The organism is Streptomyces sp. NPDC045701, from assembly GCF_056432045.1.
The window spans coordinates 351,700-403,656 of the sequence record NZ_JBWKJV010000003.1 but is presented as its reverse complement, the minus strand read 5'-3'; the positions used below and the strand labels follow the sequence as shown (position 1 = coordinate 403,656).

Annotated in this window: 43 protein-coding genes, 1 tRNA gene and 1 pseudogene; 27 read left to right on the top strand and 18 right to left on the bottom strand. The window is 72.3% G+C overall.

Annotated features, from left to right (window positions below; all coding sequences use genetic code 11):
* Window positions 1–255 precede the first annotated feature (255 nt).
* Window positions 256–1,155: a hypothetical protein gene (locus AC07DW_RS05955; RefSeq protein WP_478856376.1), complete on the top strand. Its 900-nt coding sequence runs from the start codon at window positions 256–258 to the stop codon at window positions 1,153–1,155.
* Window positions 1,156–1,297: 142 nt separating this feature from the next.
* Here AC07DW_RS05955 and AC07DW_RS05950 read toward each other — a convergent pair.
* From AC07DW_RS05950 to AC07DW_RS05940, 3 genes are all read right to left on the bottom strand, one after another.
* A tRNA-Ser gene (locus AC07DW_RS05950) sits at window positions 1,298–1,382 on the bottom strand.
* Between the two features lie 66 nt (window positions 1,383–1,448).
* A complete protein-coding gene (locus tag AC07DW_RS05945; RefSeq protein ID WP_478856375.1) occupies window positions 1,449–1,673 on the bottom strand; it encodes a hypothetical protein in 225 nt (74 codons plus the stop codon).
* A 68-nt stretch (window positions 1,674–1,741) separates the two neighbouring features.
* Window positions 1,742–3,199, bottom strand: coding sequence for a S1C family serine protease (locus AC07DW_RS05940; RefSeq protein ID WP_478856374.1), 1,458 nt, complete (start codon window positions 3,197–3,199; stop codon window positions 1,742–1,744).
* 217 nt (window positions 3,200–3,416) lie between these two features.
* On the opposite strand from AC07DW_RS05940, the gene AC07DW_RS05935 reads away from it, so the two are divergent.
* The 3 genes from AC07DW_RS05935 (at window position 3,417) to AC07DW_RS05925 (ending at window position 6,004) form a co-directional block, all read left to right on the top strand.
* A complete protein-coding gene (locus AC07DW_RS05935; RefSeq protein WP_478856373.1) occupies window positions 3,417–4,217 on the top strand; it encodes a glycerophosphodiester phosphodiesterase in 801 nt (266 codons plus the stop codon).
* 53 nt (window positions 4,218–4,270) lie between these two features.
* The gene (locus tag AC07DW_RS05930; protein WP_478856372.1) at window positions 4,271–4,891 is read left to right on the top strand and encodes an ATP-binding protein; all 621 of its coding nucleotides are present in this window, start codon (window positions 4,271–4,273) and stop codon (window positions 4,889–4,891) included.
* 129 nt (window positions 4,892–5,020) lie between these two features.
* Window positions 5,021–6,004: a DUF5926 family protein gene (locus AC07DW_RS05925; protein ID WP_478856371.1), complete on the top strand. Its 984-nt coding sequence runs from the start codon at window positions 5,021–5,023 to the stop codon at window positions 6,002–6,004.
* Window positions 6,005–6,226: 222 nt separating this feature from the next.
* On the opposite strand, the gene AC07DW_RS05920 is transcribed toward AC07DW_RS05925, so the two are convergent.
* Together AC07DW_RS05920 and AC07DW_RS05915 are read right to left on the bottom strand one after the other, a co-directional pair.
* Window positions 6,227–6,817 (bottom strand): hypothetical protein, encoded by a 591-nt coding sequence (locus AC07DW_RS05920; RefSeq protein WP_478856370.1) that lies wholly within the window; start codon window positions 6,815–6,817, stop codon window positions 6,227–6,229.
* 180 nt (window positions 6,818–6,997) lie between these two features.
* On the bottom strand, window positions 6,998–7,711 hold the full coding sequence (locus tag AC07DW_RS05915) for a bifunctional DNA primase/polymerase (protein WP_478856369.1): 714 nt from the start codon (window positions 7,709–7,711) through the stop codon (window positions 6,998–7,000).
* A gap of 534 nt (window positions 7,712–8,245) precedes the next feature.
* Here AC07DW_RS05915 and AC07DW_RS05910 point away from each other — a divergent pair.
* Together AC07DW_RS05910 and AC07DW_RS05905 are read left to right on the top strand one after the other, a co-directional pair.
* The gene (locus AC07DW_RS05910; RefSeq protein ID WP_478856368.1) at window positions 8,246–9,760 is read left to right on the top strand and encodes a PP2C family protein-serine/threonine phosphatase; all 1,515 of its coding nucleotides are present in this window, start codon (window positions 8,246–8,248) and stop codon (window positions 9,758–9,760) included.
* A gap of 122 nt (window positions 9,761–9,882) precedes the next feature.
* Entirely contained in the window at window positions 9,883–11,346 is a 1,464-nt protein-coding gene (locus AC07DW_RS05905) for an aminopeptidase P family protein (RefSeq protein ID WP_478856367.1), read from the top strand.
* 64 nt (window positions 11,347–11,410) lie between these two features.
* Here the strand turns inward: AC07DW_RS05905 and AC07DW_RS05900 are convergent, their stop codons facing one another.
* Window positions 11,411–11,863, bottom strand: coding sequence for an ATP-binding protein (locus AC07DW_RS05900; RefSeq protein ID WP_478856366.1), 453 nt, complete (start codon window positions 11,861–11,863; stop codon window positions 11,411–11,413).
* 234 nt (window positions 11,864–12,097) lie between these two features.
* On the opposite strand from AC07DW_RS05900, the gene AC07DW_RS05895 reads away from it, so the two are divergent.
* The 9 genes from AC07DW_RS05895 to AC07DW_RS05855 all read left to right on the top strand — a co-directional run bounded on the left by AC07DW_RS05895 (window position 12,098) and on the right by AC07DW_RS05855 (window position 21,663).
* The gene (locus AC07DW_RS05895) at window positions 12,098–12,913 is read left to right on the top strand and encodes a hypothetical protein (protein WP_478856365.1); all 816 of its coding nucleotides are present in this window, start codon (window positions 12,098–12,100) and stop codon (window positions 12,911–12,913) included.
* Window positions 12,914–12,999: 86 nt separating this feature from the next.
* Window positions 13,000–13,734, top strand: a complete 735-nt coding sequence (locus AC07DW_RS05890; RefSeq protein WP_478856364.1) for a YcnI family copper-binding membrane protein — start codon at window positions 13,000–13,002, stop codon at window positions 13,732–13,734.
* Window positions 13,735–13,769: 35 nt separating this feature from the next.
* Complete coding sequence (locus tag AC07DW_RS05885; protein ID WP_478856363.1) at window positions 13,770–14,456, top strand: SCO family protein; 687 nt, start codon at window positions 13,770–13,772, stop codon at window positions 14,454–14,456.
* Window positions 14,453–14,923 (top strand): copper chaperone PCu(A)C, encoded by a 471-nt coding sequence (locus AC07DW_RS05880; protein WP_478856362.1) that lies wholly within the window; start codon window positions 14,453–14,455, stop codon window positions 14,921–14,923. Before AC07DW_RS05885 ends, AC07DW_RS05880 begins: the two co-directional genes overlap by 4 nt.
* Window positions 14,924–14,929: 6 nt before the next feature.
* Window positions 14,930–16,843, top strand: coding sequence for a copper resistance CopC/CopD family protein (locus AC07DW_RS05875; protein ID WP_478856361.1), 1,914 nt, complete (start codon window positions 14,930–14,932; stop codon window positions 16,841–16,843).
* A gap of 7 nt (window positions 16,844–16,850) precedes the next feature.
* Window positions 16,851–18,089 (top strand): iron uptake transporter deferrochelatase/peroxidase subunit, encoded by a 1,239-nt coding sequence (efeB, locus tag AC07DW_RS05870; protein ID WP_478856360.1) that lies wholly within the window; start codon window positions 16,851–16,853, stop codon window positions 18,087–18,089.
* Between the two features lie 34 nt (window positions 18,090–18,123).
* On the top strand, window positions 18,124–19,059 hold the full coding sequence (gene pheA, locus AC07DW_RS05865) for a prephenate dehydratase (protein WP_478856359.1): 936 nt from the start codon (window positions 18,124–18,126) through the stop codon (window positions 19,057–19,059).
* A gap of 523 nt (window positions 19,060–19,582) precedes the next feature.
* Entirely contained in the window at window positions 19,583–20,860 is a 1,278-nt protein-coding gene (gene serS / locus AC07DW_RS05860; RefSeq protein WP_478856358.1) for a serine--tRNA ligase, read from the top strand.
* Entirely contained in the window at window positions 20,857–21,663 is an 807-nt protein-coding gene (locus tag AC07DW_RS05855; protein WP_478856357.1) for an HAD family hydrolase, read from the top strand. The genes serS and AC07DW_RS05855 overlap by 4 nt, the downstream gene beginning before the upstream one ends.
* Before the next feature lie 308 nt (window positions 21,664–21,971).
* On the opposite strand, the gene lpdA is transcribed toward AC07DW_RS05855, so the two are convergent.
* Window positions 21,972–23,375: a dihydrolipoyl dehydrogenase gene (lpdA, locus tag AC07DW_RS05850; RefSeq protein ID WP_478856356.1), complete on the bottom strand. Its 1,404-nt coding sequence runs from the start codon at window positions 23,373–23,375 to the stop codon at window positions 21,972–21,974.
* Window positions 23,376–23,486: 111 nt separating this feature from the next.
* On the opposite strand from lpdA, the gene AC07DW_RS05845 reads away from it, so the two are divergent.
* On the top strand, window positions 23,487–24,164 hold the full coding sequence (locus AC07DW_RS05845) for a FadR/GntR family transcriptional regulator (RefSeq protein ID WP_478856355.1): 678 nt from the start codon (window positions 23,487–23,489) through the stop codon (window positions 24,162–24,164).
* A gap of 76 nt (window positions 24,165–24,240) precedes the next feature.
* Window positions 24,241–25,503: a CynX/NimT family MFS transporter gene (locus tag AC07DW_RS05840; RefSeq protein ID WP_478856354.1), complete on the top strand. Its 1,263-nt coding sequence runs from the start codon at window positions 24,241–24,243 to the stop codon at window positions 25,501–25,503.
* Between the two features lie 141 nt (window positions 25,504–25,644).
* Here AC07DW_RS05840 and AC07DW_RS05835 read toward each other — a convergent pair whose 3' ends face one another.
* From AC07DW_RS05835 to AC07DW_RS05820, 4 genes are read right to left on the bottom strand one after another with little or no spacing between them, the layout of a single operon-like run.
* Window positions 25,645–26,364 (bottom strand): ABC transporter permease subunit, encoded by a 720-nt coding sequence (locus tag AC07DW_RS05835; protein ID WP_478856353.1) that lies wholly within the window; start codon window positions 26,362–26,364, stop codon window positions 25,645–25,647.
* Window positions 26,365–26,380: 16 nt separating this feature from the next.
* Window positions 26,381–27,292, bottom strand: a complete 912-nt coding sequence (locus AC07DW_RS05830; RefSeq protein ID WP_478856352.1) for an ABC transporter ATP-binding protein — start codon at window positions 27,290–27,292, stop codon at window positions 26,381–26,383.
* Window positions 27,289–28,182: an ABC transporter permease gene (locus AC07DW_RS05825; RefSeq protein ID WP_478856351.1), complete on the bottom strand. Its 894-nt coding sequence runs from the start codon at window positions 28,180–28,182 to the stop codon at window positions 27,289–27,291. The genes AC07DW_RS05830 and AC07DW_RS05825 overlap by 4 nt, the downstream gene beginning before the upstream one ends.
* Window positions 28,179–29,153, bottom strand: a complete 975-nt coding sequence (locus AC07DW_RS05820; RefSeq protein ID WP_478856390.1) for an ABC transporter ATP-binding protein — start codon at window positions 29,151–29,153, stop codon at window positions 28,179–28,181. The genes AC07DW_RS05825 and AC07DW_RS05820 overlap by 4 nt, the downstream gene beginning before the upstream one ends.
* A gap of 450 nt (window positions 29,154–29,603) precedes the next feature.
* Here AC07DW_RS05820 and AC07DW_RS05815 point away from each other — a divergent pair.
* The 4 genes and pseudogenes from AC07DW_RS05815 to AC07DW_RS05800 form a co-directional block, all read left to right on the top strand.
* Window positions 29,604–29,738: pseudogene (locus AC07DW_RS05815) on the top strand (M24 family metallopeptidase); the annotation flags it as partial.
* Entirely contained in the window at window positions 29,738–31,513 is a 1,776-nt protein-coding gene (locus AC07DW_RS05810; RefSeq protein ID WP_478856350.1) for an SDR family oxidoreductase, read from the top strand. The pseudogene AC07DW_RS05815 and the gene AC07DW_RS05810, both read left to right, overlap by 1 nt.
* 59 nt (window positions 31,514–31,572) lie before the next feature.
* Complete coding sequence (locus AC07DW_RS05805) at window positions 31,573–32,526, top strand: MerR family transcriptional regulator (RefSeq protein ID WP_478856349.1); 954 nt, start codon at window positions 31,573–31,575, stop codon at window positions 32,524–32,526.
* A 126-nt stretch (window positions 32,527–32,652) separates the two neighbouring features.
* Complete coding sequence (locus AC07DW_RS05800) at window positions 32,653–33,267, top strand: RNA 2'-phosphotransferase (protein ID WP_478856348.1); 615 nt, start codon at window positions 32,653–32,655, stop codon at window positions 33,265–33,267.
* Between the two features lie 34 nt (window positions 33,268–33,301).
* Here the strand turns inward: AC07DW_RS05800 and AC07DW_RS05795 are convergent, their stop codons facing one another.
* Window positions 33,302–34,195, bottom strand: a complete 894-nt coding sequence (locus AC07DW_RS05795) for an LLM class flavin-dependent oxidoreductase (protein WP_478856347.1) — start codon at window positions 34,193–34,195, stop codon at window positions 33,302–33,304.
* A 95-nt stretch (window positions 34,196–34,290) separates the two neighbouring features.
* On the opposite strand from AC07DW_RS05795, the gene AC07DW_RS05790 reads away from it, so the two are divergent.
* The gene (locus AC07DW_RS05790) at window positions 34,291–35,148 is read left to right on the top strand and encodes a Cof-type HAD-IIB family hydrolase (RefSeq protein WP_478856346.1); all 858 of its coding nucleotides are present in this window, start codon (window positions 34,291–34,293) and stop codon (window positions 35,146–35,148) included.
* Window positions 35,149–35,154: 6 nt separating this feature from the next.
* Here AC07DW_RS05790 and AC07DW_RS05785 read toward each other — a convergent pair whose 3' ends face one another.
* The 4 genes from AC07DW_RS05785 to AC07DW_RS05770 all read right to left on the bottom strand — a co-directional run bounded on the left by AC07DW_RS05785 (window position 35,155) and on the right by AC07DW_RS05770 (window position 42,778).
* Complete coding sequence (locus AC07DW_RS05785) at window positions 35,155–36,366, bottom strand: peptidoglycan DD-metalloendopeptidase family protein (protein WP_478856345.1); 1,212 nt, start codon at window positions 36,364–36,366, stop codon at window positions 35,155–35,157.
* Between the two features lie 271 nt (window positions 36,367–36,637).
* Window positions 36,638–40,210 (bottom strand): thiol reductant ABC exporter subunit CydD, encoded by a 3,573-nt coding sequence (gene cydD / locus AC07DW_RS05780; protein WP_478856344.1) that lies wholly within the window; start codon window positions 40,208–40,210, stop codon window positions 36,638–36,640.
* A 23-nt stretch (window positions 40,211–40,233) separates the two neighbouring features.
* Complete coding sequence (gene cydB / locus AC07DW_RS05775; RefSeq protein WP_478856343.1) at window positions 40,234–41,235, bottom strand: cytochrome d ubiquinol oxidase subunit II; 1,002 nt, start codon at window positions 41,233–41,235, stop codon at window positions 40,234–40,236.
* Window positions 41,236–41,251: 16 nt separating this feature from the next.
* Window positions 41,252–42,778 carry a cytochrome ubiquinol oxidase subunit I gene (locus tag AC07DW_RS05770; RefSeq protein ID WP_478856342.1) on the bottom strand — a complete coding sequence of 509 codons (1,527 nt, stop codon included), beginning with the start codon at window positions 42,776–42,778 and terminating at the stop codon, window positions 41,252–41,254.
* A gap of 198 nt (window positions 42,779–42,976) precedes the next feature.
* Between AC07DW_RS05770 and AC07DW_RS05765 the strand changes: the two genes are divergently transcribed.
* Window positions 42,977–43,348, top strand: coding sequence for a cyclophilin-like fold protein (locus AC07DW_RS05765; RefSeq protein WP_478856341.1), 372 nt, complete (start codon window positions 42,977–42,979; stop codon window positions 43,346–43,348).
* A gap of 219 nt (window positions 43,349–43,567) precedes the next feature.
* Here AC07DW_RS05765 and hisC read toward each other — a convergent pair whose 3' ends face one another.
* Entirely contained in the window at window positions 43,568–44,647 is a 1,080-nt protein-coding gene (gene hisC / locus AC07DW_RS05760; protein ID WP_478856340.1) for a histidinol-phosphate transaminase, read from the bottom strand.
* Window positions 44,648–45,077: 430 nt separating this feature from the next.
* Between hisC and AC07DW_RS05755 the strand changes: the two genes are divergently transcribed.
* From AC07DW_RS05755 to AC07DW_RS05745, 3 genes are all read left to right on the top strand, one after another.
* Window positions 45,078–46,184, top strand: a complete 1,107-nt coding sequence (locus AC07DW_RS05755) for a LacI family DNA-binding transcriptional regulator (protein WP_478856339.1) — start codon at window positions 45,078–45,080, stop codon at window positions 46,182–46,184.
* Window positions 46,185–46,416: 232 nt separating this feature from the next.
* Complete coding sequence (locus AC07DW_RS05750) at window positions 46,417–47,508, top strand: metallophosphoesterase (protein ID WP_478856338.1); 1,092 nt, start codon at window positions 46,417–46,419, stop codon at window positions 47,506–47,508.
* Between the two features lie 160 nt (window positions 47,509–47,668).
* Entirely contained in the window at window positions 47,669–48,493 is an 825-nt protein-coding gene (locus AC07DW_RS05745; RefSeq protein ID WP_478856337.1) for a hypothetical protein, read from the top strand.
* Window positions 48,494–48,587: 94 nt separating this feature from the next.
* On the opposite strand, the gene thiC is transcribed toward AC07DW_RS05745, so the two are convergent.
* Complete coding sequence (gene thiC, locus AC07DW_RS05740) at window positions 48,588–50,369, bottom strand: phosphomethylpyrimidine synthase ThiC (RefSeq protein ID WP_478856336.1); 1,782 nt, start codon at window positions 50,367–50,369, stop codon at window positions 48,588–48,590.
* Between the two features lie 199 nt (window positions 50,370–50,568).
* Between thiC and AC07DW_RS05735 the strand changes: the two genes are divergently transcribed.
* Window positions 50,569–51,903, top strand: coding sequence for a YibE/F family protein (locus AC07DW_RS05735; RefSeq protein ID WP_478856335.1), 1,335 nt, complete (start codon window positions 50,569–50,571; stop codon window positions 51,901–51,903).
* Window positions 51,904–51,957: the final 54 nt, after the last annotated feature.

The window sequence follows — 51,957 nt, the reverse complement described above, 5'->3', positions numbered from 1 at the left end:
GTCCTACGGCCGGATACCAGACGTGACGACCGCACCCCATGATCCCGAACCCGCTGGCGCAGCATCAACCGAGCACTGAATTAGCCACCAGGGTCCGCGAAGAGCGGACGCCCCGATGCCAAGGTCATGCGAACAGCTCTGTACCAATGGGCCTTTCGGGCCGCGGAGGGGCCGCAAGGGCTCATGGCACGCTGTGACGTAGAGGACCCCCCGGAGGCCGTACGGCAGGCTCTCGCCTGGGTGGCGGAGCACTCCATGAAGGTCGAGGAAGCCGCGCGGCCCGAGCACGTACGCGCCGCCCTCGCCGCCCTCTCCAAGCTGCTGAACGGCAAGCCAGCGGCGGAGAACACGGCGAAGCGAAAGCGCATGGTGCTGAGCAACGCCTTCCGCTACGCCGTCGAGGAACGCGGGCTTCTCACCCGCCACCCCTTCCTCGCGGTCGACTGGGCGGCCCCCAGCGCCACCGACGAAGTCGACTTTCGATACGTCCCCGGACCGCGCCTCGCGCGCGAGCTGATCGCTGAGGTCGCGCAGCATGGCCCGCGAGGCGAGCACCTGGAAACGTTCTTCGGCAGCATCTACTACGCGGCGACACGACCCGGGGAAGCTGCGGCTCTGCGCGAAACGGACTTCATCCTGCCGCCGGAGAGCGAGCCGGACGCGTGGGGCGAAGTGCTGGTGTCGGAGAGCCACCCGGAGGTCGGCGCGGGGTGGACCGACAGCGGCAAGTCACACGACAAGCGGGGGCTGAAGCACCGTGCACGTAACGCGGTCCGCGGTGTGCCGATCCCACCGGTGTTCGTGCGAATGGTGCGTGCCCACATCGCGAAATTCGGAGTGGCGCCGGACGGGCGGCTGTTCCGAGCCGCGCAGGGTGGGCGCGTCGCGTCCACGGAGTACTGCGACGTCTGGGAGGCGGCGCGGAAGGCCGTGCTCGGGCAGGCGGAAGCGGAGACGAAGCTCGCTGAGGTGCCGTATGCCCTGCGCCACGCCGGCATCTCTCTGTGGATCAAGTCGGGCGTGGATCCAGTGGAAGCTGCCTACCGAGCGGGCCACAGCATGGCCGTGCTCTACCGCTTCTACGCCAAGATCCTCAAGGGCGGCTCCGCGGCTGCTAACCGCCTGATCGAGCAGGGGCTTCAGGCGGACGAATAGGTCCGCGGCTGGCCCACGGCTGGCCCACACGCACTGGTCAGAGGCGGTACAGACCCGATTCACGGTGAGACAGGGTGAACGCAGAGGGCGGGCCCCCGCGATCGGGGCCCGCCCTCTGACCTGGTCTTTCGCTGACCTGCTGCGGTGGGTGTGGGATTTGAACCCACGGTGACTCGCGCCACGACGGTTTTCAAGACCGTTCCCTTAGGCCGCTCGGGCAACCCACCCACGCTCCGCGGCGTCGGCGGCGGAGCGGCTACAGCCTACCGGTTGGCGGGTGGGGGGCGGGCGGGTCAGGGGGGTGACTCGGCCCAGACAGCGGGGCCGCCGCCCTGCCAGTGGATGAGGCGGGTGGTGGCCACTTCGTCCGGGCCCAGTTCCAGGCCCACGGTGCTGAGCAGGTCGACCAGGTCGGCGACGCTGTGGGCGAGGCCCAGGGGGCTGCCGTCGGCGTGGACGTCGCGGCCGCCGGAGGCGTTCGGCGGGGAGACGGTCACGGGCGGCTGGTCTGCGGTCATGCCCCCACTGTGGCCCGTCACCCGGCTCCCGGCACGCCCGGGCCGGGAGCCGGGTGACGGGGCGTCCGTCAGCCGCTGTCGCCCTTGCGCTCGCCCAGGGTGACGTCGACCGTCGTGCTCTTGCCGCCGCGCTCGTAGGTCAGAGTGACCTTGTCGCCGGGCTTGTGGGTCCAGATCTCGCTGATCAGCGTCGGGCCGCTGTCGATGGTCCGGTCGCCGAACTTGGTGATCACGTCGCCCGGCTTGAGGCCGGCCTTCGCGGCGGGGCCGCCGGGGACGACCGCCGGCGTGCCGCCCTCGCCCTGGGGGACGATGCGGGCGCCTTCGACCTCCTCGGCCATGTTCACCGTCGCGCCGATGACCGGGTACACCGGCTCGCCCGTCCTGATCAGCTGGTCGGCGACCGCCTTGGCCTGGTTGACCGGGATGGCGAAGCCCAGGCCGATGGAGCCCGCCTGGGACTGGCCGAGGCCGCCGCTGCCCGCCGACTGGATGGCGGAGTTGATGCCGATCACCGCGCCGCGGGCGTCGAGCAGCGGGCCGCCGGAGTTGCCCGGGTTGATGGAGGCGTCGGTCTGAAGGGCGCTCATGTACGAGTTGCGGCCGGCGCCGCTGCCGTCGCCGGAGGCCACGGGGCGGTTCTTCGCGCTGATGATGCCGGTGGTGACCGTGTTGGACAGGCCGAACGGCGCGCCGATCGCGATCGTCGAGTCGCCGACGGCCACCTTGTCGGAGTCGCCCAGCGGGAGCGGGGTCAGACCCGAGGGGGCGTTCTTCAGCTTCAGGACGGCGACGTCGTAGCCCTCGGCGCGGCCGACGACCTCGGCGTCGTACTTCTTGCCGTCGGAGAAGGTCGCGGAGAGGGTGCCGCCCTCCGCGGCGGAGGCCACCACGTGGTTGTTGGTGAGGATGTGGCCCTCCTTGTCGTACACGAACCCGGTGCCGGTGCCGCCCTCGGCCTCCGAGCCTCCCGACTTGGCCTCGATGGTGACGACGCTCGGCAGGGCCTCGTTCGCCACCGCGGCGACCGTGCCCGGCTCGCGCTTGAAACCGGCCGGGGCCTCGCCCGCGGCGACGGTCGTGGAGCTGCCGGAGCCGTCGTTCTGCTCGGCCGCCCAGTAGCCGACGCCGCCGCCGACGCCGCCCGCGACCAGCGCGGCGACCAGGAGGGCCGCCACCATCCCGCCGGAACGTTTGCGCGGCGGCTCGGCGGTGGGCGGGAGCGGCGCGCCCCAGGCGGGCGGGGGCGGCGGGGCGGGCCAGCCGGTGCCGGCGGGCGGCGCGGGGGGCGGGGCGACCGGCGGAGTGACCGGCGGGGTGCCGGGCGTGTGGTGCGGCGGCACGTCATGGGCCTGCGTCGGCGCCGAAGCGGCCGACGGGGCGTACGCGGGCGTGTGCGGGGGCGTACGGGGCGGCTCCGGCGCCGCCGTCTCGTGGGCGTCCTCCGCCGGCGCGGACGAAGAGGGCGGCACGGGAGGTGCGGACGGGGCGGGCGGGACCGCGTTGTCCTCGTTCTCGGTGCTCACAGCTCGTTCTCCTCGGGGTTCCACGTCGTCTGCGTCATCTTCGGCGTCTTCGGCTTCGTCTTCGGCAAGAGTCCGCTGTGCAGGTGTCTGCGGTCAGCTTTTCCCACAGCCCGTCAGGCCACTGTAAGCCGGAGCTGTGCGTCTCCGGGCCATCCTTTATTTCCGGCAAATCAGACGCCCGTCGAAGAGGGCCGAACAGCGGTGGCACCATGTCGCGGTGACCCACGCACGCCAGCACACGATCCAGGTCGTCGCCCACCGGGGCGCCTCCGAGGACGCGCCCGAGCACACCCTGGCCGCGTACATGAAGGCGATCGAGGACGGCGCCGACGCCCTCGAATGCGATGTACGGCTCACCGCCGACGGCCACCTCGTCTGCGTCCACGACCGCCGCGTCAACCGCACCTCCAACGGGCGCGGCGCCGTCTCCACGCTGGAGCTGGCCGATCTGGCCGCCCTGGACTTCGGCGCCTGGAAGGACCCGAACGAGAGCCCGGACTGGGGCGACCCCGAGTACACCTCCGTCCTCACCCTCGAACGGCTGCTGGGGCTCGTGGCCGACGCCGGGCGGCGCATCGAGCTCGCCATCGAGACCAAGCACCCCACTCGCTGGGCCGGCCAGGTGGAGGCGCGGCTGGTGGAGCTGCTGGAGTACTACGGGCTGTCCCGGCCCCGCACGGGCACCACCACCCCCGTACGGATCATGAGCTTCTCCGCCCGCTCGCTGCACCGGGTCGCCGCCGCCGTGCCCGCCGTGCCGACCGTGTACCTGATGCAGTTCGTCACCCCACGCGTGCGGGACGGGCGGCTGCCCGCCGGATCCCGGATCGCCGGCCCCTCGCTCCGGATCGTCCGCAACAACCCCGGGTACGTCGCCCGTCTCCACCGGGCCGGTCACCGTGTCCATGTATGGACGGTGAACGAGCCGGAGGACGTGGAGCTGTGCGCCCGGCTCGGAGTGGACGCGATCATCACCAACCGCCCCAAACAGGTTCTGTCCCAACTGGGCCGCCTGTAACTCCCGTTACGGGGAGTGCCCCGGCGCATTCACTCCGTGTCCGTCCGCGCCGAGTGCGTCACCGCGCATCGATTGGCCGGTTTCCGGTCCAGTCCAGTGGGGCATTCACAGGGTGGCGTGGGGCGAAGGAGGTCTCGGGGGTGGCGTTGGTGGTGGCACAGGAGGTGCCCACGTCGTCGAGCATGGCCGTACCCCATGGCCCTGCGGGCGTGGGTGAGGCGAGGCACCGCATGCGGGAGCAGCTCCGCCGCAGCGGGATGGCCGAGCCGGTCGTCGACGATGCCGTACTGGTCCTGTCCGAACTGCTCAGCAACTCCTGCCGGCACGGCAGGCCGCTCGGCCGGGGCGTGGAGGTCGGCGACGGCGACGTCCGCGCCGCCTGGCGCGTCGACGAGCACGGCGCGCTGACCGTCGAGGTGACGGACGGCGGTGGTCCGACCCGCCCCGTTCCCTCGACGCCCTCGGTGACCGCGCGCGGCGGCCGGGGGCTCAACATCATCAGCGCGCTCGCCCAGGACTGGGGCGTACGGGACAGCGCGTCGGGCGAGGTGACGGTGTGGGTGCTCCTCACCGGAGGCCACCGGCGCGACGACTTCGCTACGCGCGTCACGGGTCCGGGCTTCGACTTCCTGGACGCGTACGGGACGTACGACACCTTGGGGGACGCCGACTGACCCCCGAGGGACCCGGCGGGGACCCGGGCCGGGCGGCGCACCGGCGCATGGCCCGGCCGGCGCCTCCGGGCGGCTAGGCTCGCGGCCGACACAGCAGTGCCGCACCGCCGCTACGGGAGAAGTCACACCATGGGCAAGAAGCGTCCCCAGACCAAGGCCGGGAAGCCGCAAGCACAGCTGACGGAGGGCGAGATCCCGGTCGTCGGCGCCCGCGAGCCCTGCCCCTGCGGTTCGGGCCGCCGCTACAAGGCCTGTCACGGCCGGGCGGCGGCGCACGCGGTGACCGAACTGGTCCAGCGGCCCTTCGAGGGCCTGCCCGGCGAGTGCGACTGGGTCGCCCTGCGCGAGCTGGTGCCCGCCGCCACCGCGCCGCTCCACCTTAAGGGCGGCCTGCCCGAGGGCGTGCCCTCCGTGACGCTCGCGACCGTCCTGCCCATGGCCTGGCCCGCGCTGCGCCGCGACGACGGCTCGGTCCTGCTCGCGCTCCAGAACGACACCTCCTCCGGGGACCTGAGCCGGGACCTCGCCGACACCCTCCGGCGTGCGCTGGCCGCCCAGCCGGGCACGCCCGTCGCCGCCGAAGGCGGGGGCAGGGCCCCGGCGGACGGTCCGCGCCTCCAGGACCTGCTCGACCCGGAGGCCGCCTTCGAACCGGTCGTCCACCCGGGTTTCGAGTTCTGGGTGCCGGACTCGGAGAAGAGCTCGGCGCCCGAGGTGGCCGCCTCCCTGGAGCGGGCCAACGCCGCCGCGATCCCGACGGTCAAGCTGTCCGGCGCGGACGCCGCGTACTGGTGCGAGACGCCCGAGAAGAACCACCTGCGCTGGGTCATGCCGCACCCCGAGGAGCAGCTGCTCGACGCGCTGGCCCGGCTGCACGCCGCCGGGCGGTCGTCGCTCGGCGAGGGCACCCGGCTGGTGGGCTCGTTCCGCGCGCACGGGCTGGTGGTGCCGGTGTGGGACCTGCCGACCGGGATGGGCGCGAAGGAGTGCGAGCAGCCGGCCGCCGACTTCGCGGAGCGGCTCGCGGACGCGCTCGCCGTCGACGCGCCGCTGACGGCGGAGGAGCGACGGGCGCGCGGCGGGCTCACCAACCGCCAGGTCACCCTCAGCTGATCCACTACCAGAGGCGGAATCGCCTCCACATCCCGACCGGTCGGTGACTTCCGCCACAATGACCCGTACCCGAAGGTAAATTCCTGTCCGAATAACTGAGATCGAATTTGCGAACAGCCGATCTCTTGTTACGGTGCTTGAAGCCCGGTCGCTGGTGCATCCCCCGTCGCCAGCGACCGGGCCCTTCCATTTCCGCGGAATGGGAGCCTCCATCCCGGCGCCTCAACTGGCGGCGCCCTCCGGCGAGTTGCTCCCCGACCGCAGCAGCAGCGGGCTTTCCCCGCTCTCCGCGAACTCCGCCACCGCCGTGTATTCGGCGGAAGTCCCGCGTGACGGCTCTCCGGGCGTCTCGCACACCCCCGGTTCGTCTTCCGCCCGCACCTCGCAATGCGCTTGTACGGTCCGCCCGGCGGGGCCCATCAGGGTGAGTACGGCGTCGAGCTCCCGGCCCGTCGCATTCCGGTGGTAGGTGCGCGCCCGGGTGTCGGGCCCCGCCGTGACGACGCACGTCTGGGCCTCCATCCCGTCCGGCGACGCCACCTCCGGCCCGCAACTCGCCGCACCGGCGGCGGCCGGGGCATGGATTCCGGCCAGAAGTGCCGGCGCGTCCCCGGGCCCCCGCGGCGGCTTCGCCTCCACGGCCGGACCCCGACCGGCCGCCGGACCGCTCGGACCGGCGGCCGAACCACCGGGGCCGCCCCCCGGACCACCCGGACCGCCGACCGGATCACCGGCCGGTCCGGCTGAAGCGGCCGGCGACAGCAGCGCGGCGGCCACCACCACGGCCCCGAGCCCGATGACGCGCAGATTCATGGGGACCCCACCTGCCCAACTGCCCGGAAAGAACGTGACGGTGCGGCGACGATAGCGACGGAACACGGCCGTCCCGGCGGCCGTGCGCCCGAATCCCGTACAACTCGGCCCCGCTCACACCCGTACGAGTGACGCACGGGCGACAGCGGGGCCAGGAGCCGACAGGCGGGGTGGCGGGCCTCAGTAGCGCAGCCGGCTGCCGCCGTCCGGCGCGCTCGTGCTCGCCTCGACCAGCGCGTCCACGACCGCCTCCACGTCCGGCAGCCACGGCGAGGCGGACCCGGCGAGCGGCGCGCGTTCCCAGCGCACCTGCCCGGTGCCGGTGTCCGAGGGCGGCAGCACCAGGTAGCCGCCCTCGCCGTGGAACCGCAGCGAGCTGGGCACGCAGTCCTTCGCGTACAGCAGCTCACCCAGTTGTTCGAGGGTGTACGGGGCGACCAGCAGGGACCAGCGGGTGGGCGTCGCCACCACCGGGCCGAGCCGCATCTCCCGCCGGTCCAGCACGCTCAGCGCCCGCGCCGCCGCGACGGCGGGCAGGCTCACCGCGCACGGCGCCCGGCCGCCGGTGGCGAGCAGCACCGGGGCGTCCGGCCGGTTGCCCCACCACCAGCGCACCATGCGCTCGTCGGTGGAGGCCGCGAGCAGGCCGGGGTCGAAGGGGTGTGCGCCGGGTACGACGCACTCGGGATCGGGACAGGCACAGTCGCGCTCCCGGCCGCCGCGGCCTCTTCCCGGGGCGTCGCCCCGGGAAGTGCCCCCGGCCGCCTCGAGTCCCACGCCGGGGAGTACGGGCCAGTCCCACTCGGTGGCGCACAGAAGCGCCGCGTCCAGGTGGGCGGCCCTCCTCCTGCGCCGGAACCGGAGCCTGCGTCGCCTTCCGAGGATCTCGCGCATGAGCGCTCGTTCCTTTCCGTTGAACGCCGAGGTCATCCACATCACAACAAAAGGTGTGCGTCACTTCACTGTGCGTACGGTCCGGCGCGTCACCGCCCCGTGCCGGTGCCGGCATCGGGCCGGCCTCTCTTCGCCTGCGGCAGGACACACCGCCGGGGCCCGCCGAGCGTGGGCCGAGCCACAGCCCGGGCCGGGTGTCCCATTCAACACGTGGCGGAGGGTGGCGCACCCATGGCGCGCACTGGCGGTAGCGCTGTTCTCTTTCCCCGCCACTCGGGGATGGGGCGCGGCCTTCGGCGTCAAGGACGCCAGGGCTTCCCGCCGGGTTCCCGGCTCGCCCCAACTGCCCCTGGCCGACACCGTCTACGTACCCAGCCGACTCGGAACGACGCCCCCTTGGACCGCGTCCACCGACGCCGCCTCCAGGGGGTGCCCCTCTTCGAACGGGGCTCAGTCGACCGCAAATCCTGTGCATGGGGGCATTTTTGAGCCAAGTTGCTGCTCACGTAAATACCGCGCGTCCGAGCCGTGACAATGCTGGACATCGCCTCACTTGTGCGTGTAGATGTGGTTCCAGTGACAGCGGCGCAGATTGACATGGGGGTTTGCGATGCTATCCAGCGAAACGCGCCCGTCGAAGAGCCGGCTGCCATGAGCGCCCCTCACCTGCCGAAAGTGGCTGGAATCGATCCAACTGTTCCGGCGCCCGCACACACTGCGGAGCCCCTGCCCGGCCTCCCGACCCCACCCGTCGCGCCCGGTGCGATGATCCAGGACAAGCTGGCGGGCTGGGTCTCCGACCTCACCACGCTGCACGAACTCACCGAACGCCTCACCCGTACGGGCACCCTCCACGACGCCCTCCAGGAGGTCCTGCGCGCCGGCGCCGCGCTCGTCGGCGCCCGCCGCGGCATGGCCGTCCTCGAACCCGCCGACGGCCTCGGGCCCACCACCACCATCGGGCTGGGCCTGGCCCACGCCGACCTCGGCACCATCGAGACCGTGCCGCGCAGCGCCACCTCCTACGGCCGCATCCTCGACGACCTCCCCGGCGAGCCCCTCGCCGAGCGGCGGCCCCCCGGCCCCGTCGCGGTCGCCGTGCCCGACCTGTTCGCCGACGAGGGCCTCGACCCGCGCCACCGGGAGGTCGCCGCCCGCCTCGGCTACGCCGCCAGTTACGCCGTGCCGCTGGCCACCGGGACGGCCGGGAGGCTGGGCGCCGCCGTCTGGCTGTACGACGAGCCCGCCGAACCGGCCGAGGGCCGGCGCCACCTCGTCGGCCTGTACGGGAAGTACGCCTCCGAGCACCTGGCCCGGCTCCTGGAGCTGGAGCGGGGCCGCTCCAGGCTGGCCGCCATCGCCGAGGAGCTGCTGCCCAGCCGGCTGCCGCGCGTCCCGGGCGTCCAGCTCGCCGCCCGGCACCGCACCGGGCCGCGGGGCGGCGGCGACTGGTACGACGCGCTGGCGCTCCCGGAGGGCGCGCTCGGCATGGCGGTCGGGTCGGTGTCCGGATCGGGGCCCGGCGCGCTGGCCGCGATGGGACGGCTGCGCGCCTCGCTGCGGGCGTACGCGGTGATGGAGGGCGAGGACCCCGTCGCCGTGCTCTCCGACCTGGAGCTGCTGCTGCGCCTGACCGAGCCGGCCCGGTCGGCCACCGCGCTGTTCGCGTACGCCGAGCCCGCGCACCGCAGGATCCTGCTGGCCGGGGCGGGGCACACCCCGCCGCTGATCGTGGGCGAGCGGCGCACCGAGTTCGTCGAGACGTCGCTGTCGGCCCCGCTCGGGATGCTGGCCTGCTGGGAGGCGCCGAGCGTGGGGATCGCCCCGGAGCCCGGCGAGACGGTGCTCCTCTACACGGACGGGCTGCTGCGGCGCACCGGGGACACGATGGACCGGGCCTTCGCGCGGCTGCACGCGGCCGCGACGACCGTCCCCAAGGGGGACCGGTCGGACCCGGGCGCGGTCGCCGACCACGTACTGCGGACGGTGCTGCCGGACGGCGGTCACGGGGACGAGGACGTGGTGATGCTCGCCGCGCGCTTCGCGTGACGGCCGCGTGACGAAAGGCCCTGGGGCCGCTCGACCGCACGACCGTACGATGGTGGGGATCCCCCCTGCCCGGCACCCGGGCGTGGGGGAGGTCGATGTCGTACCGATCAGGAGGCGGACCCGTGGCCGAAGAGCTCACCCCGGAGACCCCGGAAGAGACCGACGAGCCGATCAAGCAGCGCAAGAACGGCCTGTATCCGGGCGTGTCCGACGAGCTCGCGGAGAACATGAAGTCCGGCTGGGCCGACACCGAGCTGCACGGCCTGGAGCCCATCCCCCAGGCGGCCCGCACCGCCGCCCGCCGTGCGGCGCTGTCCGAGCGCTTCCCCGGCGACCGGCTGGTGATCCCCTCGGGCAACCTGAGGACCCGCTCCAACGACACGGAGTACGCCTTCCGCCCGTCCACGGAGTACGCGTACCTCACCGGCGACCACACCCACGACAGCGTCCTGGTGCTGGAGCCGAGGAGGGGCGGCGGCCACGAGGCGACCGTCTACCTGCTGCCGCGCTCCGACCGGGAGAACGGCGAGTTCTGGCTCGACGGCCAGGGCGAGCTGTGGGTCGGTCGCCGGCACTCCCTCACGGAGGCGGAGCAGCTGCTCGGCATCCCGGCCAAGGACGTGCGCGAACTGCCGGCCGCCCTCCGCGAGGCGACCGGCCCGGTGCGCACCGTGCGCGGCCACGACGCGGGCATCGAGGCGGCCCTGACCGACAAGGTCACCGCCGAGCGCGACGAGGAACTGCGGGTGTACCTCTCCGAGGCTCGCCTGGTGAAGGACGAGTTCGAGATCGGCGAGCTCCAGCGCGCCTGCGACGCGACCGCGCGGGGCTTCGAGGACGTGGTCCGCGTCCTGGACAAGGCCGAGGCGACCAGCGAGCGGTACATCGAGGGCACCTTCTTCCTGCGCGCCCGCGTGGAGGGCAACGACATCGGCTACGGCTCCATCTGCGCGGCCGGACCGCACGCCACGACCCTGCACTGGGTGCGCAACGACGGCCCGGTCCGCTCCGGTGAGCTGCTGCTGCTGGACGCGGGCGTGGAGACGACGACCCTCTACACGGCCGATGTGACGCGGACGCTGCCGATCAACGGCCGCTTCACCGAGCTCCAGCGCAAGATCTACGACGCCGTGTACGACGCCCAGGAGGCGGGCATCGCGGCGGTGCGGCCGGGCGCCAAGTACCGCGAGTTCCACGACGCCGCGCAGCGGGTGCTGGCCGAGCGGCTGGTGTCCTGGGGGCTGCTCGGCGACATGGACGTGGAGAAGGTCCTGGAGCTGGGCCTCCAGCGGCGCTGGACCCTGCACGGCACCGGGCACATGCTGGGCATGGACGTCCACGACTGCGCGGCCGCGCGGACCGAGACGTACGTGGACGGCGTCCTGGAGCCGGGCATGTGCCTGACCGTCGAGCCGGGCCTGTACTTCCAGGCGGACGACCTGACGGTGCCGGAGGAGTACCGGGGCATCGGCGTCCGGATCGAGGACGACATCCTGGTCACCGAGGACGGCAACCGGAACCTGTCCGCCGCGCTGCCGCGCCGGTCGGACGAGGTCGAGGCGTGGATGGCGGCCCTGAAGGGCTGACCCTCCCCCGCGCACGACGAGGCCCCCGTCGGTCGCGACCGACGGGGGCCTCGTCGTGCGCGGGTCAGGACGCCACGAGCGGGGCGCCGGTACGCCACTTGACGATCTTGTCGAAGCTGACGACCGCGCCGCCGCGTCCCGATCTGTTGCCGAAGTGGACGTGGTCGGCCAGCTCCTCGATGAGGCGCAGGCCCCGTCCGTCCTCGGCCTCCAGGACGGGCCTGCGGACCGTCGGCGCGGGCCCGGCGGGGAAACCGGGGCCCGAGTCCGCCACTTCGATGCGGCACTTCTCCCCGTCCAGGTACGCGGTCACGCGATACTCCGCGGAGACGTCCCCCGTCTCCGTCCGCCCGCCGTGCTCCACCGCGTTGGCGCACGCCTCGGTGAGGGCGAGGGACAGGTCGTAGGAGATCTCCGGGTCGACGCCCGCGGTCTCCATGGTGCCGAGAAGGAGGCGACGGGCGAGCGGAACGCTCGCAGCCTCGCGCCGCAAATGGAGTGACCACCAGATGCTCATGCTCCAGCCTCCTGGCTGCGGCTCGACATACCGTTACGTATTGCCCCCACCTCTGCCCAGTAAGCCCCGCATGGACGCGTGGGCCCCCGTTCGGCGGATATGCGTAGCCCGTACGCCGTTGTATGTCGGCGTGTGTCGGACTCTGTCCGGGCCATGCGGACTCCGGGGGCCAAACAGTGACCTTCCGGACCTGCCGTGTGGAGGGAAGGGGCGCAGTGCGATGATGGCCCGGCCATGTCTGCCCCTTCCGCTGGTCCACGGCTGCTGAGGGCCGCGGTGTTCACCGCGGTCTGCCTCGTGCTGTCCGCGCTGGGGCACGTGCTCGCGGCCTGCGAGACCGTCCCGTGGTGGACGCTGGCCCTCGGGTTCCTCTGTGTGTTCGTGTCGGTCGTGCCGTTCACCGGGCGCGAGCGGTCGCTTCCCGTGATCGCCACGGCGCTGGCCGGCGGCCAGCTCGGCCTGCACGCGCTGTTCGGGTTCGGACAGCGGCAGCGGCTCACGGTGGATATCGGCGACCGGGCGGACGACGCGCTGATCCGGATGGCTGCCAAACTGGTGTGCGGGGCGGGCGCGTCGTCGCTGAGCCCCGCGGACGCGCACCGGATCGTCACCCGCGCCGGGCTGGACCCGGCCACCGCCGTCTCCCCCGCGGAGCACGCGGGACACGCCGGGCACGCGGGGGTCGCGGGCCTCGTGGCCGAGCCCGCCGCCGGGCTGTGGCCCGGCCTTCCCATGGTCCTCGGGCACCTGCTGGCCGCCGTGGCGACCGGCTGGCTGCTGCGGCGCGGCGACCTCGCCCTGCTCAAGCTGGTCCGGCTGTCGTCACGCGGCGCCACCGGACTCGCCGAAGGGGCGCTCGTACGTTCGCTGCGCGCTTCCCTCGCCCTCGTACGCGCCCTGGTCGCCGGGCTGCCCGCGCTGCCCGCGGGCGGGCCGAGGCCGCCGCGTACCGAGGACGACCCCCCGCCGCCCGCCGCGGCGGAAGCACTCCAGCACACGGTGATCAGGCGCGGCCCCCCGGCCGTACTCCGCTACGCCCTCGCAGCCTGACACGGCCCACTCGACGGGAGTGGTGCCGTGGTGCGCCCTCGCGCGCGTTCACCGTTTCCCCGCTCTCTGTGGAGTGTGTTGTCGTCATGAACGTCTTTTCCCGCGCCGCCCTGGCCGGTGGCCTCGCCGTCTCCTCCGTGGTCCTGCTCTCCGGGACCGCCTTCGCCCACGTCAGCGTGCAGCCGCAGGGCGAGGCCGCCAAGGGCGGGTACGCCACGGTCGCCTTCAAGGTCCCCAACGAGCGGGACAACGCCTCGACCGTGAAGCTCGAGGTGACCCTCCCCGCCGACCACCCCCTCGCGTCCGTCTCGACGCAGCCGGTCCCGGGCTGGAAGGCCGAGGTCACCAAGGCCAAGCTCGACAAGCCGCTGGAGGTGCACGGCAAGAAGATCACCGAGGCGGCCACGAAGATCACCTGGACCGCCGCCGGTTCGAAGATCGCTCCCGGTGAGTTCCAGCAGTTCACCGTCTCCCTCGGGCAGCTCCCCGAGGACACCGACCGCCTCGTCTTCAAGGCCCTCCAGACGTACGACAACAAGGAGGTCGTGCGCTGGATCGAGGAGCCGAAGGACGGCGCCCCGGAGCCGCAGACCCCCGCTCCCGTCCTGAAGCTGTCCGCGGCGACGGACGACCACCACGCCGGCGCCACGGCCGGCACGGCGGACGACGAGGCGGCCGGCAAGGGCCACGCCACCGAGGAGAAGGCCTCGGCGGCCGGCTCCGGTGACACCACCGCCCGGGTCCTCGGTGTCGTCGGCATCCTCGTCGGCGCCGCCGGTGTCGCCTTCGGCGTCCTCGCCGGACGCCGCCGCTCGGCCTGACGGCCGTCCCCAGGAACCCCGAAAGAGAAACCCCCATGCACCTCCAGAACACCGGCGGGCGGTTCCGTCCGCGCCGCCGCACCCGTGTGCTCGCCGCCGCGCTCGTCGCCGTATCGGCACTCACCCTGTCGGCGTGCGGCGGCGGCGAGGACACCGCGTCCACCGGCATGTCCGTCGAGGCGTCCCCCGAGAAGGCCGCGACCGTGCTCGACCGGCCCTTCGAGAAGCCCGACCTCGTCCTGAAGGACACCAAGGGAGAGACGTACGACCTGCGGGAACGGACCAAGGGCAAGCCGACGCTGATCTACTTCGGCTACACGCACTGCCCCGACGTCTGCCCCCTGACCATGAGCAACATCGCGCTGGCCTACAAGGAACTCCCCCAAGCCGACCGGGACAAGCTCCAGGTCGTCTTCGTCACCACCGACCCCGAGCGGGACACCTCCGCCGAGCTCGCCAAGTGGCTGCCCGGCGCCGGCGACCCCGCCTTCACCGGACTCACCGGCGACTTCCCGACCATCCAGGCGGGCGCGCGCCAGATGGGCATCGGCATCGACCCGCCGAAGAAGGAGAAGGACGGTTCGGTCGTCTCCATGCACGGCGCGCAGGTGATCGCGTTCTCGCCGAAGACGGACCGGGGTTACGTCGTCTTCGACGACGACACCACCGCCGAGGACTACGAGAAGGACCTCCCGAAGATCGTCAAGGGGGAGAACCCGTGACCCGCCGCACCGCCCTCACCGCCCTGACGACCGCCGTGGCCCTCACCGGGGCCCTGGCGCTCGGCGGGTGCTCCTTTGGCGGCGCGCCGGAACTGAAGGTGCACGGGGCCTTCATGCCGCAGCCGGTGGGCGACATGGCCGGCGGCTTCCTGACCGTCACCAACAGCGGGGACGCCGCGGACAAGCTCACCTCGGTCACCAGCCCGCTCTCCGACGACGTCCAGATCCACGAGACGAAGGACCAGAAGATGCGGCGGGTGACGTCCTTCGACATCCCCGCCGACGGTGAGCTGAGGCTCGAACGCGGTGGCAGCCACATCATGTTCATGGCCATCAAGAAGCGGCCGAAGCAGGGCGACAAGGTGCGCGTAGAGCTGCACTTCGAGAAGTCCGGCCCGATCGGGGTCGACCTCCCGGTGGAGGCCGCGACCCACAACCCGTCGACGCACCAGGCACCGGGGGACTGACACACCATGACGGCCACCGCCCCGCCCTTCGGGACCGCCCGCGTCCTTTGGCTGATCCTGGCCACCGCGGCGCTGCTCGGCACCGTGCTCTCCGGCACGGCGAGCGCCCACGCCGCGCTCACCGGCAGCGACCCGAGGGACGGGGCGGTGGTCGCCACCGCCCCCAAGGGCGTCACGCTCACCTTCTCCGAGCAGGTCGCCCTGGGGGACGACGCGATCCGGGTCCTGGCGCCAAGCGGCAAGCGCGCCGACACCGGCGAGGTGCGCGACCTGGGCGCCGGAGCGGTCGTCAAGTACGGCGTGGACCTGCCCGCCGGGCTGCCGGACGGCACGTACACCGTCGCCTGGCGTGCCGTGTCCGCCGACAGCCACCCCATCTCCGGCGCGTTCACCTTCTCCATCGGCGCCCCGTCGAAGACCACCGTCGCGCTGCCGGAGGAGGAGGCGGGCGGCGGGTTCGTCGGGGTGCTCTACGGGATCGCGCGGTACGTCTCTTACGGCGGGTTCGTCCTGCTGGTGGGCGGCGCCGCGTTCGTCCTGGCCTGCTGGCCGCGCGGCGCGGCCGTACGGCCGCTGCAACGGCTCGTGGTGCGCGGGTGGGTGGCGCTGACGGCGGCCACGGCGGCGCTGCTGCTGCTGCGCGGGCCGTACACCGGCGCGGACTTCGGACCGGGCTCGCTCGGCGCGGTCCTGGAGACCAGGACCGGCGCCGCGCTGGTCTCGCGGCTGCTGCTGCTGGGTGCGGCGGCGCTGTTCGTCGCCGTGTTGTTCGGTGCCTACACCAGGCGTGCGGACGAGAACGAGAAGAAGGACCTGACCTTCGGGCTCGCACTCGGCGGCACCGTGGTCGCGGCCGGGATCGCGGGTACGTGGGCACTGTCCGAGCACGCCTCGGCGGGGCTCCAGCCGCTCGTCGCGATGCCCGTCGACATCGTGCACCTGCTGGCGATGGCCGCCTGGCTGGGCGGGCTGGCCGCGCTGCTGGTCGTCCTGTACCGGGAGCCGTCCATCGAGCGGTCGGCGGTACGGCGCTTCTCCCGCGTCGCGTTCGGTTCCGTGGTCGTGCTGGCCGCCACCGGGATCTACCAGTCGTGGCGCCAGGTCGGCTCCTGGTCGGCGCTGACCGGTACGGCGTACGGCCGGTTGCTGCTGCTCAAGGTGGGGCTGGTCGCCGTCCTGGTCGGGGTGGCGTGGCTCTCGCGGCGGTGGACGGAGCGGCTCGCGGAGACGGCCGCCGTGGCCCGGGACGAGGACGCGGGGGCCGGGGCGGAGGACGCCGCGCAGGACGCGGAGGACGGCGGGGACGGCGGGGGCGACCGCGAGCCGGTCGCCGTTCCGGACGACCCGGAGCGCGCCGCCCAGCTCGCCCGCCAGCGGGCCGCCCTCGCCACCGCCCGGGCCCGCCGCGCCCGCGACGCCGACCCGGAGCGGGCCGGGCTGCGCCGTTCCGTGCTGGCGGAGGCGGGGGTCGCGGTGGTGCTGCTCGCGGTGACGACCCTGCTGACGACGACCGAGCCGGGCCGTACGGAGGAGGAGGCGGGGCGTGCGCAGGTGTCCGCCCCGGCCGCCCTGCCGGACCGGCCGCTGGACCTGACGCTGCCCTTCGACACGGGCGGCGTGAACGGCAGGGGGACGGTACGGCTCACCCTCGACCCCGGCCGCTCCGGCGGGAACGCGATGCACGTGTACGCCGACGGCCCGGACGGGCGGCCCCTGGACGTACCGGAGCTGAGGGTGTCGTTCACCCTGGAGTCGCGGCAGATCGGGCCGCTGCCCGTCGTACCCGACCGGGTCACCGCCGGGCACTGGACGTCGGCCGGGGTGCAGATCCCGATGCCGGGCGAGTGGAAGCTCCAGGTGACCGTGCGGACCTCCGACATCGACCAGACCACCATCGACAAGAACGTGAAGATCGGCTGACCTGACCGTGAGCACCGAACACCTCGACATCTCCAGGCGCAGGCTGCTGGGCACCGTCGGCGCGGCCGGCGCGACCGGGCTGGCGCTCGGCGCGGCCGGCGGCGCCGCGGCCTACGCCGCCGGTTCACAGCCCGCCGGTACGGCGCTGGCGTCCGTCGGCTCGACCGCCGTGCCGTTCCGCGGCGCGCACCAGGCGGGCATCCTCCAGCCGTTGCAGGCGCGTGGCCACCTGGTGGCCTTCGACCTGGTGCCGGGGGCGGGGCGCACGGAGGCCGCCGCGCTGATGCGCCGCTGGTCGGCGGTGGCCGAGCGGCTGATGGCGGGCGAGCCGGCCGGCCCCGGGGACACCGGGGTCGCCCTGGACGCCGGGCCGTCCTCGCTGACCGTCACGTTCGGCTTCGGCGCCTCCTTCTTCGACCGGACGGGGCTGGTGGCCCGGCGGCCGGCGGAGCTGGACCCGCTGCCCGCGTTCTCCTCGGACCGGCTGGACGCCAGGCGGTCGAACGGCGACCTGTGGGTGCAGATCGGCGCCGACGACGCGCTGGTCGCGTTCCACGCGCTGCGCGCCGTGCAGAAGGAGGCGGGCGCGGCGGCGAGGGTGCGCTGGCAGATGAACGGCTTCAACCGCTCGCCGGGCGCCACCGCGCACCCGATGACCGCGCGCAACCTGATGGGGCAGGTCGACGGGTCCCGCAACCCGAAGCCGTCCGAGCCGGACTTCCAGGAGCGGGTCTTCGTCGCGGCGGGCGGGGACCAGCCGTGGATGACGGGCGGCTCGTACGCGGTCGTCCGCCGGATCCGGATGCTGCTGGACGACTGGGAGAAGCTGTCGCTCACGCGGCAGGAGCGGGTCATCGGGCGCCGTAAGTCGGACGGGGCACCGCTGACGGGCGGCAGCGAGACGACGGAGCTCGACCTGGACAGGACGGGACCGGACGGGAAACCGGTCGTCCCCGACAACGCGCACGCGCGCATCTCGGCGCCCGAGCAGAACGGCGGCGCGGCGATGCTGCGGCGCCCGTTCTCGTTCCACGACGGCATCGGGGCGGACGGGACACCGGACGCGGGGCTGCTGTTCATCGCGTGGCAGGCCGATCCCCGCAGGGGGTTCGTACCGGTGCAGCGCAAGCTGGACCGGGGGGACGCGCTGTCGCCCTTCATCCGCCACGAGGCGAGCGGCCTGTTCGCCGTTCCCGGCGGGCCGGGCGAGGGCGAGTACGTGGGACAGCGGTTGCTGGAGGCGTGACCGCGCGGGCGTCCGGCGCATTAGGGTGACCGGTATGTCGGCCACTCGCTATACGTATCTCGGTCCCGAGGGCACCTTCACCGAGGCCGCCCTGCGCACGCTGCCGGAAGCCGCCACGCGGGAGCTGGTGCCGATGGTCTCCGTGCCCGCCGCCCTGGACGCGGTGCGCAACGGGGAGGCCGCCGCCGCCCTCGTACCGATCGAGAACTCGGTGGAGGGCGGGGTGACCGCGACCCTCGACGAGCTGGCGTCCGGCGAGCCGCTGATGATCTACCGCGAGGTGCTGCTGCCGATCGCGTTCGCGCTGCTGGTCCGGCCCGGCACCGAGCTGTCCGACGTCAAGACCGTCACGGGCCACCCGGTGGCGCAGCCGCAGGTGCGCAACTGGCTGCGGGCCCACCTGCCCGAGGCGGTGTGGGAGTCGGCCGCCTCGAACGCGGACGGGGCGCGGCTGGTGCAGGAGGGGCGGTTCGACGCGGCGTTCGCCGGTGAGTTCGCCGCGGCGACGTACGGGCTGGAGGCGCTGGTCTCCGAGATCCACGACGCCGAGAACGCGGAGACCCGGTTCGTGCTGGTGGGCCGGCCTGCCCGGCCGGCGGCGCCGACGGGGGTGGACAAGACGTCGGTGGTCATCTGGCAGCGCGAGGACCATCCGGGGGCGCTCCTGGAGCTGCTCCAGGAGTTCGCGGCGCGCGGGGTGAACCTGATGCTGCTCCAGTCGCGGCCGACCGGTGCGGGCATCGGCAACTACTGCTTCGCCATCGACGCCGAGGGACACATCTCGGACCGGCGGGTGGGCGAGGCGCTGATGGGCCTGAAGCGGATCTGTGAGCGCGTCCGGTTCCTCGGCTCGTACCCGCGCGCCGGTGCGACGCAGGAGGACGTGACGCCGCTGCGGCCGGGGACGTCCGACCAGGAGTTCACGGCGGCGTCCGACTGGCTGGCCCGGTGCCAGGACGGCCGGGCCTGACCGTACGTCCACAAAAGTTATCCACAGGGGTGCTTCTCGACCTGGGGACAAGTCGACAACACAAGGGGACAGGGTCGACAAATCTCTCCAGCCGCCCCAGGTGGCCGCAGAGTGCCGCACCGCGACCGTGTCACCTCAATTCCGCCGATCAACTCCTTAGGGCGAGAATTTCCCACCCGAATGAGTGGGTCGGCCGGGTTTGGCGGGGGAATCCAGCGTCATTCCAGGGCGATGGCCCGGCAATCGGAATGATCCATTTCTGAGTCCACAGCGGATTCGCACAGCCTGTGGATAACTTGCCGACTCGGCGGGCTTCTGTGGACAACGTCACTCGAACATGGCCGGAGAGCGACGGCCGGGCCGGGCGCCCCGCCGCCCCCTTCACGGGCGCGAGAGGCGGGCCGGGGAATTACCGGTTCGCTTTTCTCAGGGATAAACTCCTGCATTTCGGGCAAAGTGACACGCAAGACCCACACGGCATATCGGCTGGGGTGACCCGAGCACGCACCGGTAGCCTGGTGGGGTGATTGACCTTCGCCTGCTCCGTGAGGACCCCGACCGTGTTCGCGCCTCCCAGCGCGCCCGTGGAGAGGACGTCGGCCTCGTCGACGCCCTGCTCTCCGCCGACGAGCGGCGCAGGTCGTCCGGCGTGCGCTTCGACGAACTCCGCTCCGAGCAGAAGGGGCTCGGCAAGCTGATCCCCAAGGCGTCCCCGGAGGAGCGCGCGGAGCTGCTGCGGAAGGCCGAGCAGCTGAAGACGGACGTCAAGGCCGCCGAGGCCGCCCAGAACGAGGCGGACGACGAGACCAGGCGACTGCTGCTGAAGCTCGGCAACATCGTCCACGAGGACGTGCCGGTCGGCGGCGAGGAGGACTTCGTCGTCCTGGAGACGCACGGCACCGTCCGCGACTTCGGCGCGGAGGGCTTCGAGCCCAAGGACCACCTGGAGCTCGGCGAGGCGCTGGGCGCCATCGACGTCGAGCGCGCCGCCAAGGTCTCCGGCTCGCGCTTCTACTACCTCACCGGCGTCGGCGCGCTGCTGGAGCTCGCCCTCGTCAACGCCGCGATCGCCCAGGCGACGGAGGCCGGGTTCATCCCGATGCTGACGCCCACCCTGGTCCGCCCGCGCGCCATGGAGGGCACGGGCTTCCTCGGCCAGGCCGCCGAGAACGTGTACCACCTGGAGAAGGACGACTACTACCTCGTCGGTACGTCCGAGGTGCCGCTGGCCGCCTACCACATGGACGAGATCCTCGACGCGGAGAAGCTGCCGCTGCGGTACGCCGGGTTCTCGCCCTGCTACCGGCGCGAGGCCGGCACGTACGGCAAGGACACCCGGGGCATCTTCCGGGTCCACCAGTTCGACAAGGTGGAGATGTTCTCGTACGTCGCCCCCGAGGACGCCGAGGCCGAGCACAAGCGGCTGCTGGACTGGGAGAAGCAGTGGCTGACCTCCCTGGAGCTGCCGTTCCAGGTGATCGACGTGGCCACCGGTGACCTCGGTGCCTCCGCCTCGCGCAAGTACGACTGCGAGGCGTGGATCCCGACCCAGGGCAAGTACCGCGAGCTGACGTCCGCGTCGAACTGCGACAGCTTCCAGGCGCGGCGCCTGTCGGTGCGGATGCGCGACGGCAAGAAGGTGCAGCCGCTGGCGACGCTGAACGGCACCCTGTGCGCCGTGCCCCGCACGATCGTCGCGCTGCTGGAGAACCACCAGCAGGCCGACGGCTCGGTGCGGGTCCCCCCGGTCCTCCGTCCGTACCTCGGCGGCCGGGAAGTCCTGGAGCCCGTCTCCAAGTGACCGGGTTCCCTTACAAGCTGGTCGCCACCGACCTCGACGGCACGCTGCTGCGTTCCGACGACACGGTCTCCCAGCGCACGCGTGACGCGCTCGCCGCCGCGACGGCGGCGGGCGCCGCGCACATCGTCGTCACCGGCCGCGCCGTCCCCTGGACCCGCCACATCCTGGACGACCTGGGGTACGACGGCCTCGCCGTCTGCGGCCAGGGCGCCCAGGTCTACCACGCGGGCGAGCACCGGCTGCTGACCTCCGTGACCCTGGACCGCCAGCTCGCCGGCCTCGCGCTGTCCAAGCTGGAGGCCGAGGTCGGCCCGCTGGCCCTCGCCGCCAGCCGCGACGGCCTGGACGGCGAGGTCCTGGTCGGCCCCGGCTACCGGGTCCAGGAGGGCCCGCTGCCGTACGTCCCGTACGAGGACCCGGCCGACCTGTGGTCCGCCCCGCTCAACAAGGTCTACATCCAGCACCCCGAGCTGGACGACGACGCCCTGGCCCTGGCCGCCCGCCAGGCGGTCGGCGGACTGGTGGACGTGGTGATGGCCGGCGCGGGCGTCGTGGAGATCCTGCCGCTCGGCCTGAGCAAGGCCACGGGGCTGTCCCTGGCGGCCCGCCGGCTGGGCGCGAAGGCGGCGGACACCATCGCGTTCGGCGACATGCCGAACGACATCCCGATGTTCGCCTGGGCGCACCACGGCGTGGCCATGGCCAACGCGCACGACGACCTCAAGGCCGTGGCCCACGAGATCACGGCGTCCAACGACCAGGACGGCATCGCGGTGGTGCTGGAGCAGCTGCTGAGCGGCTGACCGGCTCCGTCCGCCGTCGCGGGCGTCGGTGGCTCCCCGCGTACGGGCGAGCGGCGCGCCGGGAGGGGCGGCCCGCGCGACGGGTCGCGCGCTCGAAGCGGCCGCCCCCGGCAGCTGCCCGTGCCTCACCAATGTGCCCCGCACGCGCGACGCGGCGCCACCGGATTACCGGGGCGCCGCGCCGTCGGGCCGGTACCGGCGTCGGGTCCCTGCCACTGCCGTCCGGTCGGTAGGGGCGTACCGCCGGCCCCGTAACGCCGGTCCCGTCCGCCGCCGGCCCCTTACCGCCGTACCGCTGCCTTCGGGGCTCAGAAGTTGATCATGTGCCCCGCGAGGCCGTGCACGGCCTCCTTGACGGCCTCGCCCAGCGTCGGGTGGGCGTGGACGTTCCGCGCCACCTCGTGCACCGTCAGGTCCCACTGCTGGGCCAGCGTCAGCTCGGGCAGCAGCTCCGTGACGTCCGGCCCGATCAGGTGGGCGCCGATGATCTCGCCGTACTTCGCGTCGCTGATCAGCTTCACGAACCCGGTCGCGTCACCGAGCCCGTGCGCCTTGCCGTTCGCCATGAACGGGAACTTCGCGACCTTGACGTCGAAGCCCTTCTCCCGCGCCTGCTCCTCCGTCCAGCCGAAGCTGGCGATCTGCGGCTGGCAGTACGTGGCGCGCGGGATCATCGGGTAGTCGAGCTCCATGGTCTCCGCGCCCGCGAGGGTCTCGGCGGCCACCACGCCCATGGCCTCGGCCGTGTGCGCGAGCATCAGCTTCGCCGTCACGTCACCGATCGCGTAGATGTGCGGCACCGACGTGCGCGAACGGCCGTCGACGTCGATCGCGCCGCGCTCGGTGAGCCGCACGCCCGTGTTCTCCAGGCCGTACCCCTCGACGTTCGGCGCGAAGCCGATCGCCTGGAGCACCTTGTCCGCCTCCAGCACCTGCTGCTTGCCGTCCTTGCCGGTCACCGCGACCCGCACCTGGGCGCCGGACTCGTCGATCGACTCCACGCGCGTGGAGGTCAGCACGTCGATGCCGAGCTTGCGGTACTGCTTCGCCAGCTCCGCCGAGACGTCCTTGTCCTCCAGCGGCGCGATCCGGTCGAGGAACTCGACGATGGTGACCTTCACGCCGTAGTTGTGCAGCACGTACGCGAACTCGATGCCGATCGCGCCCGCGCCCGCGATCACGATCGAACGCGGCAGGTCGCCCGCGAGGATCTGCTCCTCGTATGTCACGACGCGCTCGCTGCGCCGCGTACCCGGCAGCAGTCGCGGCGTGGCACCGGTCGCGATGACGCAGTTGTCGAACGAGATCGTGGTCGTCGTCCCGTCGGTCAGCGCGACCTGCATCGTGTTCGCGTCCAGGAAGGTGCCCCGGCCGGTGAACTCGGTGATCTTGTTCTTCTTCATCAGGAAGTGGACGCCCTTGACGCGGCCGTCCGCGACCGTGCGGCTGCGCCGGAACGCCTCGCCGTAGTCGAAGGAGACCTGGCCGTCGACCTTGATGCCGTACGTCTTCGCCTCGTGCGTGAAGAGGTGGGCCAGCTCGGCGTTGCGCAGCAGGGCCTTGGTGGGGATGCAGCCGACGTTCAGGCAGACACCGCCCCAGTACTTCTCCTCGACCACCGCGACGCGCTTGCCCAGCTGGGCGGCGCGGATGGCGGCGACGTATCCGCCGGGGCCTGCTCCGAGTACGACGACGTCGAAGCGGTCTGACATGGCTTGCTCCCCAGGGTGTGAGTGAGTGCGGATGTGCCCACAGTAATCCGCGAGGCAAGTTGTAGGATGACTGGGCAACCGGGCGAATAGGCGGAATGGAGCAGTGGACAGATGGTGCTGAAGGCCGCAGGACGGACCTCCCTCGTCGACGCGGTCGTCGACCAGCTCCGCGCCCAGCTCACCCACGGGGAATGGGCGGTGGGGGACCGCATCCCCACCGAGCACGAGCTCGCCGAGCAGCTCGGTGTCGGGCGCAACACCGTCCGCGAGGCCGTCCGCGTCCTCGTCCACGCCGGCCTGCTGGAGTCCCGGCAGGGCAACGGCACGTTCGTACGCTCCACCGCCGACCCCGCCGCCGTGCTCCGCACCGTCCGGGCGGCCGGCGCCCTGGACGTCCTGGAGCTGCGGACCGCCCTGGAGACGGAGGCCGCCCGGCTCGCCGCCGCCCGCCGGGACACCCACGACCTGCTGCGGCTGCGCGCCGCGCTGGCGACCCTCCGCGAGGAGGGCGACCGGGACGCGGACGCCGACCTGGCCTTCCACCGGGCGGTGGTCGAGGCCACGCACAACGCCGCGTTCACCGAGGTGTACCGGTTCTTCTCCGTGCAGGTGCACGAGAGCCTCGTCGAGTCGCTCGGCGACCACGCCATGCCCGCCATCGACCTGGACGCGCACGAGGCGCTGGTCGAAGCGGTCGAGGCGGGCGACCCCGAGGCGGCCGGGGACGCGGTGCGGGAGCTGCTGCGCGCGCCCATGGAAGCGGTCAGGGCGATCGTCGCCACCCACTGATCTCCCTTTTGCCCCACGTACGTTGCCTTCCTTCACCTTCGTACGTTGTCGAACGTTTTCAAGAAAGGTGTACGTTTTGTCACGCCCGGACGCCGATCAGCTGCTCCTCGACGCGGAGGCCGATGCCCGGTCCTCGCCGCAAGGGGCCGCCGCCCGGCGGGCGTTGCTCGCCCATCCGGTACTGCTGCTCGTCGGCATCGTGCTGGCATCGCTGAACATGCGGGCGGCGCTCGCGAGCGTGTCGCCGCTGGCCGGTGAGATCAGCGCGGCGTTCGGGCTGTCGTCGACCGCGACCTCACTGGTCACCTCGGTGCCGGTGCTGTTCCTCGGGCTGGGCGCGCTGGTCGCGCCCCGGCTGGCGCGGTGGCTGGGCACCGAACAGGTGCTGCTCGGCGCGCTGTTGCTGCTCGCCGCCGGCATCCTGGTGCGCGTCCTGCCCTCCGTGTACGCGCTGTACGGCGGCGGCGTCCTGGTGGGCACGGCGATCGCGCTGCTCAACGTCCTGATGCCCGGGCTGATCAAGCGGGACTTCCCCGACCGGGCCGCCGCCATGACGTCCGTCTACACGGGCTCGATGATCGCGGGCGCGACGGTGGTGGCCGCGGCCTCCGTACCGCTGGAGCGGGCGTTCGGGGGCAGCTGGGAGGCGTCGCTGGCGTTCTGGTCGCTGCTGGCGGCGGTGGCGGCGGTGGCGTGGCTGCCGCAGGTGCTGATCGCCCGGGGGCGGACCGGGCACGCGCGGAGCGCCCCGCGGGCTCCCGGGGCCGGCCGCGGGGTCTGGCGGTCGGCGCTGGCCTGGCAGGTCACGCTGTTCATGGGCCTGCAGTCCCTCTGGTCGTACGTCCTGATCGCCTGGATGCCGACCATCTTCACCGACCACGGCATGAGCCGCTCGGCGGCGGGGGTCGTCTTCGCCTTCAACAACCTCATCCAGGTGGCGGGCGCCTTCCTGGTGCCGTTGCTGGCCGGCCGGATGCGCTCCCAGCGGCCCCTGGTCGCGCTGGTGACCTCGCTGGTCGCCGCCGGATACGTGGGGCTGATGACCGCTCCCGTGTCGGGCGCCTGGCTGTGGGCGGCGGTCCTCGGGGTCGGGCAGGGCGGCGCGGTGGGTCTGGCACTGACGCTGATCGTGCTGCGCAGCGGGGACGCGGTGACCGCCTCGCGGCTGTCGGGGATGGCGCAGACGGTCGGCTACCTGCTGGCGGCCGCCGGTCCGCTCGCCGCGGGCGCGGTGCACGAGGCGACCGGGGGCTGGACGGTGCCGATCGCCCTGGTCCTGTGCGTGTGCGCGGCGGCCCTGGTGGTGGGCCTGCTGGCGGCGCGGGACCGCAAGGTGTAGCACCCTGAGCGTCGGGCCGTCGTGTGGAGGACGCGAACCGGGAGCACGACATCGGAAACGGGACCGGGAAACGCGATCCGGAAACGGGGTCGGGAAACGGGAAAGGCCCTCCACGCGCGCGTGGAGGGCCTTTTCGCGTGACTACTCGTCGCCCGCCAGCGTCAGGGTCCGCAGCTTCTGGCCGGCGTACCAGGTCGCCGCCACCGTCACGCCCGCGAGCAGCGCCACCGCGGCCGGCAGGCCCACGTCGGAGGCGACCAGCCCGTCACCCGTGACCCTCTCGGCGACCGCCAGCGCCCACTGCTGGACGCTGAGCGTCTTGGCACCCGCGATGAGGCTGCCGAACAGGGCCTCCCACACCAGGGCGTACACCAGGCCGATGACGACCGCGTGGCGGCTGACCGTACCGAGCAGCAGGAAGAGCGCGCTGTACGCGATCGAGGCCACGAGCGCGGCGACGGTGTGGGCGACCGCCACCTGCTGTCCGTTGCCGTTGAGGATCAGCCCGGCCAGGAAGGTCGGGACCGCCGAGAACACCATGGTGACGGCGATGGCCACGATCAGCTTGGTGAAGATGATCGTCGGCCGCTTCACCGGCTTGGCGAGCAGGTAGACGATCGAGCCGTCGTCGATCTCGGGCCCGATCGCACCCGTACCGGCGATGACGCCGATCAGGGGCACCATCGTGGCGAGCGCGAACCCGCCCAGGACGTCGGCGGCGATCTGGTCGTCGGCGCCGTTGAAGCCGCGGACGGCGGCCGCGATGAGCAGCAGCAGCCCGGGCAGGACGAAGAGGATCGCGGCCCGGCGGCGGCCGAGCAGGGCCCGGTAGGTGAGCCGGGCGACTGTGGGGTTGTACATGGTCGTAAGGCTCCCTTCAGGCCGCGACGAGGTACGAGAAGACCGACTCGAGGGACTCGTCCGAGGGCGAGACCGTCAGCAGCCGGATGGAGTGCGCCCGCGCGACCCGCGGCAGCAGCTCGGTGAAGCGCGCGAAGTCGACCGCCTGGATGCGCAGGGCGCCCTCCGTCACGTCCACCTCGATGCCGGCCGTCGACGGGTCGGCGATCAGCGCGGCGGCGAGGGCGCGGTCGTCGCTGGAACGGACGAGATAGCGGTGCGGCCGGTCGGTCATCAGGCGCCGGATGCGGCGGAAGTCGCCGCTCGCCGCGTGCCGTCCGGCGACGATCACCTCGATGTGGGAGGCGAGTTGCTCGACCTCCTCCAGGATGTGCGACGAGAACAGCACCGTGCGGCCCTCCGCGCCCATCCGCCGCAGCAGGTCCATCAGCTGCATCCGCTGGCGCGGGTCCATGCCGTTGAACGGCTCGTCCAGCAGCAGCACGGACGGCTCGTGGACGAGGGCGGAGGCCATCTTCACGCGCTGGCGCATGCCCTTGCTGTAGGTGGCGATCTTGCGGTCCTGCGCGTACTCCATCTCCACCGTGGCCAGGGCCTTCTGCGCCTCGGCCGCGCCCAGGCCGTGCAACTCGGCGTTGGCGGCGACGAATTCGCGGCCGGTGAGGAAGTCGTACATCGCCTCCCGCTCGGGCACGACACCGATCCGGCGGTAGACCGACTCGTTGCGCCAGATCGGCTCCCCGTCGAGGGTCACGGATCCGTTGGAGGGGGCGAGGAAGCCGCCCATCATGTTGATCAGGGTGGACTTGCCGGCGCCGTTGGGGCCGAGCAGCCCGGTCACACCGGGTCCGATGGTCATGGTGACGTCGTTGACGGCCACGACGTTGCCGAACCACCGCGAGACGTGGTCGATGTCGATGGTGGTCACAGCCCGACCTTCCGGTAGCGGCGCATCAGGACGGCGTAGGAGCCCGCGACGAGTGCGAGGACGACCAGCAGGTAGACCGCGCCCTGGCCCGCCCCCGGTCCCGCCTCGGCCGGGAAGGACGAGGTGGCGCCCAGGAAGGCGGTCTGTACGCCGTCGATGAGGGTGATGGGGGAGAACAGGCCGAGCCACGGGACGGCGTCCAGCGAATCGGTGCTCCAGGCGATGGCCTGGAGGGTGGAGACGGCGCCGTAGGAGATGGTGAGGGCGGCGATCACGGCGGCGACGCCGAAGCCGCGGCGGGGCGTCAGCGCGGCGAGGACCAGGCCGATTCCGCCGAAGAGGAGCGAGAGCAGTGCCACGGAGACCAGTCCCTGTGCGAAGCCCTGGGTCTGGTCGACGAAGTCCATCTTCGCCAGCAGCGACCCGATGTAGAGGATGAGCAGCGGCGACGCGGTCAGGATGAACAGGGCCGCGGCCATCGCGCCGTACTTCGCGACGACGTAGTCGACACGCTCGATGGGGCGGGAGAAGTACAGCGGTACGGTCTTGAACCGCAGGTCGCGCGAGACGGACTGGGGCGCCTGCGAGGCCAGGTACAGGCCGATGACGGCCTGCGTGAAGATCGCGTACCGCGTGTAGTCCAGCGGCAGGTCCTTCAGTTTGGTGGCCACGGCGACCGCGACGACGACCAGCGCGGGGATGCACATCACCGCGAACAGGATCATCGGCAGCACCTTGGACTTGGCGCTCCGGCCCAGTCCGTAGGCGCCGCGCAGCGACTGCGAGAACAGCGAGCGGCGCGCGTAGGCGCGGCCGAGGCGGAGGCCGTCGTAGTCGCGGTACCCGATGTTGTGAATCCGGGTCTGCGCGTGGGGCGTGGGCGTGCTCATCGGGTCCGCACCTCCTGCGGCTGGGCCGCGGCCGAGTCCGGCGCGGGGCGGAAGACCTCGGCGATGTGGTGGCGGCGCTGTTCCATCCGGACCAGGCCGAGTCCGAGGTCGGCGACGGTGTCGCGCACCAGGTCGTACGTCTGCTCGCCGGTCGCCTCCAGCAGCAGGACGTGGCCGGCGCCCGGCAGGCCGTCCTCCACGCGTGCGTGCAGGGTGATTCCGGCCGCCGTGAGCGCCTTGCGGAGCGCGGCGGTGCCGTCGGGGTGCGTGTCGGTGTCGGTGACCTCGACCGCGAGGGTGGTGGTGAGCTGGGTGAAGTCGCTGGTGGAGCTGGAGCGCAGGAGCTTGCCGCCGTCGATGACGACGACGTGGTCACAGGTGCGTTCGAGCTCGCCCAGCAGGTGGGAGGTGACCAGGACCGAGATGCCGAAGTCCGTGTACACGCGGCGGATCAGGCCCAGCATCTCGTCGCGGCCGACCGGGTCGAGACCGTTGGTCGGTTCGTCCAGCAGGACCAGTTTCGGGTCGTGCACCAGCGCCTGGGCGAGCTTCACCCGCTGCTTCATGCCGGTCGAGTAGCCGCCGATGGGGCGGTAGCGCTCCTCGTACAGGCCGACGTGGCGCAGGGTGTCGGCGGTGCGTTCCCGCGCGGCGGTGGGTGGCAGTCCGGACATGCGCGCCATGTGCACCACGAACTCGGTGGCCGAGACGTCGGGCGGCAGGCAGTCGTGCTCGGGCATGTACCCGACCCGCTCGCGGATGGCGGGGCCGTCCTTGGCGACGTCGAGGCCGAGGACCTCGGCCCGGCCCTCGGTGGCGGGGGACAGACCCAGCAGAATCTTGATCATGGTGGACTTGCCGGCTCCGTTGGCACCCACAAGTCCGGTCACACCGGGCCCGATGTCCAGGGAGAGCCGGTCGAGAGCGGTCACCCGGGGGAACCGCTTGCTGAGGCTTTCGGTCGCGATCACAGTCACGCTTCGACGGTAGTGGCCGACGCCACACCGGACGTCAGACCAGGCGGCTGGATTCGTGTCCGTCTCCAGGAGTACGGGCCCGTAGGGGCCTGGCACCGGAGGCGGGGTTTTCCACAGACGACGCGGGGCTCTTGACGCAGCCGCCGGGCATTGTCACATTCAGCAGTGTCACGTTACGACCGCGTAGCGCACGCGCGAGGACACGTACGGCGACACGCTCGGCGTAGGGGCGCGTGGCGGGCAGGGGCGTGGCGGGGGGGCGCGTATGGGGAGCGAGGGCACCGCGGTCGGGCACACGGCTGGCACGCGCACGGCGGGGCACCGTACGGCGGGCAGGACGCGTCCGGCAGGCAGGCGGGCGCGCGACACGGAGAGCGGCACGGGGAGCGGCACGGGGAGCGGCACACCGTCTTCCCCACGAACCGGTGGCCGGAGGCGGGCATGCCGTTCATCGGTTTCCGGGGCACGGGCGCGAAGTTCGAGGAGCTGCTGGTCGTCACCGACTCCAGGGACTCCGAACAGAGCGCGTTCTGGCTGGACGACGATCTGCCGCATGTGCGGTGCTGGGAGGCGGTCTGATGGCGGTGGACGGGTTGCGGGGCGCGCGGGAGCGCCGTATCCGTACGGGCGGGGTCGAGTTGTGCGTCGCCGAGCTGGGCGACGGGGACCGGCCCACGGTCGTGCTGGTGCACGGCTACCCGGACTCCAAGGAGGTGTGGTCCGAGGTCGCGGCGCGGCTCGCCGAGCACTTCCACGTGGTGGTGTACGACGTGCGCGGGCACGGCCGGTCGACGGCCCCGAAGCCGCTGCGCGGCGGGTTCACGCTGGAGAAGCTGACCGACGACTTCCTGGCGGTGGTGGACGCGGTCAGCCCGGACGGGCCGGTGCACCTGGTCGGGCACGACTGGGGGTCGGTGCAGTCGTGGGAGTTCGTCACGGTCCGGCGGACCGAGGGGCGGATCGCCTCCTTCACCTCGATGTCCGGGCCGTCCCTGGACCACTTCGGGCACTGGATCAAGCGGCGGGTGCGCCGCCCCACCCCGCGCCGGGTCGGCCAGTTGCTCGGCCAGGGCGCCCGGTCCTGGTACGTGTACGCGCTGCACACCCCGGTGCTGCCGGAGCTGGCCTGGCGCGGGCCGCTCGGCAAGCGGTGGCCCGACCTCGTGCGGCGGGTGGAGAAGATGCCGGACGACGGCTATCCGACCGCCTCGCTCCCGGCGGACGCGGCACACGGTGCCTGGCTCTACCGGGACAACGTCCGGGCGCGGCTGCGGCGCCCGCGCCCGGACGCGTACGCCCACGCGCCCGTGCAGCTGATCACGCCGACCGGTGACGCCTTCCTGTCGGAGCGGCTCTACGACGAGCTGGAGACGTGGGCCCCCCGGCTGGTGCGCCGGACGCTGCCGGCCAAGCACTGGGCGCCGCGCACGCGGCCGGACCAGCTGGCCGCCTGGATCACCGAGTTCGTCCGGGCGCACGAGGACCCGGGCGGCGGGATGCCGGCACCGGTGGCGACGGGTCGTCGGTACGCGGACCGGTTCGGTGGGCAGCTGGTCCTGGTCACGGGTGCCGCCAGCGGTATCGGCCGGGCCACCGCGTGCGCGTTCGCCGCGGCGGGCGCGCGGGTGGTGGCGGTGGACCGGGACGCCGAGGGCGCGGCCCGGACGGCCGGGTTGGCCCGGCTGATCGGGGCGCCGGACGCCTGGGGCGAGGCGGTGGACGTCGCCGACGAGCAGGCCATGGAGAAGCTCGCCGACAAGGTCGCCCGCGATTACGGGGCGGTCGACGTCCTGGTCAACAACGCCGGAACAGGCCTGTCAGGGCCCTTTCTCGAGACGACGAGCGACGACTGGAAGAAGGTCCTCGACGTCAACCTGTGGGGCGTCATCCACGGTTGCCGGATCTTCGGCCGGCGGATGGCCGAGCGCGGGCAGGGCGGCCACATCGTCAACACCGCCTCCGCCGCCGCGTTCCAGCCGTCCCGGATGCTGCCCGCGTACAGCACCTCCAAGGCGGCGGTGCTCATGCTCAGCGAATGCCTGCGCGCCGAGCTGGCCGGGCGGGGCATCGGGGTCACCGCCGTCTGCCCGGGCATCGTGAACACCAACATCACGGCCACCGCGCGCTTCGCCGGTGTGTCGGAGGACGAGGAGAAGCGCCGGCAGAAGAAGGCGGCCCGGTGGTACGGGCTGCGCAACTACCCTCCGGAGAAGGTCGCCGACGCGATCCTGCGGGCCGTCGTGCGGAACCAGGCGGTGGTGCCGGTGACTCCCGAGGCACATGGTGCCCGGCTGCTGGCGAGGCTGGCGCCGGGGGTCCTGCGGAGGCTCGCCCGGCTGGAGGTGAAGCTGTGACCCGGCGGTCGTACCATCCCGCGCAGGGCGGGCCGGGGTAGCGGGGAGCGGGGGCGGGCGTGGACGAGCGGACGGCACGGACACCGGCGGCCGAGTACCGGATCGAGGACCTGGCGCACCACAGCGGCGCCACGGTCCGGACCATTCGCGCCTACCAGGACCGGGGGCTGCTGCCGAAGCCGGAGCGGCGGGGCAGGTCGAACGTGTACGGCGACGCCCATCTGACCCGGCTGCGGCAGATCGCCGGCCTTCTGGAGCGCGGCTACACCCTGGCGTCCATCAAGGAGCTCCTGGAGGCCTGGGACGCGGGCCGCGGCCTGGGGGGCGTCCTCGGGCTGGTCGCCGAGGTGCACGGGCCGTGGACGGACGAGGAGGCGGACCGGATCACGCGCGCGGAGCTGGACGCCGCCTTCGGCGGCACCCCGGACGAGCAGGCCGTGGAGGAGGCGCTGGACCTCGGCGTACTGGAGCGGGTCCCGGGGAGGGACGACGAGTTCCTGGTGCCGAGCCCCCAGGAGCTGTCCGTCGCCGCCGAGTTGTACGCCGCCGGTGTGCCGCTGTCGGCGATCGCCGGTCACCTGCGGGAACTTCGCGGCCAGGTGGAGCACATCGCCCACCGCTTCCTGGAGTTCACCGCGGAGCACGTCTTCGCCCGCTGTCTCGAACACCGGCCGCCCACGGACGCCGACGCGTCGGAGGTGGCGGCCCTGGTGCGGCGGCTGCGCCCGCTCGCCCAGCAGACGGTGGACGCCGAACTGGCGCGCGCCATGAGCACGTTCGCCGCCCGCCACCTCCGGCGGCACCTGTCACCCGAGGGGCACCCGGTGACGGACGACAGGACCCGTCAGGTGGCGTTGCCCGCCGCCACGATCCGGGCCGTGCACGGGCTCGTTGGCCCGCGAAACGCGTCGGCGTTCATCGCGGCGGCGGCGGAACGGGAAGTTCAGGCGCGGACATTGAACGCACTTCTTCCAACAAGCGGCAAAACAAACGAAGTAGGCCAAAGCCCCTGATAATGCAGGTTGGTTGTCCACAGAATTGTCAAATAGCCTGTGGATAACCGGTGCTGTTTGTGGATCAAACCTACAAGCCGGAATTCCTGTGGCCGCGAGAGCGTGATGCCTGACACGCTGATCGGCATGGGCGACGACACAGGGACGGACGCGACGGGCGGCGGGAGCGGCACACCCGGGACGGCGGACGTGGGCGGCGGCGACCGGACCGTGAAGGTGTCCAAGTACCTCGCGAAGCACCTCCGCCATCAGCCCGAGCGCATCGGGCTCGTCCTCGACCCGCACGGCTGGGTCGCGATCGACGACCTGCTGCGGGCGGCCGCCGAACACGGCGTACGGATCAGCCGCGCCGAACTGGAGCACGTGGTCGCCGCCAACGACAAACGGCGCTTCACGATCGACGGTGACCGCGTCCGCGCCAACCAGGGCCACACCGTCGACGTCGACCTGGACCTGCCGGCCGCCGAGCCCCCCGCGTACCTGTACCACGGCACGGTCCCCCGCAGCCTGCCGGCGATCCGCGCCGAGGGACTGCGCCCCATGGCCCGGCACCACGTCCACCTGTCGCCCGACCGCGAGACCGCGACCCGGGTCGGCGCCCGGCGGGGCCGCCCCGTCGTGCTCAGTGTGGACGCCGGCGCCATGCACCGGGACGGCCATGTCTTCCTCGTCAGCGCCAACGGGGTCTGGCTCACCGCCGCCGTACCACCCGGCTACCTCCGGTTCCCCGCGCCGGGCTGAGCCGCCGCAGTCCGGCCGCGCGAGTCCCGGGGGTTCAGCGCAGCTGGGCGAGAGCCTCAGTCGCGATCCGCTCGTAGACCGCCCGGTCGGCGGCGAACACCGTGTCAGCGATCGGCCGGTGGATCACGATCTCGGTGAAGCCGAGCGCGAAGTGGCGTCCCGCGAAGTCGACGAAGGCGTCGAAGGACTCCAGCGGCCGGTCCGGGGTGAACCCGGTCAGCAGGATCCTGTCCAGCTCCCCGCTGTCCCGCCCGGCGTCCGCGCACGCCTTGTCGAGCTTCTCCAGCTGGCCCCGCAGCGCCCCGTACGACTCCTCCGGCGTGCCCGCCTCGTACAGCTTCGGGTCCCCGGTCGTCACCCACGCCTGCCCGTGCCGCGCCGCCAGCCTCATGCCCCGCGGCCCGGTGGCGGCGACGGCGAAGGGCAGCCTCGGGCGCTGCACGCAGCCGGGGACGTTGCGCGCCTCGTCCGCCGAGTAGAACGCCCCCCGGTGCGTCACCGACTCCTCCGTCAGCAGCCGGTCCAGCAGCGGTACGAACTCCGCGAAACGGTCCGCCCGCTCACGCGGCGTCCACGCCTCCTGCCCCAGCGCCGTCGCGTCGAAGCCGTTGCCACCCGCGCCGATGCCCAGCGTGATCCGGCCGCCGGAGATGTCGTCCAGCGAGATCAGCTCCTTGGCCAGCGTGACCGGATGCCGGAAGTTCGGGGAGGTCACCAGCGTGCCGAGCCGCATCCTCTCCGTGACGCCGGCCGCCGCCGTCAGCGTCGGGATCGCGCCGAACCACGGTCCGTCCCGGAACGGCACCCGCCAGGACAGGTGGTCGTAGGTGTAGGCGGCGTGGAAACCGAGCCGCTCGGCCCCCAGCCACGCCTCGCGCCCGCCGTCGTGCCAGCGGGCGGTGGGAAGGATCACGGTGCTCAGACGCATGGAACGAGCCTACGACGCCCCACCGACAAAGCCGTTTCGGCTCAGATGTGCGGCTATCCGCACGCCCGTGCACCGCCGTACGGGAGAATGAGCCCGTGACCTCAGCTACCTCTCCCCGCCCCCGGCCCACGGCACACCGACGTCCCCGGTTGATCGCCACCGACCTCGACGGAACGCTTCTGCGCGACGACAAATCGGTCTCCCACCGGACGATCACAGCGCTCGCCGCGGCCGAGGAGGCCGGCATCGAGGTCTTCTTCGTCACCGGCCGGCCCGCCCGCTGGATGGGCGTGGTCAGCGACCACGTGCACGGACACGGCCTGGCCATCTGCGCCAACGGCGCCGCCGTCGTCGACCTGCACTCCGGCGGCAAGCTGCTGGAGGTCCGGCCGCTGGAACGCGGCACCGCCCTGGACGTCGTGCGGACGCTGCGCCGCGAGGCACCCGGCACCGCCTTCGCGGTCGAACTGGCCACGGGCTTCCACTACGAGCCCGACTACCCGCCCTTCTGGCTCGACCCCGACGCCACCATCGCCCCCGCCGAGGAGCTCCTGCACGAGGAGGAGCCCGGCCTCGGCGCACCGATGCTCAAGCTGCTCGCCCACCACCCGGACCTGACCCCGGACGGATTCCTCGCCCTGGCGCGGACGGCCGCCGGGGACCGGGTGAACATCACCCGCTCCAGCCCCAGCGCGCTGCTGGAGATCAGCGGCCTGGGCGTCTCCAAGGCGAGCACCCTCGCGCTGTGCTGCGCCGAGCGCGGCATCTCCGCCGACGAGGTCGTGGCGTTCGGGGACATGCCGAACGACATCGAGATGCTGTCCTGGGCGGGCCGCTCGTACGCGATGGGCAACGCGCACCCGGACGTCGTCGCCGCCGCCTCCGGCCGTACCGTCGCCAACAACGACGACGGTGTCGCGCGGGTCATCGAGGACATCCTCGGCACGCCCTGACGCACCTCACCGGCCCAGCCGGACCCCGTGTTCGGCCAGCCAGCGCACCGGGTCCACGGCCGATCCCATGTACGGCGTGAGCCGCACCTCGAAGTGGAGGTGCGGCCCCGTCGAGTTGCCGGTGTTGCCCGACCGCCCGATCACCTGACCGGCGACGACCTGCTGCCCGGTGACCACCCCGGGTGCGGCGAGGTGCGCGTACTGCGAGTACCAGCCGCCCGCGTGCCGGACCACCACCTCGATCCCGAACGCCCCGCCGCACGAGACGGACTGCACCCGGCCCGCCCCGACCGACCGCACCGGGGTACCGACGTCCACCGCGAAGTCCTGCCCGGTGTGCCGGTGCGCCCAGTGCGCGCCCGCCCGGTGGAACCCGGCGGACAGGGCGTACCGCTCCACCGGCGCGACCCAGCCGCGCGCACCGCCGAGCCCGCCGGCCCGCCGGGCGAGCGCCCCGGCGACACCGCGATCTCCGGCGACACCGCCGCCCACCGCCGCCCCGGCGCCCTTCACCGCCCCGAGGCCCTTCGCCACCCCCGCGACGCCCGCACCGGCACTCACCTCGGCGCCCACGCTCGAACCCCCGCCGACGCCTCCGCCCACACCCGTGCCCCTGCCCCCACTCCCCCTCGCGCCCCCACCGGCGCCGCCGCACCGGCCCGCCGCCACCCTCCCGTCCGCCTCCGCCTGAAGCCGCCACTGCGCCCGCGCCAGCCGCGCCTCGATGCCCTGCCGGATGGTGGCCAGCCTCTTCCGGCGGGCGTCCAGGCCCTGCCACGCCGCGCGGGCCTCCGCCTCCGCCCGCACCAGGCGCCGCTCCGCCTCGCGGGTGCGCTGCATCAGGCGGTTCACCGCCCGGTCCGCCTGCCGGGCGAGCCGCTCCGCCCGCATCACCTCGTCGACGTCGTCGCCCAGCAGCAACCGCGCGGTCAGGCCGACCGACCCGCCCGACCGGTACTGGGCCCGCGCGACCTCGCCCATCCGGTCGTTCAGCACCGCCAGCTCGCGCCGCTTCAGGGCCAGCTTCCGCTGGAGCCGGCCGGCGAGGGCACGCTGACCGGCAGCCGCCCGCCTGCCCTGCTCGTACGCCTCGGTGGCCCGCGCGGCCTCGTCGTACAGCCGCGCCACCTCCACGGCCGCGCCGTCCGGCCCGTCGGCGGCGGCCGCCGCGGGCGGGGGGAGCAGGGCGAGCAGGACGGCCAGCGCCACGAGCACCATCCTGGGATGGTGGCGCCGGGCGTCCCCGATGTACGGCACCCCGGGGGTGTCGTACCGCCGACCGGCCCACAGCCGTTGCCCCGAGCGGCCTACACGCCCACCCGTAAGGGTCCCCGCAGGGGCGCCTCCCACAGGACCGACGTACCGCCGCCCGCGCCGATGCCCGGTCCGCACCGGCTCGACCCGCCCAGCGGCTCCGCGCGCCGCGCCAGGTCGGGCGACCCGCTGCGCCGACCGCCCTCCGGGAGGCCCACGCCGTCGTCTGCGACGGTCAGCCGTGTTGCGGGACCCGGGCGGTCAGCTCCGCGGACAGTCCCTGGAGGTGGTGGGGCGCCGCCGCCCGGTCCGCCGCCCGCTCGCGCTCCAGCATGCGGCGCAGCGCCCCGTCGGTGCTCGCCAGCTCGGCGAACGGCCCGCGCTGCACGGTGCGCCCGGCCTCCAGGACGACCACCTCGTCGACCGCGTCGAGGCCGTGCAGCCGGTGGGTGATCAGCAAGGTCGTGCGGCCCTCGGTGGCCCGCAGCAGGTCGTCGGTGAGCGCGTCCGCCGTGGCAAGGTCCAGGTGCTCGGCGGGCTCGTCCAGCACGAGGACCGGGAAGTCCGCGAGGAGGGCCCTGGCGAGGGCCAGGCGCTGCCGCTGGCCGCCGGAGAGCCGGGCGCCGTGTTCGCCCACGAGGGTGTCCAGGCCCTCGGGGAGGCTGTCCACCCAGTCCAGCAGCCTGGCCCGGTCCAGCGCCGCGCGCAGGTCGCCGTCGCTCGCGCCCGTTCTGGCCAGCCGCAGGTTCTCCCGGACGGAGCTGTCGAAGGTGTGCGCGTCCTGGGCGCACAGCCCGACCAGGCGGCGTACGTCGTCGCCGTCGAGCGCGGTCGCGTCCGTTCCGCCGATCCGGTACGTCCCGTCCCGGGCGTCCAGGAACCGCAGCAGCACCTGGGCGAGCGTCGTCTTGCCGGAGCCGGACGCCCCGACGACGGCGACCCGCCTGCCGGGCTCCAGGCGCAGGTCGAACTCCGCGAGGGCGTCCCGCTCCTGACCCGAGTACCGGGCGGTGAGGCCGCGCAGCTCCAGCGGGAACGCGCTGTCCGGCGCCGGCCGGGGCTCGCTCGGTTCGTGCACGGGCACGGGGGCGTCGAGCACCTCGTACACCCGCTCCGCGCTCCGCTTGACGCGCTGGCGGTACTGCACGGCCAGGGGCAGGGCGGTGACCGCCTCGAACGCGGCGAGCGGGGTCAGGACGACCACGGCCAGCGCCACGCCGTCGAGCCGCCCGTCCCGTACCGCCTGGACGCCGACGAGGGCGGCCGCCGCCACGGTGAGCCCGGTGACCAGTGCGGAGAGGCCGCCGCCGAGGGCGGTGGCGGTGGACTGGCGGGTGGCGATCCGGGTCAGGGCGCCGTCCGCCTCCCGCGCCCGGGCGACACGGCCGGGAAGGGCACCCGCCACGGTCAGCTCGGCACAGCCGCGCAACAGGTCCACGATCCGGCCGGCGAGTACGCCGCGCGCCGGGGCGAGCCGCTGCTCGGCGCGGCGGGCCACGGCGCCGCTCACCATCGGCACGGCCACGCCCGCGAGGAGGAGCCCGGCCGCGAGCACCGCCCCGGCCTGCGGCAGCAGCCACGCGGTGAACCCCACGGCTCCCGCGCCCACCACGGCGGCGGTCCCGGCCGGCAGCAGCCAGCGCAGCCAGTAGTCCTGGAGGGCGTCCACGTCCGAGACCAGCCGCGACAGCAGGTCGCCCCGGCGCACCGTGCGCAACCCGGCCGGCGCGATCCGCTCCAGCCCGCGGTAGACGGCGACCCGCAGGTCGGCCAGCATCCGCAGCACGGTGTCGTGCGACACGAGCCGCTCGGCGTACCGGAACACGGCCCGCCCGATGCCGAACGCCCGGGTCGCCGTCACGGCCACCATCAGGTGGAGCACGGGCGGCTGTTCGGACGCCCGCGAGATCAGCCACCCGGACACGGCCATGAGCCCCACGGCCGACCCCAGCGCCAGGCTGCCCAGCACCAGCGCCAGACCGAGCCGGCCGCGCAGCTCCCCGGCCGTCCCGCGCATCCGCGCCAGCACCCCGCCACCGCTCCGGGAGTCCCCGGCCGCCGCACCGGCCTCAACGGTGTCCGGGTGCCCGCCCACGAGGCCGAACGCCGCGTCCAGCGCGTCCAGACCGCGCGGCGCGCCCGTCCCGGCGGTCACCGTCCCGCCACGGGCGGGCGCCCCCAGCGCGACGACGCGGTCCGCCACCGCCAGCAGCGCCGGACGGTGGACGACCAGCAGAACCGTCCGCCCGGCGGCGAGACGACGCACCGCGTCCACCACGGCGCCCTCGGTCGCCCCGTCCAGCGCAGCGGTCGGCTCGTCCAGCAGGAGCAGCGGCCGGTCGGCCAGGAAGGCCCGCGCCAGGGCGAGGCGTTGGCGCTGCCCCGCCGACAATCCCGCGCCGTCCTCGCCCAGCATCGTCCCGGCGCCCGCCGGCAGCGCGTCCACGAACTCGGCCGCGCCCGCGTCCCGCAGCGCCCGCGCGACGGCGTCGTCGTCGGCATCGGGCCGGGCGAGGCGCACGTTCTCCGCGATGGTCCCGGCGAACAGGTACGGCCGCTGAGGCACCCACGCGATCCGCTCCCGCCACCGCTCCGGGTCCAGCGACCGCAGGTCGGTGGACCCCACGCGTACCGCACCCCCGTCGTCCGAGGGCTGCGCGAACCCCAGCACCACGTCCAGCAACGTCGACTTGCCGACCCCGCTCGGCCCGACCAGGGCCACCGTCTCGCCCGGCTCCACGACCAGCGACGCGCGGGCCAGTGACGGCTCGGCGCGCCCCGCGTGCCGCACGGTCACGTTGTCCAGTTCGAGGCGTACGGAGGCCGGTACCTCCGCTTCCCCACCAGCCCGGACGGGCGTCTCCAGGACGGCGAAGATCTCCTCCGCGGCCGACAGTCCCTCCGCCGCCGCGTGGTACTGGGCGCCGACCTGCCGCAGCGGCAGGTACGCCTCGGGCGCCAGGATCAGGATGACCAGCCCCGTGTACAGATCCAGGTCCCCGTGCACCAGCCGCATGCCGACACCCACCGCGACCAGGGCCACCGACAGCGTGGAGAGCAGCTCCAGCGCGAACGACGACAGGAAGGCGATCCGCAGGGTCCGCAGCGTGGCCTGCCGGTACTCGGAGGTGATCGCCCGGATCGACTGCGCCTGCGCCTTGGCCCGGCCGAACACCTTCAGCGTCGGCAGTCCCGCCACCACGTCGAGGAAGTGTCCCGACAGCCGCGACAGCAGCTTCCACTGCCGGTCCATCCGGGCCTGGGTGGCCCACCCGATGAGGATCATGAAAATGGGGATCAGCGGCAGCGTGCCGACGATGATCGCCGCCGACACCCAGTCCTCGGTGACGATCCGCGCCAGGACCGCCACCGGCACCACCACGGCCAGCCCGAGCTGCGGCAGATAACGTGAGAAGTAGTCGTCGAGCGCGTCCACCCCACGGGTGGCCAGCGCGACCAGTGAACCGACCCGCTGCCCGCTCAGCCAACCCGGCCCGAGCGCCGCCGCCCGCTCCAGCAGCCGACCGCGCAGCTCCGACTTGACCGCGGCACTCGCCCGATGGGCGGCGAGCTCGGTCAGCCAGGTGACCACGCCCCGCCCGACCGCGACCGTGGCCAGCAGCACCAACGGCGTCCCCAGGTCCCCGGCGTCCAGCCCCCGCCGGAACGCGCCCGCCACCACCTCGGCGATGAGCATGGCCTGGGCGACGACCAGCGCCGCCCCGACGACGCCCAGGACCACCACCGCCGCCAGGAAAAGACGGGTGGCCCGGGCGTGGCGGAGCAGACGCGGGTCGATCGGTTTCACGTGAAACATCCCCTACCAGTGCGCTAGTGGGCGTCGGCTATGTGCTGCGTGCCGATGCGCTTGCGGAAGACCCAGTACGTCCAGCCCTGGTACAGCATCACCAGTGGCCCGGCGATCGCCGCACACCAGGTCATGATCCTCAGGGTGTACGGGCTGGACGCCGAGTTGGCCACGGTCAGGCTCCAGTCCGGGTCCAGCGAGGACGGCATGACGTTCGGGAAGAGCGTCAGGAAAAGCATCGCCACCGCGGCCGCGATCGTGACACCGGAGAGCGCGAACGACCATCCTTCACGTCCCGCCTTGATCGCACCGACCGCCCCGACCAGGGCCACGGCGGCGACCGCCATGGCCACGAGGCTCGCACCGTCGCCCCGGGACACCTGGAGCCACCCGAGGAAACCGACGGACAGCACCACCGTGAGCGCGCCCAGCGTCAGCGCCAGCTTCCGCGCCCGCGCCCGGATGTCCCCGACCGTCTTCAGCGCGGTGAACACCGTGCCGTGGAAGGTGAACAGCGTCAGTGTCACCAGTCCGCCCAGCAGTGCGAACGGGTTGAGCAGGTCGGCCACGGTGCCCACGTACTCCTTGGTCGCGTCGATCTTCACGCCCCGCACGATGTTGCCGAAGGCGACACCCCACAGGAACGCGGGGGCCAACGACGTCCAGAAGATGGCCTGCTCCCAGTTGCGCTGCCACTTCTCCTCCGGGCGCTTGGCCCGGTACTCGAAGGCGACACCGCGCACGATCAGGCACACCAGGATGACCAGCAACGGCAGGTAGAAGCCGGAGAAGAGGGTGGCGTACCAGTCGGGGAAGGCGGCGAACGTGGCACCGGCGGCCGTGAGCAGCCACACCTCGTTACCGTCCCAGACGGGTCCGATGGTGTTGATCAGCACCCGCTTCTCGACCCGGTTGCGGGCGAGCAGCTTGGTCAGGACGCCGACCCCGAAGTCGAAGCCCTCCAGGAAGAAGTACCCGGTCCACAGGACCGCGATGGCGACAAACCATATGTCGTGAAGTTCCATGCCTCAGCTCCAGTCCTCAGTACGAAAAGGCCATCGGCCGATCGACCTCACGCCCCGGGTTCTCCGGGTCCCGGTCGTGGCCGCCGATCGTGGTGGGCGGGTTGAGGTCGGACTCGCTCAGCTCGGGCGGGCCGGCCTTCACGTACTTCACGAGCAGCCGGACCTCGATCACGGCGAGCACCGCGTAGAGGGCCGTGAAGACGAGCATCGAGGTGATCACCTCGGCCTGCGAGACCCCGGGCGAGACCGCGTCGCGGGTGCGCAGCACGCCGTACACCACCCACGGCTGGCGGCCCATCTCGGTGAAGATCCAGCCCCAGGAGTTGGCGATGAGCGGGAAGGCCAGGGTCCACAGCGCGACCAGCCAGTAGAGCTGGGTGAGCTTGGGGCTGAGGGGCTTCCGGAACAGGACCAGGTGGGGCACCTCGTCCGGCGCCACCCGCAGCCGTTCGGGCAGCAGGAACCGCTTGCGAGTCAGCCACAGGCCGAGCATGCCGAGTGAGAAGGACGCCATGCCGAAGCCGATCATCCACCGGAATCCCCAGTAGGCGACCGGGATGTTCGGCCGGTAGTCGCCCGGGCCGTACTTCTCCTGGAGGGCCTTGTTGGTGTCGTTGATGCCGGGGACGTACGACTCGAAGTCGCTGTGGGCCAGGAAGGACAGCAGCCCGGGGATTTCCACCGCGACCTTGTTGTGGCCCTTGTCCACGTCACCCACGGCGAAGACCGAGAACGGGGCCGGCTTCTCGCCCTCCCACAGCGCCTCGGCCGCGGCCATCTTCATCGGCTGCTGCTCGTACATGACCTTGCCGAGGAAGTCACCGCTGATCGCGGTGAAGATGCCGCCGATCACCACGGTGACCAGGCCCAGCCGCAGCGAGGTCTTCATCACCGGGACGTGCTTCTTGCGCGCCAGGTGGAAGGCGGCGATGCCGACCATGAACGCCCCACCCGTCAGGAAGGCCGCCGACATGGAGTGGAAGACCTGCGTCAGGGTCGTGTTCTGGGTGAGCACGAGCCAGAAGTCGGTGAGTTCGGCCCGGCCCGTCTTCTCGTTGATCCTGTAGCCGACCGGGTGCTGCATCCAGGAGTTGGCCGCCAGGATGAAGTACGCCGAGAGGATGGTGCCGATCGACACCATCCATATGCAGGCCAGGTGGATCCTCTTCGGCAGCTTGTCCCAGCCGAAGATCCACAGGCCGATGAACGTCGACTCGAAGAAGAACGCGATCAGTGCCTCGAAGGCGAGCGGCGCCCCGAAGACGTCTCCGACGAAGCGCGAGTAGTCGGACCAGTTCATGCCGAACTGGAACTCCTGCACGATGCCGGTGACCACGCCCATCGCGATGTTGATGAGGAAGAGCTTTCCCCAGAACTTCGTCGCCCTGAGGTACTTCTCCTTCTCGGTCCGCACCCATGCCGTCTGAAGACCGGCGGTGAGTGCGGCGAGGGAGATCGTCAGGGGGACGAAGAGGAAGTGGTACACGGTGGTGATACCGAACTGCCACCTCGCCAGCGTCTCTGGCGCCAGAGCCAGTTCCACGTCAGCTTCTCCTTACGGCCTACGTCCTACGGTCCGGACGTCGTTGCGTCGCCCCGCCGATTCCGGTGGATCTTGGGAGGAACCAGGCGCGCTTGTGAATGCGTTCACAATCACAAGCTATTATGACTCAAACGGAATCCGAAGCCGAAACCGGGGGTCCCCTTCCGGAAAACTTCAACATCTTGTTGAATTTTGCGCATGCAGATACGTATCTCCTGGCCCGCCGGCCAGGTCACCGCGACGCTGGACGACACGCCCACCACCAAGGCGCTCGCGGCGGTCCTCCCGATCACCTCCACCGCCCACACCTGGGGCGAGGAGGTCTACTTCGAGACCCCGGCCTCCCCGGCGCTGGAGCCCGGTGCCCGGCAGGTGGTCGAGCCGGGCACGGTCGCGTTCTGGACCGAGGGCGACGCGCTGGCCCTGCCGTACGGCCCCACACCGATCTCCCGCGGCGACGAATCCCGGCTGGCGAGCCCGTGCAACGTGCTCGGCCGGATCGACGGCGACCCCCGCGCCCTCGCCACGGTCCGCCCGGGCGACCCCGTCCGCGTCGAACCGGCCTCCTGACCCGCGCCGTCCACGGACGGCACGGGTGCGCGGGCGGCGCCCGGCTCGCCCCGGCGTACGCGTCCGGAACAGGTCACCCGCGGGTACAGGGGACCCGCGCGCCCGGCCCCATGGCCCAGGGGCGGCCCAAGGGCCCGAGGCCCCGCACGGCCCCGGCCCCCCGCCCCCGGCCCCTGAACCGCCCCGGACCCGCACCCCGGCCCGGGATCCCCGAGCTCCTCAGAAACGCTCCTTGCGGAAGGCCTCCGCCGCTCGCAGGAAGATGTCGTTCGCCTCGGTCTCTCCGATGGTGACCCGCACGCCCTCTCCCGGGAACGCCCGCACGACCACGCCGGCCTGCTCGCACGCCGCCGCGAAGTCCACGGTGAGCTCGCCCAGCCGGAGCCAGACGAAGTTGGCCTGCGTCTCCGGGACCGTCCAGCCCTGACCGACGAGACCCTCGGAGACCCGCTGCCGCTCGCACACCAGGGACCCCACCCGCCCCAGCAGCTCGTCCTCCGCCCGCAGCGAGGCCACGGCCGCGTCCTGCGCGAGCTGGCTCACGCCGAACGGAACCGCGGTCTTGCGCAGTGCCGCGGCCACCGGCTCGTGCGCGACCGCGAAGCCGACGCGCAGCCCGGCGAGCCCGTACGCCTTGGAGAACGTGCGCAGCACGGCCACGTTCGGGCGCTCGCGGTAGATCTCCACACCGTCCGGCACCTCGGCGTCCCGGATGAACTCGCGGTACGCCTCGTCCAGCACGACCAGCACGTCGGACGGCACCCGGTCCAGGAACCGCTCCAGCTCGGCGCGGCGCACCACCGTGCCGGTTGGGTTGTTGGGGTTGCAGACGAAGATCAGCCGCGTGCGGTCGGTGATCGCGTCGGCCATCGCGTCCAGGTCGTGCACATCACCGGGGGTCAGCGGCACCTGCACCGGCGTCGCACCGCTGACCTGCGTGATGATCGGGTACGCCTCGAAGGAGCGCCAGGCGTAGATCACCTCGTCGCCGGGGCCGGAGGTGGCCTGCACCAGCTGCTGGGCCACGCCCACCGATCCCGTGCCGGTGGCCAGGTGCGACACCGGCACCCCGAAACGCTCGGCCAGCTCGTTCATCAGCCCCGTGCAGGCCATGTCCGGGTAGCGGTTGAACGCCGCCGCCGCGGTCAGCGCGCTCTCCATGACCCCGGGCAGCGGCGGATACGGGTTCTCGTTGGAGGACAGCTTGTACGCGACCGGTCCCTCGGCCGCGGCGGGCTTGCCCGGCTTGTAGGTGGGGATGCCGCCCAGCACGGCGCGCAGCTTCGGGGTCTCGCTCACTCTGGTCCTCCTCGACCGTACGTACCACCAATACTGCTCACCATATGAGGATTCCGTCCCGCTGCGAATGGCCGATCTCTCACCCGCCCCTTCCCCCGGGTCCCGGCGGGTCGCCGGCGGCGTCGTGACGCGGCTCCGCGCGCCCTCGCTTCCCCGGCGTGAGGTCCCGGGGGAGCGCTCCCCCGGGTGGCGCGCGCCCATGGCTCGCGCCGTGGCGCGCGTCCCCCGTAGAGGTGAGTTGAGACCTCTTCGCAACCTCGTCCATTTGGCAGGCCCATGCGCGCCGACAACTCGCGGCAGTAAGTGAAATACCCCAACTACCTTGGTTTCCACGGCCATTCAGGGGTGGCGACCGTGCAGAAACGTGCCTGTCAACAAGTGAATATGCGAACGGCCCAACCGCCCGACATCGCCCTACTATCGGCTCGCCATGACAGCAGCAGGGAAGCACCAGGTGAGCCGGGCACAGACCCGGGGAAGCCGGCAAGGGCGAGCGGGCATCCGGGACGTGGCCGCCGCAGCCGGGGTCTCCATCACGACTGTCTCCGACGCGCTCAACGGCAAGGGCCGGCTCCCGGACGCCACCCGCCGCCATGTCCGCGAGGTCGCCGACCGGCTGGGCTACCGCCCGTCCGCCGCGGCCCGCACGCTCCGTACCGGCAAGTCCGGCCTCATCGGCCTGACCGTGACGACCTACGGGGATGAACCTTTCACCTTCACCGAGTTCGCGTACTTCGCCGAGATGGCCAGGGCCGCCACCTCCGCCGCGCTCGCCCGCGGCTACGCCCTGGTCATCCTGCCCGCCACCTCCCGCCATGACGTCTGGTCGAACGTCGCCCTCGACGGCACCGTCGTCATCGACCCCTCCGACCACGACCCGGTCGTCACCGAGCTGGTCCGCCAGGGCCTGCCCGTGGTCTCCGACGGCCGCCCGGCCGGCACCCTCCCGGTCACCGCCTGGGTGGACAACGACCACGAGGCCGCGGTCCTCGACCTGCTGGACCACCTCGCGGCCGCCGGCGCCCGCCGCATCGGCCTGCTCACCGGCACCACCACCGACACGTACACACGTCTGTCCACCACCGCGTACCTGAACTGGTGCGAGCGGGTCGGGCAGGATCCGGTCTACGAGGCCTACCCGGCCCACGACCCCTGCGCCGGAGCGGTCGCCGCCGACCGGCTGCTGGCCCGCCCCGACCGCCCCGACGCGGTGTACGGGCTGTTCGACCCCAACGGCACCGACCTGCTGGCGGCGGCCCGGCGCTACGGCCTGCGCGTACCGGAGGACCTGCTGCTGGTCTGCTGCAGCGAGTCGACCGTCTACGCCGCCACCGAACCACCCATCACCACGCTCTCCCTCAAACCCCGCCGGATCGGCACCGCGGTCGTCCAGCTGCTCATCGACGCCATCGAGGGCATCGACGGCGACGGGCCCGTCCAGCAGGTGATACCGACCGAGTTGATCGTCCGGACGTCGTCCCAGCGGCGGCCCCCGCGGACCACCGTCAGCCCTCCGCGATCCCCCTCCCAGGAGTGACCGGCACGTGGTGCCCGTCGGCGACGGGCACCACGTGTCGGTCAAGGGCGAGGGCATACTTCCCCAATTGGGGAAGAATCGACCGGTGAACCCGAGGCGCACCCGGATTCACCACCCCTGGTGCGTCACACAGCACAGGGCTCATTCCTATGATGGGCGGACGACACCGCGGACCGCCCCGACCAGGCCGGTCCGCCAGGTGTAGGGCGTCGCGACGGTGGTGGAGGGGTCGATGACTCAGGGGGCCGGTCAAGGACCCGTGGTGCGGACGGCGACGTTGCGCGACTTCCGCGTACCGCCGTACGCCCAGGTGCCCGTACAGGCTCAGTCCGCTCATGCCGCGCACCCGGGCAGCGCGTTCCCCGAGGGTGAGCTGCCCGAGGGGTACACGCCGACCGAGCGCGATCTTCCGGTGATCAACCGCGGCGACACCGTCCAGGTGTCCGTCGGCCCCGACCAGGCGCCTGTCCCGGCCCCGGCGGCGGCACCTCTACCGGAGAGCGGGCCGGGCCCCCTGTACGTGGTGGGCGACGTCCACGGGTACCTCGACGAGCTCCTCGCCGCCCTGCGCCAGCAGGGACTCATCGACACCGAGGGGCGCTGGGCGGCGGGCAACGCCCGGCTGTGGTTCCTCGGCGACTTCACCGACCGCGGCCCCGACGGCATCGGCGTGATCGACCTGGTCATGCGGCTCTCCGCCGAAGCGGCCGCAGCCGGCGGCTACTGCAAGGCCCTGATGGGCAATCACGAGCTGCTGCTGATCGGCGCCAAACGGTTCGCGGACACCCCCGTCAACTCGGGCGCCGGCACGGCCACCTTCCAGGCGGCCTGGCTGCTCAACGGCGGCCAGAAGAGCGACATGGACCGTCTTCAGGACGTCCACCTCCAGTGGATGTCCCGGCTGGACGCCGTGGTGGAGGAGGACGGGCACCTGCTGGTGCACTCCGACACCACCGCCTACCTTGACTACGGATCCACCATCGAGGACGTCAACGACACCGTCCACGAGATCCTCACCCGCAACGACGCCGACGAGTGCTGGGACCTGTTCCGCAAGCTCACCAAGCGCTTCGCCTTCCGGGACGAAGCCGGGTCCACGGCCGTGCAGGAACTGCTGGCGGCCTACGGTGGCGAACGCATCGTGCACGGCCACAGCCCGATTCCGTATCTGCTGGGCGAGGTCGGGTCGGAGGACGGCGAGGACGGCGGCGGCCCGACGGTCGAAGGACCGCACGTGTATGCGGACGGTCTGGCGATCGCCATGGACGGCGGTGTCACGATGGCCGGAAAGCTGCTGGTCGTTCAGCTCCCCCTGCCCCACTGAGGCATAACGCAGCGCAGTCGGACCAGGCGATTTCCGGAATTCCCCTGTCACCCCTTGCCGTGCCCGCTCTACCATCGGTATTTCCTTAGCAGGCTCTCCTCCGTTTCTGCCCGACTACCCGTTCCACACGGGCGAACCGGGTCCTACGGAGCATCGGGGGATGCAGATGAAAAGCGCTCCGCACCTGCTGACCGAGGACCGCGCCGAGTACGAGCGGGTCCTCGACGACGCACTGCGCACCGCGCACGACCGTCCGGAACTCGCCGGCGTCGGGCAGCGGCTCAACAACGAGCAGCTGCGCACCATGGCGCTGAACGCGACCGCTCTCATATCCGCGACCGCCGCCGCGGAGTACGACCACTACGTCAAGGTGCGCGAGGAGTCGCGCGCCTCGGGCGGGGTGTCCGCGATCGACACCGTCCTGGCCTCACCGGGTGACGAGACCGACGACGGGCCGGGTGCCGGGGTCGGTGTCATCGTCACCGTGCTGGCGCCGGTCCTGGCCGGCACGGCCGCCGTCATCTTCCTGCTGGTCGGCTACGTACTGAAGATGCTCGACCCGGCGCCCGCCTTCGCGGACTCGCTGCTGGCGGCGGGATGGTTCTTCGGAGCCGTCACAGCGGCCGGCATTCTCGCCGCCGCGATCGGCCTGCTGGTCACCGCGGTGCGTAACGGCTCCACCCAGGTGCCGGCTCAGGAGGCGGGGGACGCGCTACCGGACGAGGTCGCCCGCGCGCGGGAGGCGTGGCGCCACGCCCTGCTGGAGCGGGGCATCCTGCCGTTCCTGCGGGACGCGCTGGCGGACCCCAGTGCGGACCCCCTCTCGGCGGTGCCGCCCCATCACGTCGGCCGTTTCCCGAAGATGGGATACAGCGGACCGGAGTTCTCAAGCCCGAGCGAGGGCGGCACCGGCTCCCGCCCCACCTTCACCAGCCCCGACTTCAGCAGCCCGGACTTCGGAGGCCCGGAACACCGGCCCGATTGAGTTCTCCCCCCGTCGCGCACCCGGACGAGCGCCTGTTTCACGTGGAACGAACAGACGTTTCACGTGAAACAGGCCGGCGCTCCATGGGCGGCGGTCAGTCCGCCAGCGGCAGATAGACCCGGTTGCCCGCCGCGGCGAACTCCTTGGACTTCTCCGCCATGCCGTCCTCGATCTCCCGCTCCTGCAGATCACCGCCGTGCTCGCGCCGGATGTCCTGCGAGATCTTCATCGAGCAGAACTTCGGCCCGCACATCGAGCAGAAGTGGGCGGTCTTGGCCGGTTCGGCGGGCAGCGTCTCGTCGTGGAACTCCCGCGCCGTGTCGGGGTCCAGCGCCAGGTTGAACTGGTCCTCCCACCGGAACTCGAACCGGGCGTCCGACAGCGCGTCGTCCCACTCCTGCGCTCCCGGGTGGCCCTTGGCGAGGTCCGCCGCGTGCGCGGCGATCTTGTAGGTGATGACGCCGGTCTTCACGTCGTCCCGGTTCGGCAGGCCCAGGTGCTCCTTGGGCGTGACGTAGCAGAGCATCGCCGTGCCCCACCAGGCGATCATCGCCGCGCCGATACCGGAGGTGATGTGGTCGTAGGCCGGAGCCACATCGGTGGTCAGCGGGCCGAGCGTGTAGAACGGGGCCTCCTCGCAGATCTCCTGCTGGAGGTCGATGTTCTCCTTGATCTTGTGCATCGGGACGTGCCCAGGGCCCTCGATCATGGTCTGTACGTTGTGGCGCTTGGCGATCGTGTTCAGCTCACCGAGCGTCCTGAGCTCCGCGAACTGGGCCTCGTCGTTGGCGTCCGCGATCGATCCGGGCCGCAGCCCGTCGCCCAGCGAGTACGTCACGTCGTACGCGGCGAGGATCTCGCAGAGCTCCTCGAAGTTCTCGTACAGGAACGACTCCTTGTGGTGCGCCAGGCACCACGCCGCCATGATGGAGCCGCCACGGGACACGATGCCGGTCTTGCGCCGCGCCGTCAGCGGCACGTACCGCAGGAGCACACCGGCGTGCACCGTCATGTAGTCGACGCCCTGCTCGGCCTGCTCGATGACCGTGTCCTTGTAGATCTCCCAGGTCAGTTCCTCGGCCTTGCCGTCGACCTTCTCCAAGGCCTGGTAGAGCGGCACGGTGCCGATCGGCACGGGCGAGTTGCGCAGCACCCACTCGCGGGTGGTGTGGATGTTGCGGCCGGTGGAGAGATCCATGACAGTGTCGGCACCCCAGCGGGTGGCCCAGGTCATCTTCTCCACCTCCTCCTCGATGGAGGAGGTGACCGCCGAGTTGCCGATGTTGGCGTTGACCTTCACCAGGAACCGCTTGCCGATGATCATCGGCTCGATCTCCGGGTGGTTGACGTTGGCCGGCAGAACGGCCCGGCCGGCCGCGATCTCCTCCCGCACCACCTCGGGGGAGACGTTCTCGCGGATCGCGACGTACTCCATCTCCGGAGTGATCTCGCCCCGGCGGGCGTACGCCAGCTGCGTCACCGCCTGGCCGTCGCGGCCCCGGCGGGGCTGGCGCGGGCGGCCGGGGAAGACGGCGTCGAGGTTGCGCAGTCCGCCACGCGGCGAGGTGTGCTTGATCCCGTCGTCCTCGGGGCGGACCGGGCGACCCGCGTACTCCTCGGTGTCGCCGCGGGCGATGATCCAGTTCTCCCGCAGCGGCTCCAGGCCGCGGCGTACATCGGTCTCGACGTTCGGGTCGGTGTACGGCCCAGACGTGTCGTACAGCGTCACGTCCTTGCCGTTGGTGAGGTGCACCTTGCGGACCGGCACCCGGAGGTCGGGGCGCGAGCCCTCGATGTACCCCTTGTGCCAGCCGATGGACTTTCCGGCCTCGTCGCTCTGGTTCGAGGCAGGCGTGCGTGCGTCCTGAACGGTCATCGTGACCTACTCCCTACGCCGGCATTACCCGGTAACAGGTTCGGCGGTCGACGCAGCCGTTTCCGTACCCTTCGTACGGATGTCAGCGCCCTCTCAGCCCGGTGCTCCGAGCTCCCGCGTGTGCAAAGGTGCCACCACGCTAGCGCCATCCCGGCCGCGCTGAACAGAGGGCCCCGGTCGTTCTTGCGATGATCGGTCGGTGACTTCCTCGCAGCAGTCCCCCGAACCGACCGGACAGGCACATGGTCATACCCATAGCCATGGCCACAGCCACGGCCCCGCGGCTCCCGTCTCCAAGCACCTGCGCAAGGTCATCGCCGCGGTCCTGATCCCCTTCGCGACCGCGGTGCTGGTCGGCCTCGGCATCCTGTGGCCCGGCGGCGCCCCCGAACACGAGCGGACCGGTGTCGGCTTCGACCGGCAGACCGAGCAGGGGACGGTGGTCCGGGTCGACCGGGTGGACTGCAAGGACGTGAACGCCGCGCAGGTGCCGCCGACCGGTGACACGACCACGCCCGAAGGGCGCGAGGCGGTCAACGCCCAGCAGGGGCAGTGCGCGAAGGCGACCATCGAGGTCACCACCGGAGGGGACAAGGGCCGCACGTTCGTCGAGATCGTCCAGCCGGACGCTCCGCGTCAACTGGCGAAGGGTCAGGGGGTGGTGGTCGCGTACGCCCCCGACGCCCCTCGTGACCTGCAGTATTCGGTCACCGACGTGAACCGCAAGGTGCCGATGCTGCTACTGGCCGGCATCTTCGCGCTGGCCGTGGTGGCGGTCGGCCGGATGCGTGGCGTGATGGCCCTGGTCGCGCTGGCGGTCAGCTTCGCCGTCCTGACCCTGTTCATCCTCCCCGCCATCCTCCAGGGCTCCAACCCGCTGGTCGTGGCGGTGGTCGGCTCCAGCGCGATCATGCTCATCGCGCTCTACAGCTGCCACGGACTGACCGCGCGTACCTCGGTGGCCGTGATCGGCACGCTGATCTCGCTGCTTCTGATCGGCCTGCTGGGCTCGCTGTTCATCGGCTGGGCCTCGCTGACCGGCAACACCGACGACAACACGGGCCTGATCCACGGCCTTTACCCGAACATCGACATGTCCGGTCTGCTGCTGGCCGGGGTCATCATCGGTTCCCTCGGCGTCCTGGACGACGTGACGGTGACCCAGACGTCGGCGGTGTGGGAGCTGCACCAGGCGGACCCACGGATGGGGCCGCGCGCCCTGTACCGCGCCGGCATCCGCATCGGCCGCGACCACATCGCCTCGGTGGTGAACACCCTGGTGCTCGCGTACGCGGGTGCGGCGCTGCCCCTGCTGCTGCTGTTCTCGATCGCGCAGAGCAGCGTGGGGACGGTCGCCAACAGCGAGTTGGTCGCGGAGGAAATCGTGCGGACTCTGGTGGGTTCGATCGGTCTGGTCGCCTCGGTGCCGGTGACCACCGTGCTGGCGGCCCTGGTCGTCTCGGCCGACCGGCCGGGTGCCGCGCCGGCGACGGCCGTACGCGGGGGCGGACGGGGCCGGCGGCGCAAGAAGTAGACGCCCCGGACGGCCCGACACCCCGGACGACGCGGGCCGTGCCGCCCACGGCGA

Coding starts and splice junctions, on each gene's coding strand:
- AC07DW_RS05900 (WP_478856366.1), bottom strand. CDS start 11,863: ATGAGCATCTGGTGGTCACTCCATTTGCGGCGCGAGGCTGCGAGCGTT.
- AC07DW_RS05765 (WP_478856341.1), top strand. CDS start 42,977: ATGCAGATACGTATCTCCTGGCCCGCCGGCCAGGTCACCGCGACGCTG.
- AC07DW_RS05835 (WP_478856353.1), bottom strand. CDS start 26,364: ATGTACAACCCCACAGTCGCCCGGCTCACCTACCGGGCCCTGCTCGGC.
- AC07DW_RS05875 (WP_478856361.1), top strand. CDS start 14,930: ATGACGGCCACCGCCCCGCCCTTCGGGACCGCCCGCGTCCTTTGGCTG.
- AC07DW_RS05955 (WP_478856376.1), top strand. CDS start 256: ATGAAGGTCGAGGAAGCCGCGCGGCCCGAGCACGTACGCGCCGCCCTC.
- cydB (WP_478856343.1), bottom strand. CDS start 41,235: ATGGAACTTCACGACATATGGTTTGTCGCCATCGCGGTCCTGTGGACC.
- AC07DW_RS05825 (WP_478856351.1), bottom strand. CDS start 28,182: ATGAGCACGCCCACGCCCCACGCGCAGACCCGGATTCACAACATCGGG.
- AC07DW_RS05910 (WP_478856368.1), top strand. CDS start 8,246: ATGCTGGACATCGCCTCACTTGTGCGTGTAGATGTGGTTCCAGTGACA.
- AC07DW_RS05925 (WP_478856371.1), top strand. CDS start 5,021: ATGGGCAAGAAGCGTCCCCAGACCAAGGCCGGGAAGCCGCAAGCACAG.
- AC07DW_RS05795 (WP_478856347.1), bottom strand. CDS start 34,195: ATGCGTCTGAGCACCGTGATCCTTCCCACCGCCCGCTGGCACGACGGC.
- AC07DW_RS05755 (WP_478856339.1), top strand. CDS start 45,078: ATGACAGCAGCAGGGAAGCACCAGGTGAGCCGGGCACAGACCCGGGGA.
- AC07DW_RS05945 (WP_478856375.1), bottom strand. CDS start 1,673: ATGACCGCAGACCAGCCGCCCGTGACCGTCTCCCCGCCGAACGCCTCC.
- AC07DW_RS05920 (WP_478856370.1), bottom strand. CDS start 6,817: ATGAATCTGCGCGTCATCGGGCTCGGGGCCGTGGTGGTGGCCGCCGCG.
- AC07DW_RS05915 (WP_478856369.1), bottom strand. CDS start 7,711: ATGCGCGAGATCCTCGGAAGGCGACGCAGGCTCCGGTTCCGGCGCAGG.
- AC07DW_RS05750 (WP_478856338.1), top strand. CDS start 46,417: ATGACTCAGGGGGCCGGTCAAGGACCCGTGGTGCGGACGGCGACGTTG.
- AC07DW_RS05845 (WP_478856355.1), top strand. CDS start 23,487: ATGGTGCTGAAGGCCGCAGGACGGACCTCCCTCGTCGACGCGGTCGTC.
- AC07DW_RS05745 (WP_478856337.1), top strand. CDS start 47,669: ATGCAGATGAAAAGCGCTCCGCACCTGCTGACCGAGGACCGCGCCGAG.
- AC07DW_RS05810 (WP_478856350.1), top strand. CDS start 29,738: ATGGCGGTGGACGGGTTGCGGGGCGCGCGGGAGCGCCGTATCCGTACG.
- thiC (WP_478856336.1), bottom strand. CDS start 50,369: ATGACCGTTCAGGACGCACGCACGCCTGCCTCGAACCAGAGCGACGAG.
- AC07DW_RS05895 (WP_478856365.1), top strand. CDS start 12,098: ATGTCTGCCCCTTCCGCTGGTCCACGGCTGCTGAGGGCCGCGGTGTTC.
- AC07DW_RS05800 (WP_478856348.1), top strand. CDS start 32,653: ATGGGCGACGACACAGGGACGGACGCGACGGGCGGCGGGAGCGGCACA.
- AC07DW_RS05885 (WP_478856363.1), top strand. CDS start 13,770: ATGCACCTCCAGAACACCGGCGGGCGGTTCCGTCCGCGCCGCCGCACC.
- pheA (WP_478856359.1), top strand. CDS start 18,124: ATGTCGGCCACTCGCTATACGTATCTCGGTCCCGAGGGCACCTTCACC.
- AC07DW_RS05890 (WP_478856364.1), top strand. CDS start 13,000: ATGAACGTCTTTTCCCGCGCCGCCCTGGCCGGTGGCCTCGCCGTCTCC.
- AC07DW_RS05785 (WP_478856345.1), bottom strand. CDS start 36,366: ATGGTGCTCGTGGCGCTGGCCGTCCTGCTCGCCCTGCTCCCCCCGCCC.
- lpdA (WP_478856356.1), bottom strand. CDS start 23,375: ATGTCAGACCGCTTCGACGTCGTCGTACTCGGAGCAGGCCCCGGCGGA.